Origin of the sequence: Streptomyces bikiniensis (genome assembly GCF_000716625.1) — a bacterium.
Classification (GTDB): domain Bacteria; phylum Actinomycetota; class Actinomycetes; order Streptomycetales; family Streptomycetaceae; genus Streptomyces; species Streptomyces bikiniensis.
Window position 1 is genome coordinate 172,001 of record NZ_JNXJ01000002.1, and the last position, 57,490, is coordinate 229,490.

General features: G+C 73.8%; 53 protein-coding genes (2 of these 53 cut by a window edge). 34 read left to right on the top strand and 19 right to left on the bottom strand.

Annotated features, from left to right (window positions below; genetic code table 11):
* On the bottom strand, window positions 1-152 hold the start of the coding sequence (gene ileS / locus OO47_RS02010) for an isoleucine--tRNA ligase (RefSeq protein WP_030205509.1). Its footprint begins 2,992 nt before the window's first position; the window shows 152 of its 3,144 coding nt (coding positions 1-152); it begins with the start codon at window positions 150-152; its stop codon lies off the left edge, out of view.
* Between the two features lie 549 nt (window positions 153-701).
* Between ileS and OO47_RS02015 the strand changes: the two genes are divergently transcribed.
* From OO47_RS02015 to OO47_RS02040, 6 genes are all read left to right on the top strand, one after another.
* Window positions 702-1,517 carry a TraR/DksA family transcriptional regulator gene (locus OO47_RS02015; RefSeq protein ID WP_030205506.1) on the top strand — a complete coding sequence of 272 codons (816 nt, stop codon included), beginning with the start codon at window positions 702-704 and terminating at the stop codon, window positions 1,515-1,517.
* 384 nt (window positions 1,518-1,901) lie between these two features.
* Window positions 1,902-2,486, top strand: coding sequence for a signal peptidase II (gene lspA / locus OO47_RS02020; protein ID WP_030205503.1), 585 nt, complete (start codon window positions 1,902-1,904; stop codon window positions 2,484-2,486).
* Between the two features lie 17 nt (window positions 2,487-2,503).
* Window positions 2,504-3,445: an RluA family pseudouridine synthase gene (locus OO47_RS02025; protein WP_030205500.1), complete on the top strand. Its 942-nt coding sequence runs from the start codon at window positions 2,504-2,506 to the stop codon at window positions 3,443-3,445.
* On the top strand, window positions 3,442-3,909 hold the full coding sequence (locus tag OO47_RS02030) for a GNAT family N-acetyltransferase (protein ID WP_030205497.1): 468 nt from the start codon (window positions 3,442-3,444) through the stop codon (window positions 3,907-3,909). Before OO47_RS02025 ends, OO47_RS02030 begins: the two co-directional genes overlap by 4 nt.
* Before the next feature lie 76 nt (window positions 3,910-3,985).
* Entirely contained in the window at window positions 3,986-5,572 is a 1,587-nt protein-coding gene (locus OO47_RS02035) for a Na+/H+ antiporter (RefSeq protein WP_030205494.1), read from the top strand.
* 86 nt (window positions 5,573-5,658) lie between these two features.
* Window positions 5,659-6,240: a dienelactone hydrolase family protein gene (locus OO47_RS02040; protein ID WP_030205487.1), complete on the top strand. Its 582-nt coding sequence runs from the start codon at window positions 5,659-5,661 to the stop codon at window positions 6,238-6,240.
* Between the two features lie 73 nt (window positions 6,241-6,313).
* On the opposite strand, the gene OO47_RS02045 is transcribed toward OO47_RS02040, so the two are convergent.
* The 5 genes from OO47_RS02045 to OO47_RS02065 form a co-directional block, all read right to left on the bottom strand.
* Window positions 6,314-7,321 (bottom strand): zinc metalloprotease, encoded by a 1,008-nt coding sequence (locus OO47_RS02045; protein ID WP_030205485.1) that lies wholly within the window; start codon window positions 7,319-7,321, stop codon window positions 6,314-6,316.
* A gap of 325 nt (window positions 7,322-7,646) precedes the next feature.
* The gene (locus OO47_RS02050) at window positions 7,647-9,296 is read right to left on the bottom strand and encodes an alkaline phosphatase D family protein (protein ID WP_030205483.1); all 1,650 of its coding nucleotides are present in this window, start codon (window positions 9,294-9,296) and stop codon (window positions 7,647-7,649) included.
* 231 nt (window positions 9,297-9,527) lie between these two features.
* Complete coding sequence (locus OO47_RS02055; protein ID WP_030205482.1) at window positions 9,528-10,343, bottom strand: DsbA family protein; 816 nt, start codon at window positions 10,341-10,343, stop codon at window positions 9,528-9,530.
* 79 nt (window positions 10,344-10,422) lie between these two features.
* Window positions 10,423-11,109, bottom strand: a complete 687-nt coding sequence (locus OO47_RS02060) for a hypothetical protein (protein ID WP_030205480.1) — start codon at window positions 11,107-11,109, stop codon at window positions 10,423-10,425.
* Between the two features lie 37 nt (window positions 11,110-11,146).
* Window positions 11,147-12,505, bottom strand: coding sequence for a DUF2252 domain-containing protein (locus tag OO47_RS02065; protein WP_051715148.1), 1,359 nt, complete (start codon window positions 12,503-12,505; stop codon window positions 11,147-11,149).
* Between the two features lie 179 nt (window positions 12,506-12,684).
* Between OO47_RS02065 and dnaE the strand changes: the two genes are divergently transcribed.
* Window positions 12,685-16,224, top strand: coding sequence for a DNA polymerase III subunit alpha (gene dnaE, locus OO47_RS02070; protein ID WP_033207747.1), 3,540 nt, complete (start codon window positions 12,685-12,687; stop codon window positions 16,222-16,224).
* Between the two features lie 71 nt (window positions 16,225-16,295).
* Here the strand turns inward: dnaE and OO47_RS37155 are convergent, their stop codons facing one another.
* Window positions 16,296-16,469, bottom strand: coding sequence for a hypothetical protein (locus OO47_RS37155; protein WP_163013880.1), 174 nt, complete (start codon window positions 16,467-16,469; stop codon window positions 16,296-16,298).
* 226 nt (window positions 16,470-16,695) lie between these two features.
* Between OO47_RS37155 and OO47_RS02075 the strand changes: the two genes are divergently transcribed.
* The 4 genes from OO47_RS02075 to OO47_RS02090 all read left to right on the top strand — a co-directional run bounded on the left by OO47_RS02075 (window position 16,696) and on the right by OO47_RS02090 (window position 20,653).
* Entirely contained in the window at window positions 16,696-18,066 is a 1,371-nt protein-coding gene (locus OO47_RS02075) for an NYN domain-containing protein (protein ID WP_030205468.1), read from the top strand.
* 20 nt (window positions 18,067-18,086) lie between these two features.
* A complete protein-coding gene (locus OO47_RS02080; RefSeq protein ID WP_030205465.1) occupies window positions 18,087-19,067 on the top strand; it encodes an ABC transporter ATP-binding protein in 981 nt (326 codons plus the stop codon).
* 112 nt (window positions 19,068-19,179) lie between these two features.
* Window positions 19,180-20,004 (top strand): ABC transporter permease, encoded by an 825-nt coding sequence (locus tag OO47_RS02085; protein ID WP_030205463.1) that lies wholly within the window; start codon window positions 19,180-19,182, stop codon window positions 20,002-20,004.
* 34 nt (window positions 20,005-20,038) lie between these two features.
* On the top strand, window positions 20,039-20,653 hold the full coding sequence (locus tag OO47_RS02090; RefSeq protein ID WP_030205461.1) for an ABC transporter permease: 615 nt from the start codon (window positions 20,039-20,041) through the stop codon (window positions 20,651-20,653).
* Between the two features lie 19 nt (window positions 20,654-20,672).
* Here OO47_RS02090 and ybaK read toward each other — a convergent pair whose 3' ends face one another.
* From ybaK to OO47_RS02110, 4 genes are all read right to left on the bottom strand, one after another.
* A complete protein-coding gene (gene ybaK, locus OO47_RS02095) occupies window positions 20,673-21,176 on the bottom strand; it encodes a Cys-tRNA(Pro) deacylase (protein ID WP_030205459.1) in 504 nt (167 codons plus the stop codon).
* Between the two features lie 55 nt (window positions 21,177-21,231).
* Window positions 21,232-21,969, bottom strand: coding sequence for an LON peptidase substrate-binding domain-containing protein (locus tag OO47_RS02100; RefSeq protein WP_030205457.1), 738 nt, complete (start codon window positions 21,967-21,969; stop codon window positions 21,232-21,234).
* 11 nt (window positions 21,970-21,980) lie between these two features.
* A complete protein-coding gene (locus OO47_RS02105) occupies window positions 21,981-23,060 on the bottom strand; it encodes a hypothetical protein (RefSeq protein WP_030205455.1) in 1,080 nt (359 codons plus the stop codon).
* 144 nt (window positions 23,061-23,204) lie between these two features.
* The gene (locus OO47_RS02110; protein WP_030205453.1) at window positions 23,205-24,818 is read right to left on the bottom strand and encodes a hypothetical protein; all 1,614 of its coding nucleotides are present in this window, start codon (window positions 24,816-24,818) and stop codon (window positions 23,205-23,207) included.
* A gap of 194 nt (window positions 24,819-25,012) precedes the next feature.
* Between OO47_RS02110 and hisD the strand changes: the two genes are divergently transcribed.
* The 10 genes from hisD to OO47_RS02160 all read left to right on the top strand — a co-directional run bounded on the left by hisD (window position 25,013) and on the right by OO47_RS02160 (window position 32,748).
* Complete coding sequence (gene hisD, locus OO47_RS02115) at window positions 25,013-26,356, top strand: histidinol dehydrogenase (RefSeq protein WP_030205451.1); 1,344 nt, start codon at window positions 25,013-25,015, stop codon at window positions 26,354-26,356.
* Between the two features lie 41 nt (window positions 26,357-26,397).
* The gene (locus OO47_RS02120) at window positions 26,398-27,504 is read left to right on the top strand and encodes a histidinol-phosphate transaminase (protein WP_030205449.1); all 1,107 of its coding nucleotides are present in this window, start codon (window positions 26,398-26,400) and stop codon (window positions 27,502-27,504) included.
* On the top strand, window positions 27,501-28,094 hold the full coding sequence (gene hisB, locus OO47_RS02125) for an imidazoleglycerol-phosphate dehydratase HisB (RefSeq protein WP_030205445.1): 594 nt from the start codon (window positions 27,501-27,503) through the stop codon (window positions 28,092-28,094). Before OO47_RS02120 ends, hisB begins: the two co-directional genes overlap by 4 nt.
* A gap of 2 nt (window positions 28,095-28,096) precedes the next feature.
* The gene (locus OO47_RS37160; protein WP_030205444.1) at window positions 28,097-28,261 is read left to right on the top strand and encodes a hypothetical protein; all 165 of its coding nucleotides are present in this window, start codon (window positions 28,097-28,099) and stop codon (window positions 28,259-28,261) included.
* Window positions 28,258-28,908, top strand: a complete 651-nt coding sequence (gene hisH, locus OO47_RS02135; protein WP_030205442.1) for an imidazole glycerol phosphate synthase subunit HisH — start codon at window positions 28,258-28,260, stop codon at window positions 28,906-28,908. Before OO47_RS37160 ends, hisH begins: the two co-directional genes overlap by 4 nt.
* Window positions 28,905-29,633, top strand: a complete 729-nt coding sequence (gene priA / locus OO47_RS02140) for a bifunctional 1-(5-phosphoribosyl)-5-((5-phosphoribosylamino)methylideneamino)imidazole-4-carboxamide isomerase/phosphoribosylanthranilate isomerase PriA (protein WP_030205440.1) — start codon at window positions 28,905-28,907, stop codon at window positions 29,631-29,633. Before hisH ends, priA begins: the two co-directional genes overlap by 4 nt.
* On the top strand, window positions 29,630-30,058 hold the full coding sequence (locus OO47_RS02145) for a RidA family protein (protein WP_051715145.1): 429 nt from the start codon (window positions 29,630-29,632) through the stop codon (window positions 30,056-30,058). The genes priA and OO47_RS02145 overlap by 4 nt, the downstream gene beginning before the upstream one ends.
* Window positions 30,055-30,810, top strand: coding sequence for an imidazole glycerol phosphate synthase subunit HisF (hisF, locus tag OO47_RS02150; protein ID WP_030205435.1), 756 nt, complete (start codon window positions 30,055-30,057; stop codon window positions 30,808-30,810). The genes OO47_RS02145 and hisF overlap by 4 nt, the downstream gene beginning before the upstream one ends.
* Window positions 30,811-30,928: 118 nt before the next feature.
* A complete protein-coding gene (locus tag OO47_RS02155; protein WP_030205433.1) occupies window positions 30,929-31,516 on the top strand; it encodes an ArsR/SmtB family transcription factor in 588 nt (195 codons plus the stop codon).
* On the top strand, window positions 31,513-32,748 hold the full coding sequence (locus tag OO47_RS02160; RefSeq protein ID WP_030205430.1) for an MFS transporter: 1,236 nt from the start codon (window positions 31,513-31,515) through the stop codon (window positions 32,746-32,748). Before OO47_RS02155 ends, OO47_RS02160 begins: the two co-directional genes overlap by 4 nt.
* A 170-nt stretch (window positions 32,749-32,918) precedes the next feature.
* Here OO47_RS02160 and OO47_RS02165 read toward each other — a convergent pair whose 3' ends face one another.
* Window positions 32,919-33,554, bottom strand: a complete 636-nt coding sequence (locus OO47_RS02165; RefSeq protein WP_030205428.1) for a TIGR03085 family metal-binding protein — start codon at window positions 33,552-33,554, stop codon at window positions 32,919-32,921.
* Window positions 33,555-33,638: 84 nt separating this feature from the next.
* Here OO47_RS02165 and hisI point away from each other — a divergent pair, with 84 nt between their 5' ends.
* The 11 genes from hisI (at window position 33,639) to lgt (ending at window position 43,410) form a co-directional block, all read left to right on the top strand.
* A complete protein-coding gene (hisI, locus tag OO47_RS02170) occupies window positions 33,639-33,989 on the top strand; it encodes a phosphoribosyl-AMP cyclohydrolase (RefSeq protein WP_030205425.1) in 351 nt (116 codons plus the stop codon).
* A gap of 11 nt (window positions 33,990-34,000) precedes the next feature.
* The gene (locus OO47_RS02175) at window positions 34,001-35,491 is read left to right on the top strand and encodes an anthranilate synthase component I (protein WP_030205423.1); all 1,491 of its coding nucleotides are present in this window, start codon (window positions 34,001-34,003) and stop codon (window positions 35,489-35,491) included.
* 14 nt (window positions 35,492-35,505) lie between these two features.
* Complete coding sequence (locus tag OO47_RS02180; RefSeq protein WP_030205420.1) at window positions 35,506-36,153, top strand: TIGR02234 family membrane protein; 648 nt, start codon at window positions 35,506-35,508, stop codon at window positions 36,151-36,153.
* Window positions 36,154-36,294: 141 nt separating this feature from the next.
* Complete coding sequence (locus OO47_RS02185; protein WP_030205417.1) at window positions 36,295-36,549, top strand: HGxxPAAW family protein; 255 nt, start codon at window positions 36,295-36,297, stop codon at window positions 36,547-36,549.
* A gap of 463 nt (window positions 36,550-37,012) precedes the next feature.
* On the top strand, window positions 37,013-37,534 hold the full coding sequence (locus tag OO47_RS02190; protein ID WP_030205415.1) for a DUF2752 domain-containing protein: 522 nt from the start codon (window positions 37,013-37,015) through the stop codon (window positions 37,532-37,534).
* A gap of 139 nt (window positions 37,535-37,673) precedes the next feature.
* On the top strand, window positions 37,674-38,483 hold the full coding sequence (gene trpC / locus OO47_RS02195; protein ID WP_030205412.1) for an indole-3-glycerol phosphate synthase TrpC: 810 nt from the start codon (window positions 37,674-37,676) through the stop codon (window positions 38,481-38,483).
* Between the two features lie 7 nt (window positions 38,484-38,490).
* Window positions 38,491-38,766 carry a tryptophan biosynthesis modulator TrpM gene (gene trpM / locus OO47_RS02200; protein ID WP_106969321.1) on the top strand — a complete coding sequence of 92 codons (276 nt, stop codon included), beginning with the start codon at window positions 38,491-38,493 and terminating at the stop codon, window positions 38,764-38,766.
* A gap of 552 nt (window positions 38,767-39,318) precedes the next feature.
* Window positions 39,319-40,608 (top strand): tryptophan synthase subunit beta, encoded by a 1,290-nt coding sequence (trpB, locus tag OO47_RS02205; protein WP_030205408.1) that lies wholly within the window; start codon window positions 39,319-39,321, stop codon window positions 40,606-40,608.
* The gene (trpA, locus tag OO47_RS02210; RefSeq protein WP_030205407.1) at window positions 40,605-41,435 is read left to right on the top strand and encodes a tryptophan synthase subunit alpha; all 831 of its coding nucleotides are present in this window, start codon (window positions 40,605-40,607) and stop codon (window positions 41,433-41,435) included. Before trpB ends, trpA begins: the two co-directional genes overlap by 4 nt.
* A 64-nt stretch (window positions 41,436-41,499) precedes the next feature.
* Window positions 41,500-42,321 (top strand): DsbA family protein, encoded by an 822-nt coding sequence (locus OO47_RS02215; protein ID WP_030205405.1) that lies wholly within the window; start codon window positions 41,500-41,502, stop codon window positions 42,319-42,321.
* Between the two features lie 99 nt (window positions 42,322-42,420).
* Window positions 42,421-43,410 (top strand): prolipoprotein diacylglyceryl transferase, encoded by a 990-nt coding sequence (gene lgt, locus OO47_RS02220; RefSeq protein WP_030205404.1) that lies wholly within the window; start codon window positions 42,421-42,423, stop codon window positions 43,408-43,410.
* Window positions 43,411-43,488: 78 nt separating this feature from the next.
* Here the strand turns inward: lgt and OO47_RS02225 are convergent, their stop codons facing one another.
* The 7 genes from OO47_RS02225 to OO47_RS02255 all read right to left on the bottom strand — a co-directional run bounded on the left by OO47_RS02225 (window position 43,489) and on the right by OO47_RS02255 (window position 52,109).
* Window positions 43,489-44,376: an HpcH/HpaI aldolase/citrate lyase family protein gene (locus tag OO47_RS02225; RefSeq protein ID WP_078489439.1), complete on the bottom strand. Its 888-nt coding sequence runs from the start codon at window positions 44,374-44,376 to the stop codon at window positions 43,489-43,491.
* A complete protein-coding gene (locus tag OO47_RS02230; protein ID WP_030205400.1) occupies window positions 44,373-45,650 on the bottom strand; it encodes a CaiB/BaiF CoA transferase family protein in 1,278 nt (425 codons plus the stop codon). Before OO47_RS02230 ends, OO47_RS02225 begins: the two co-directional genes overlap by 4 nt.
* Complete coding sequence (rbsK, locus tag OO47_RS02235) at window positions 45,647-46,567, bottom strand: ribokinase (protein WP_030205398.1); 921 nt, start codon at window positions 46,565-46,567, stop codon at window positions 45,647-45,649. The genes OO47_RS02230 and rbsK overlap by 4 nt, the downstream gene beginning before the upstream one ends.
* Window positions 46,564-48,021, bottom strand: a complete 1,458-nt coding sequence (locus OO47_RS02240) for an ADP-ribosylglycohydrolase family protein (protein WP_030205395.1) — start codon at window positions 48,019-48,021, stop codon at window positions 46,564-46,566. The genes rbsK and OO47_RS02240 overlap by 4 nt, the downstream gene beginning before the upstream one ends.
* A complete protein-coding gene (locus OO47_RS02245; protein WP_030205393.1) occupies window positions 48,018-49,211 on the bottom strand; it encodes an ADP-ribosylglycohydrolase family protein in 1,194 nt (397 codons plus the stop codon). The genes OO47_RS02240 and OO47_RS02245 overlap by 4 nt, the downstream gene beginning before the upstream one ends.
* Complete coding sequence (locus OO47_RS02250) at window positions 49,150-50,439, bottom strand: ADP-ribosylglycohydrolase family protein (protein WP_234323054.1); 1,290 nt, start codon at window positions 50,437-50,439, stop codon at window positions 49,150-49,152. Before OO47_RS02250 ends, OO47_RS02245 begins: the two co-directional genes overlap by 62 nt.
* Window positions 50,440-51,113: 674 nt before the next feature.
* Window positions 51,114-52,109 carry an ADP-ribosylglycohydrolase family protein gene (locus tag OO47_RS02255; RefSeq protein ID WP_030205388.1) on the bottom strand — a complete coding sequence of 332 codons (996 nt, stop codon included), beginning with the start codon at window positions 52,107-52,109 and terminating at the stop codon, window positions 51,114-51,116.
* A 257-nt stretch (window positions 52,110-52,366) separates the two neighbouring features.
* On the opposite strand from OO47_RS02255, the gene OO47_RS02260 reads away from it, so the two are divergent.
* Both OO47_RS02260 and gltB read left to right on the top strand, forming a co-directional pair.
* Window positions 52,367-53,095: a VIT1/CCC1 transporter family protein gene (locus OO47_RS02260; protein ID WP_030205386.1), complete on the top strand. Its 729-nt coding sequence runs from the start codon at window positions 52,367-52,369 to the stop codon at window positions 53,093-53,095.
* Between the two features lie 440 nt (window positions 53,096-53,535).
* Window positions 53,536-57,490, top strand: the 5' portion of a protein-coding gene (gltB, locus tag OO47_RS02265) for a glutamate synthase large subunit (RefSeq protein ID WP_030205379.1). The gene runs 614 nt beyond the window's last position; only the first 3,955 of its 4,569 coding nucleotides appear in the window; its start codon is at window positions 53,536-53,538; the stop codon falls past the right edge of the window.

Genomic DNA, 57,490 nt, shown 5'->3' on the forward strand with positions numbered 1-57,490 from the left:
GGGCCCTCGTAGAACACCCACTCGGGGCGGCCCTCGGACTGCTCCAGGGTCTTCGCGAAGACCTTGTTCTCCTGCCAGAAGTCGAGCACGGCGTGCTCGAGGGCGGGCAGGTCGACCTGGGCGGGCACCTGGCGGTACTGCGGCGCTGTCATGCGGCGGACTCTCCTCCGGACGGACGGTTCTGCTTCCGTCGGAGGGACGAGAGCGCTGCTCCCGCGGTACCACCCTCCTTGGCCCCGGACGCGACCGTCCGAAGCCCCCTCATTGGGGTCGCGACGCCGGGTCTAGTCGCCGCGCCCCTCGGCGCGGCTTTCTTCCGGCGGCTCCGGGGTGATGCTTCACATCGGGCTCGCCCCCGGGCTCTCACCGTCCCCGGGTCGCTCATGGCTGCGTACGACGCTACTCGTCCCCATCCAAGCCTTTCGCTGGGCCCAGTGTACGGCGCCCGGGGAAGGAGGGCGGACCGGTTTTCCATGACCCGAATGGCCACACGGCGGGTGCCGGACCCGGGACAGGGCCATGTGGGGGAGGGGAGGGGCGGATAACCGGCCGGGGAGCCGGGCACAACGGAAGCGGGCCGCCCCGGCGGGGAGCGGGGGCGGGTGGGAACGGCGGCGTGCCCCGTTGCCGCGGGCCCCGGGCCGATTTATCGTCCCAGCACGATTCGCGAGCAAGATCACAAAATGTGAAGGGGCCGCGACATGGTGGCGAAGAAGACCGCCGCGAAGAAGACCACGGCCGGGAAACGGACGGCGGTCGCCGGGCACCCCACGGTCGCGGAGGAACCGGAGGCCCCCGGGAAGAGGGGGACCGGGAAAGCGGGCGCCAAGAAGGCGGTCGCGAAGAAGGTGGCGGCCGCGAAGAAGACGGTCGCGAAGAAGGCCGCGGCGGCCAAGAAGGCCGTCGTGGAGAAGACGGGAGCGGCGGCCCCCGCCGAGGCGGCCTCCGCCGAGGACACCGCCGCCCCGGGTGCGCCCGCCAAGAAGGCCGGGACGAAGAGGGCGGCCGCCGGGAAGGCGTCCGCGCGGAAGCAGACAGGAGCCAGGACGGTGGCAGCGAAGAAGACCGCGGGTGGCGTCACGACCGTCGAGGACGGGGCCGCGGTGCCCCCGGCCCGTACCGGCGAACTCGCGGTCCGTCCGGGCGAGGACCCCTGGACGCCGGAGGAGGTCGCCGAGGCCCGCGACGGGCTCCGGGCGGAGGTGCTGAGGCTCCGCAGCGAGCTGGCCCACTCCCAGGAGGAGCTGACGGGCCTCATGCGGGACTCGGGCGACGGCGCCGGGGACGACCAGGCCGACACCGGCACCAAGAACATCACCCGCGAGCACGAGCTGGCCCTCGCGGCCAACGCCCGGGAGATGCTGGAGCAGACCGAGCACGCCCTGGAGCGGCTCGACGCCGGCACGTACGGCCTGTGCGAGGTGTGCGGCAAGCCGATCGGCAAGGCCCGCATGCAGGCCTTCCCGAGAGCCACCCTCTGCGTCGAGGACAAGCAGCGCCAGGAACGGCGCGGCTGAGGCGGGCCGCCCGCGTGCCGGGCGGCCCCCGGCACGCGGCCCGGACGGGCCGCCGACACGGGTACGGGGCTCCGGCGCCGGCCGGTGGCGATCCGGAGACCGCGGGCGGCCCGCCGGACGGTGTGACCGGCGTTCGAGAGGGCGTGTCGGCAGCCGGGGGCGCAGGTGGGTCCGGAGGCCGCGGGCGGCCCGCCGGGCGGGTGTGCCCGGCGTTCGGGCCGGCGGCCCCGGGGCGGGAGCGGGGTCGGCCGCGGGTGGCCTCCTGGTGGCCCGGGCCGGGGCGGCCGGGGAGCGGGCGGAGCCGTGGTCTCGGATGCCGTTCTCGTACGCCTGTGCCGTACCCTCGGTGCACGGTCAGGCATCGAGGTCGAGGGACTCACTCACGTGGCAGAGGCGGAGCGCATCATCGGTACGCCGGATTCAGAAGGGGCCGACGAGTCGGCCGCCTCCGACGGCACGGAGGCTCCCGTCGAGCGTCCCCGGGGCAGGCGCCGGATCGTCGCCCTGTTCGTGGTGGCCCTCCTGGCCTATCTGCTCGACCTCGGCAGCAAGATCCTCGTGGTCGAGAAGCTGGAGGGCCGCGAGCCGATCCGGGTGATCGGGGACCTGCTCCGCTTCGACGCCATCCGGAACCCGGGCGCCGCCTTCGGCATGGGCGAGGCCTTCACGATCATCTTCACCTGCATCGCCGCCGCCGTGATCGTCGTGATCATCCGGCTCGCCCGGAAGCTCTACAGCCTGCCCTGGGCCATCGCGCTCGGCCTGCTGCTCGGCGGCGCGCTCGGCAACCTCACGGACCGGATCTTCCGCTCGCCGGGCGTCTTCGAGGGCGCGGTGGTCGACTTCATCGCCCCCGCGCACTTCGCCGTCTTCAACCTCGCCGACTCGGCGATCGTCTGCGGCGGCATCCTCATCGTGATCCTGTCGTTCCGGGGCCTGGACCCCGACGGGACCGTCCACAAGGACTGACAAGGCATACTCGACGGGTGAGCACGAGTCCCGAGATCCGCACGCTGCCCGTTCCCGATGGCCTGGAGGGCGAGCGCGTCGACGCCGCCATCGCCCGTATGTTCGGGTTCTCCCGCACGAAGGCGGCCGAGCTGGCCGCCGCAGGGAAGGTCCAGGTCGACGGCTCCGTCGTCGGCAAGTCCGAGCGGGTCAGCGGCGGCGCGTGGCTGGAGGTCGAGATGCCGGGCGCGGCCGCGCCCGTGCAGATCGTCGCGGAGCCCGTCGAGGGCATGGAGATCGTCCACGACGACGACGACATCGTCGTCATCATGAAGCCGATCGGCGTCGCCGCCCACCCCAGCCCCGGCTGGACCGGCACCACCGTCATCGGCGGCCTCGCCGCCGCCGGCTACCGCATCTCCACCTCCGGCGCCGCCGAGCGCCAGGGCATCGTGCACCGCCTCGACGTCGGCACCTCCGGCCTGATGGTGGTCGCCAAGTCCGAGTACGCGTACACCTCGCTCAAGCGCCAGTTCAAGGAGCGCACGGTCGACAAGCGCTACCACGCGCTGGTCCAGGGCCACCCCGACCCGATGAGCGGCACCATCGACGCCCCCATCGGCCGGCACCCGAACCACGACTACAAGTGGGCGGTCACCGCCGACGGCAAGCCCTCCGTCACGCACTACGACCTCATCGAGGCGTACCGCTCGGCCTCGCTGCTCGACATCAAGCTGGAGACGGGCCGCACCCACCAGATCCGGGTGCACATGTCCGCCCACCGCCACCCCTGCGTCGGCGACCTCACCTACGGCGCCGACCCGACCCTCGCCAAGCGCCTCGGCCTGACCCGGCAGTGGCTGCACGCCGTCCGCCTCGGCTTCGAGCACCCCGGCGACGGCTCGTGGGTCGAGTTCGCCAGCACCTACCCCGAGGACCTGCGCAAGGCCCTGGACCGGATCGAGGCGGAGAGCCGGTGACCACCGCGTACGACGTCCGCGAGGCCCTGGGCGACGAGGACCGGGAGGCCTGCTTCGCGGTCCGCCGCGAGGTCTTCGTCGAGGAGCAGGGCGTGCCCCGGGAGCTGGAGTACGACACGTACGACGCGACCGCCGTGCACGTCCTCGCGGTCCGCGCCGACGGCCTCCCGCTCGGCACCGGGCGCCTGCTGCACGGCGCCGACGCGCTGGGCAAGACCGGTGCCGACGCCTCCGTGGGCTCGCTCGGCCGGCTCGCCGTCGCCAAGGCGGCGCGCGGCCTCGGGGTCGGCGCGGCCCTGGTCCGGGGCATCGAGGACGCGGCGCGCGAGCGCGGTCTGACCGCCGTCGACCTGCACGCGCAGACCCATGCCCTCGGCTTCTACGAGCGGCTCGGCTACGAGGCGTACGGCCCCGAGTTCCCGGACGCGGGCATCCCGCACCGGGCCATGCGGAAGGCCCTGTAGGGCCCGTCCGGGACGTCCGCCGCGGCGCCCCGGGGACAACACGTGTGAAAAGAGGCTTACGTGGCAGGCTGAGCCCGTGGATCAATTGGCCCTGCTGTTCCTGCTGCTCCTCGGTGCCCTGCTCACCGTGCCCCTCGGCGAGCGGCTCGGGCTGCCCGCGCCCGTCCTGATGACCCTCGTCGGGATCGTGCTGGCCTTCCTGCCGTTCGTGCCGAACGTCGAGATCCCGCCGGAGTACATCCTCCCCCTGGTGCTGCCGCCCCTCCTCTACGCGGCGGTGCAGCGGACCTCCTGGCGCCAGTTCGCGGCCAACAGACGGCCCATCTTCCTGCTCGCGGTGGCCCTGGTCTTCGTCACCACGGCCGCCGTCGGCGCCGTCGCCAACGCGCTGGTGCCCGGCATCCCGCTGGCCGCCGCGATCGCGCTCGGCGCCCTCGTCGCCCCGCCGGACCCGGTCGCCGCGACCGCCGTCGCGGGCTCGCTCGGGCTGCCCCGCCGGCTCGTGTCGATCCTGGAGGGCGAGGGGCTCTTCAACGACGTCACCGCGATCGTGCTCTACCACGTGGCGATCGCCGCCGCCGTCAGCGGCGCCTTCTCCCTGCCCGCGGCGGCCGGCGCGCTCGTGCTCTCCGCCGTCGTCGCCGTGGTCGTCGGCCTGGGGCTCGGCTGGCTCTCCAACAAGCTCATCGGGTACCTGGGCGACGCCACCCTCCAGACCGGCCTCACCCTCCTCGTCCCCTTCGTGAGCTACGTGCTCGCCGAGGAGCTGCACGGCTCCGGCGTCCTCTCCGTCCTGATCACCGGGCTCTTCCTGGCCGAGCACGCGGCCGACGCCGACGACGTCATGGGCCGGCTCGCCGGGCAGACCTTCTGGGAGATCGTCGACACCCTCGTGACCGGCATCGCCTTCGGCCTCATCGGCCTGGAGGTCGTCCACGTCTTCGGGTACGCGGACGGGCACGTCGTGGAGATGCTCGGCTGGGGCGCGGCCGTGGCCGGGACGGTCGTCGTCGTCCGGCTGCTCTGGCTGCTGCCCGCCACCTGGCTGGCGCAGAAGATGCACACGCTCCGGGACGTGGACGAGGAGATCCCGGTGAGCTGGCGGGAGACCGTCGTCATGTGGTGGGCGGGGATGCGCGGCGTGGCCTCGGTGGCGCTCGCGCTCGCCGTCCCGCTCACCACCGACGACGGCGAACCCTTCCCCGGCCGCGCGGAGATCGTCTTCATCGCCTTCTGCGTGATCCTCACCACCCTCGTCCTCCAGGGGCTCACCCTGCCCGCCCTGGTCCGGCGGCTCGGCGTGAAGGCCGACACGAAGACCGAGCGGGCCCTTGAGCGCGAGCTGGCGATCCGGGCCGCGAAGGCGGCCAAGCGGCGGCTCAAGGAGATCGAGGAGGTCGAGGACCTGCCGGAGGAGGTGCAGGAGCGGCTCCACCGCGGCGCCTTCGACATCGGGGCGCGGATCAGCCCCGACATGGTGGACGACGAGCGGCGGGCCGCCTTCACGGAGCGGGCGGACCGCTTCAGGGCCGTGCAGCGCATCCAGAAGGAGCTGATGTCGGCCGCCCGGCACGAGGTCCTGGCGGCGCGCAGCGAACCGGGCGCCGACCCCGAGGTGGTGGACCGGGTCCTGCGCCAGCTGGACGTGCGCAGCATGCGGTGAACGGGGGCGGCCGACGGTGACGCGCGGCACCGGGCGGCGGACCCGGCTTTCGGGATGGGGCCGCCGCGGGTGGCAGGATGGCGCCCATGGACATCATGCTTTTCCACTCGGTGTACGGACTGCGCCCGGCCGTGGAGGCCGCGGCCGACCGGCTGCGGGAGGCCGGGCACCGGGTGTGGACGCCGGACCTCTTCGACGGCTGGACCACCGATTCGGTCGAGGAGGGCATGGCGAAGCGGGACGAGATCGGCAAGGACGAGCTCCTGAAGCGCGCGATCCTGGCCGCCGCCCCGTACTCGGAGCGCGGCCTCGTCTACGCCGGCCTCTCGCTGGGCGCGTCGGTCGCGCAGACCCTGGCCCTCGGCGACGAGAAGGCGCGCGGCCTGCTGCTCCTGCACGGCACCTCGGACCTCGCGCCGAACGCGTCGGTGGACGAGCTGCCCGTACAGCTGCACGTGGCCGAGCCCGACCCCTTCGAGACGGACGACTGGCTGTCCGCCTGGTACCTGCAGATGGGCCGGGCCGGGGCGGACGTGGAGGTCCACCGCTACCGGGGCGCCGGGCACCTGTACACGGACCCGGAGCTGCCGGACTGGGACGCGGAGGCGGCCGAGCGGACCTGGGCGGTGGCGCTCGCGTTCCTGGAGGAGCTGGCGGACGCGGCGTGACTCCGTCCGGACGCGCGCCGGGGGCGCGGCGGGAGGCTCTTCCCGTCGCGCCCCCGGTGCGTGTACCGAGCCGTCAGCCCGCGCGGTACGCGCTCCAGTGCTGGCTCATCCGGGACACCTGGCCCGCGGTGAACTGGTACATGCAGGAGTCGTACGTGTAGTCCATGAAGTTGTGGATCGGGTCCGCGCCCGCCGTGGTGCAGGTGTCGCGGCCCGTCGGGCACTCGTACGCCGGGCTCGACTCGGCCGGGGTGTCGGCCACGGAGTCGCCGCTGCCGCCGCAGCCGCCCTGGAAGGTGTGGTACAGCCCCATCCAGTGGCCGACCTCGTGCGTACCGGTGTCGCCCTGGTTGTAGTTGGCCGCCGAGCCGCCCGGGAGCGAGGCGTCCAGGACGACGACGCCGTCCATCTTCGGCTGGGACTTGTACGAGGACGGGAAGGTCGCCCAGCCGAGGAGGCCGCCGCTCAGCTTGGCGGTGTAGAAGTTCAGCGCGCCCGCGCCGCCCTTGCGGAGGGTCTGCTTCATCTGCTTCTCGGCGCTGGAGCCGGAGGCGAGGTTGTACCAGCTGGAGTTGTCCGTGTAGTCGGTTCCGGCCAGCGTGAACCGGAAGTTGGTGTTCACGTTGCCGGTGCCCTGACCGCCGTAGGCCGCGTTGAGGACCGCGATCTGGCTGTTGATGGCGGAGGCGGAGAGCTTGCCCGTGTTCCCGGAGTGGATGACGTGGAAGTAGACGGGGACGGTGACCGCGGCGGCGGCCCGGCCCGAGGCGGCGGCCCGGGCGGCGCCGGCGGTCGCGGCCGGGGAGAGCGACGCCAGTCTCTTCCGGAGGTCCGCGTCCATCGCCTTGGCCTGGGCGGCCGAGACCTCGTTGGGCTCGGCGGCGTGGTGGTCGGCGCCGCGTGCCTTGCGGGCGCCGGAGAGGGCACCGGAGTGGGCACCGTCCTCGCACTCCTCGGCGGAGGCGGAGAGGGAGGCGGCGGCGCGGTCGGCGGTGGAGGCGCCGGTGGCGACGGGGGCCGAGAGCGGGGCAAGGGCCAGGGTTCCGGCCATGGCGGCGGTACCGATGACACGACGTGACATACGCGGGGATATACGGGCAAGAGCACGCATGGTGACTCCTCGTGGGGGGTGCGCGGAGGAACTTCCTCCGCCACGCCGGGGAGATTACGCGTCCATGTCAGCCTCCATTGAGCAGTGATCAAGCCCAATCATCCGTGGGGCAATTCGGTGCAACGGGAAGAAAATCTTCCGCGTCTTCCGGAGTTTGAGACGCCGACGTAATGGATCGGAGGACGGAGGCGGGTGGTGTGTCCGGATTCGATCGCCGGAATCAGCCACCCGCCGTAGCCGTGTGATCTCCCGTTAACAGAGGAGATCTTGGCTGAAAATAACCCCCCAGGAGTGGTCAGAGGACCGGCTGGTCCACCCGCTCGACGCGCTGCGTTCCGCTCCGCGTCCGGTACGAGCGCGCCCAGGCCGCCGTCGCGTCCGGGTCCGCCTTGTCGGAGACCGTGTAGTAGTCCATCTGCGAACGGGCGGCGGTCACATCGAGGACGCCGTAGCCGTGGTGGTCCATGTCCACCCACTTCACGTGGCGGTTGGCGGCCTTCACCGCGGTCGCCGCCACCGCCGAGAGCGTCCCCGGCGCCACGTGCAGCAGGTCGTCCAGGTTGTCCGAGGTCACCGAGGTGACCACGAACTCGGTCGCCGCCGAGGCCGAGAGCGGATACGTCGCGGCCTTCACCGGCACGTCGTTGGCCCAGGCCATGTGGATGTCACCGGTCAGGAAGACCGTGCTCCGGACACCCCGCGAGGTCAGGTGCGCGAGCAGTTCCTTCCGGTCGTCCGTGTACCCGTCCCACTGGTCGGCGTTGACCGCGAGCCCTTCCCCGGGCAGCCCCATCAACTCCGCGAGCGGCGCCAGGAGGTGGGCGGGCAGGGCACCGAAGGCGACCGGCGAGATCATCACCGAGGTGCCGACCAGCTGCCAGGTCGCGTCCGAACCGGCCAGGCCCGCCTTGAGCCAGTCCAGCTGGGCGCGGCCCGTGATGCTCCGCTCCGGGTCGTCCACCGCGCCGCTGCCCGCCTTCGCCTGCGCCGAGCGGAACGACCGCAGGTCGAGCAGGTGCAGATCGGCCAGCCTGCCGAAGCGCAGGCGCCGGAAGACCGTGCCCTCGGTGGAGGCCCGGACCGGCATCCACTCGAAGTACGCCTGCTTGGCGGCCGCGACCCGGGCCGCCCACGCGCCCTCGGCGCCGGGGGTGTGGTTCTCGGCCCCGCCCGTCCACGCGTCGTTGGCGAACTCGTGGTCGTCCCAGATGGCGATCACCGGGTGCGCCGCGTGCAGGGCCCGCAGGTCGGGGTCCGTCTTGTACGTCCCGTGCCGGGCGCGGTAGTCGGCGAGCGAGACGGTCTCGTGGCGCGGCTCGTGGGCCCGGACGGTGTACTTCGCGTCGGGGTAGACGCCGCTGGCGTACTCGTAGAGGTAGTCGCCGAGGTGGAGCACCGCGTCCAGGTCGGCGCGGGCGGCGAGGTGGCGGTACGCGGAGAAGTGCCCGGCCTCCCAGTTCGCGCAGGAGACCACGCCGAAGCGCACGCCGGGCGCGGCCTCGTCGGCGGCCGGGGCGGTACGGGTCCGGGCGGGCGGCGAGACCGTGCCGTCCACGGTGAAGCGGAACCAGTAGGCGGTGGCCGGACGCAGACCCCGGACGTCCGCCTTCACGGTGTGGTCGGCGGCGGCGCTCGCCGTGGTCGTGCCGGAGGCGACGACCCGGGCGAAGGCGCGGTCCTCCGCGACCTCCCAGCCGACCCGGACGTCGGGGCCGAGTCCGGAGCCGGGCACGGCCTCGGGGACGGGGGTGACGCGCGTCCAGAGCAGGACGCCGTCGGGCAGCGGGTCGCCGGAGGCGACGCCGTGGAGGAAGGCGGGCGCCCCGGTCCCCGCGAGGGCGGGGGAGGCGGCGCCCAGGAGCGCGGGCGCGGCGACGGCGGTGGCGGCGGCGGCCTTCACGACCGTGCGGCGGGTGGGGGCGGGAGATATGAAACGACTGGTCACGGGCAGTCAGATTACTGACGGGTATGCCCAGGGGGCAGGCGAAATCCGGAAGTTCGCCGGCCGGTCGCCGCCCGGTGGCCCGGACGCCACCCCTGGACGCACCTCGGTCGCGGAAGCACCTCGGCTCCGGAGGCATCCCGGCCGCGAAGGCACCTCGACTCCGGAGGCACCTCGGCCCCGGACCGGGTGGGTCCGGGGCCGAAAGGGGTTCGGCGGGGTCGGCGGTGGGCGTCAGCCCTTGAGGGCCGCCGTGATCGCCGTGGTGAACTGCTCCGCGGTCATCGGCGGGTTGTCGGTGCCCTGGACCGTCACGGGCTTGCCGTCCATCTTCAGCGTCGGGGTACCCTTCACCCCGCTGTCGTCGAAGGCCTTGGACATCTTCATCGCCCACGCGTCGAAGGTGCCCTCCTCGACGTTCTTCTTGAACGCGGCGTTGCCCTTGAGCGCCGGCACCGACTCCGCGACCTCCAGGAGGTAGGAGTCCTTGGCGAACTTGTCGTCGTTCTCCTCCGGGTGGAACTTCGCCGAGTAGAGCGCGGCCTTGTACTTCAGGAAGGCCTCCGGGCTCACGTCCAGGGCCGCGCCGAGCGCCGAGAGGGCGTTCTTCGAGCCCTCGCCCGGCACGGCGTTGTCGATGAAGGTCGCGCCGACGTACCGGATCTTGTACTTGCCGGCCTCGACGTCCTTCTCGATCGTGGAGCCCACGGACTGCTCGAAGGTCGCGCAGACCGGGCAGCGCGAGTCCTCGTACAGCTCCAGGGTCTTCTTCGCGGACGCCTCGCCGACGACGACCGTCGTGCCGTTCGCGCCCGAGGTGTTCTTCGGGGCCGTGACGGTCGTCGCCTCGGCCGCCGCCTCCCACTGGGAGGGCTTGTTGGCCTGCACCACCGCGTAGCCGACGCCGCCGGCGAGGGCCAGGACGGCGACGGCCGAGCCGGCCACGACGAGCTGCCGGCGCGCCCGGTCCTTCTTCGCCTGGCGCTCGCGCTCCTGGCGCAGCCGCTCGCGGGCGGCCGCCTTGTTGGCCTGGTTGTTGCGTGCACTCATGATCTTTTCTCCGTGGGGATCCGCCGGGCGCGAAGGGCCCGGGAAAGAAAAAGGGGGGAGGGGGGACCGCGGGGCCCGCTCAGACGAGAGCGAGGCCCGGACGCGGCGGCCCCCGCCGCCCCACGGAGTGCACGAGGAGCCGGGTGCGCGAGGACCGGAGCGGGCCCCCGGGACGCCCGGTGCGCCGGGGCGCCGGACCACCCGTACGGAAGAAGGCCGCCACGAGCAGCAGCGGCCGGAACGCGAAGGCCTCCACCGCGCGGACCAGCCGGACGAGGGCCCGCTCCCCGCCGCGCAGCCAGCACGCCGCCGAGAACCCGACGCCCACGTGGGCCAGGAGCAGCAGCCACGGCAGCGCCGGGTCGGGGGAGGAGAGGAGCGCGGTCGCGTGCCCGCCCTCCGGGGCCGCCACACCGGGCAGCGGGGCCCCGACGGGGCCGCCGCAGAAGACCTCCACGCCCACCGCGCGCAGCGATCCGGAGACCGGGCCGCCGGCGGGGCCGTAGCAGACCGTCTGACCGCTGGTGAAGAGGGTGTCGGCCGCCAGCTCCAGCGGGACGAGGAGCCCGGCGATCGGACCGAGGCCGCGCTCGCGGCCGGCCAGCGCGTACGCCACGGCGAAGACGCCGGCGGCGACCGGGACGACCGTCCCTACCGGAAGCGGCACGCCCGAGAGCAGCACGTGGGACGCCACGGACAGCGTCACGACCAGTGCCGTGAAGAACGCCGCCCGCAGCGCCCTCAGCTGCGTCCCTGCCGTGTCCATCGTCCAGGAGTGTGCCACGCGGGCGCGTAAGGGGTCACTAAAGGGAAACTGTGGACGTCTCCCCGGGGCCCCGGAGCCCCGGGATCCGGCCGTTGCGGAAGAGGTCCACGAAGATCTGGTGGTCCGCCCGGGCACGGGCCCCGTAGGCGTGCGCGAAGTCCACGAGCAGCTCCGCGAAGCCCTCCCCGTCGTCGCCGATCGCCGCGTCGATGGCCCGCTCCGTCGAGAACGGCACGAGCGAGTGGCCGCTGGAGTCGTCCGCCGCCGCGTGCATGGTGGCCGTCGCCCGGCCCAGGTCCGCCACGGTCGCCGCGATCTCGGCCGGGTCGTCGATGTCCGACCAGTCCAGGTCCACCGCGTACGGCGAGACCTCCGCCACCAGCTGCCCGGCGCCGCCCAGCTCCGTCCATCCCAGCCAGGGGTCCGCGTGCGCCTGGAGCGCCCGCTGCGAGATCACGGTCCGGTGCCCCTCGTGCCGGAAGTAGTCCCGCACCGCCGGGTCCGTCACGTGCCGGGAGACCGCCGGGGTCTGCGCCTGCTTGAGGTAGATCACGACGTCGTTCTCCAGGGCGTCGCTGTTGCCCTCCAGGAGGATGTTGTACGAGGGGAGGCCGGCCGAGCCGATGCCGATCCCGCGCCGCCCGACCACGTCCTTCACCCGGTACGAGTCGGGGCGGGCCAGGCTGGACTCCGGCAGGGTCTCCAGATAGCCCTCGAAGGCCGTCAGGACCTCGCGGCGGGTGTCCGCGTCCAGCGCGAGCGCGCCGCCGCCCGCCGAGAAGCGGCGCTCGAAGTCCCGGATCTCGGTCATCGAGTCGAGCAGCCCGAAGCGGGTCAGCGACCGGGCCCGGCGCAGGGCGCCGAGCAGCGGCCCGGCGGCGGTCCCCAGGGTGAAGCCGGGCGCCTCGTCGTCCTCGGCGCCGGTCGCCAGGGCGTGGATCCGCTCCCGGTAGGCGGCGGCGCAGATCCGCACCAGCTCGGTGATCTGCCGGTCGCTGAGCGCCTTGGCGTAGCCGATCAGGGCGAGCGAGGCCGCGAGCCGCTTCAGGTCCCAGGTGAACGGGCCCACGTAGGCCTCGTCGAAGTCGTTGACGTTGAAGACCAGGCGCCCGTTGGCGTCCATGTACGTGCCGAAGTTCTCGGCGTGCAGGTCGCCGTGGATCCAGACCCGGCTGGTGCGCCCGTCCAGGTACGGCCCGCCGTCCGCCTCCCGCTCCAGGTCGGAGTAGAACAGGCAGGCGGTGCCCCGGTAGAAGGCGAAGGCGGATCCGGCCATCTTGCGGAACTTGACCCGGAAGGCGGCCGGGTCGGCGGCGAGCAGCTCCCCGAAGGCGGTGTCGAAGACGGCGAGGACGTGCTCGCCGCGCTCGGCGGCGGTGGGCTGGGGGACCGACATCGGGATGCCTCCTGGTACGGGACGTGCACGCAGAGTGTTCACGACAAAAGGGACAGGTATTCCCCATCCCCCAACGCGCGACCCTAGCCCCCGGGTGCCCCGTCCGACCCTCCCGCCCGACTAGACTCCGACACCGTCCCCCGCAGCCTGCCCCTCGTCGTTCCCGGAGGCCTTCCGCCGTGACCAAGCCGCCCTTCACGCACCTCCACGTCCACACCCAGTACTCGCTGCTGGACGGTGCCGCGCGGCTCAAGGACATGTTCAACGCGTGCAACGAGATGGGCATGACGCACATCGCCATGTCCGACCACGGCAACCTGCACGGCGCGTACGACTTCTTCCACTCGGCCAAGAAGGCCGGGGTCACGCCGATCATCGGCATCGAGGCGTACGTCGCCCCCGAGTCCCGGCGGAACAAGCGGAAGATCCAGTGGGGCCAGCCGCACCAGAAGCGGGACGACGTCTCGGGCTCCGGCGGCTACACCCACAAGACGATCTGGGCGGCGAACGCCACCGGACTCCACAACCTCTTCCGGCTCTCCTCCGACGCCTATGCCGAGGGCTGGCTCCAGAAGTGGCCCCGGATGGACAAGGAGACCATCTCCCAGTGGTCCGAGGGCCTGATCGCCTCCACCGGCTGCCCCTCCGGCGAGCTCCAGACCCGACTGCGCCTCGGCCAGTTCGACGAGGCCCTGAAGTCCGCCTCCGAGTACCAGGACATCTTCGGCAAGGACCGGTACTTCCTGGAGCTGATGGACCACGGCATCGAGATCGAGCACCGGGTCCGCGACGGCCTCCTGGAGATCGGGAAGAAGCTCGGCATCCCGCCGCTGGTCACCAACGACTCGCACTACACCTACGCGCACGAGGCGACCGCCCACGACGCCCTGCTCTGCATCCAGACCGGCAAGAACCTCTCCGACCCGGACCGCTTCAAGTTCGACGGCACCGGCTACTACCTGAAGTCCACGGACGAGATGTACGCCGTCGACTCCTCGGACGCCTGGCAGGAGGGCTGCCGCAACACCCTCCTGGTCGCCGAGCAGGTCGACACCACCGGCATGTTCGAGGCCAAGAACCTCATGCCGAAGTTCGACATCCCCGAGGGCTACACCGAGGTCACCTGGTTCCGCGAGGAGACCATGCGCGGCATGCACCGCCGGTTCCCGAACGGGATTCCCGAGGACCGCATGAAGCAGGTCGAGTACGAGATGGACACGATCATCTCGATGGGCTTCCCCGGCTACTTCCTCGTCGTCGCCGACTTCATCATGTGGGCGAAGAAGCAGGGCATCGCCGTGGGCCCCGGCCGGGGCTCCGCGGCCGGCTCGATCGTCGCGTACGCCATGGGCATCACCGACCTCGACCCCATCCCGCACGGCCTGATCTTCGAGCGCTTCCTCAACCCCGAGCGCATCTCCATGCCCGACGTCGACATCGACTTCGACGAGCGCCGGCGCGTCGAGGTCATCCGGTACGTCACGGAGAAGTACGGCTCCGACAAGGTGGCCATGATCGGCACCTACGGCAAGATCAAGGCCAAGAACGCCATCAAGGACTCCGCGCGCGTCCTCGGCTACCCGTACGCCATGGGCGACCGGCTCACCAAGGCCATGCCCGCCGACGTCCTCGGCAAGGGCATCGACCTCGACGGCATCACCAACCCCTCCCACCCGCGCTACAGCGAGGCGGGCGAGATCCGGGCGATGTACGAGAACGAGCCCGACGTGAAGAAGGTCATCGACACCGCCCGGGGCGTCGAGGGCCTGGTCCGGCAGATGGGCGTGCACGCCGCCGGCGTGATCATGTCCAGCGAGCCGATCGTCGACCACGCCCCGATCTGGGTGCGGCACACCGACGGCGTCACCATCACGCAGTGGGACTACCCGCAGTGCGAGTCGCTCGGCCTCCTGAAGATGGACTTCCTGGGCCTGCGCAACCTCACCATCATGGACGACGCCGTCAAGATGGTGAAGGCGAACAAGGGGATCGACCTCGACCTGCTCGCCCTGCCGCTCGACGACCCGAAGACCTTCGAACTGCTCCAGCGCGGCGACACCCTCGGCGTCTTCCAGTTCGACGGCGGCCCCATGCGCTCGCTGCTCCGGCTGATGAAGCCCGACAACTTCGAAGACATCTCCGCCGTGTCCGCCCTGTACCGGCCGGGCCCGATGGGCATGAACTCGCACACGAACTACGCCCTGCGCAAGAACAAGCAGCAGGAGATCACCCCGATCCACCCCGAGCTGGAGAAGCCGCTCGAAGAGGTGCTCGCGGTCACCTACGGCCTCATCGTCTACCAGGAGCAGGTCCAGAAGGCCGCCCAGATCATCGCCGGGTACTCGCTCGGCGAGGCCGACATCCTCCGCCGCGTCATGGGCAAGAAGAAGCCCGAGGAGCTGGCGAAGAACTTCACCATCTTCCAGGCCGGCGCCCGGAAGAACGGCTACAGCGACGAGGCCATCCAGGCCCTCTGGGACGTCCTGGTCCCCTTCGCCGGCTACGCCTTCAACAAGGCGCACTCCGCCGCGTACGGCCTGGTGTCCTACTGGACCGCCTACCTCAAGGCCAACCACCCGGCCGAGTACATGGCGGGGCTGCTCACCTCGGTCAAGGACGACAAGGACAAGTCCGCGGTCTACCTCAACGAGTGCCGCCGCATGGGCATCAAGGTCCTGCCGCCCAACGTCAACGAGTCCCAGTCGAACTTCGCCGCCCAGGGCGACGACGTGATCCTCTTCGGCCTCTCCGCCATCCGCAACGTCGGCACCAACGTCGTCGAGTCGATCATCAAGACCCGCAAGTCCAAGGGGAAGTACTCCTCCTTCCCCGACTTCCTCGACAAGGTCGAGGCCGTCGTCTGCAACAAGCGGACCGTCGAGTCGCTGATCAAGGCCGGCGCCTTCGACGAGATGGGCCACACCCGCAAGGGCCTGGTCGCCCACCACGAACCCATGATCGACAACGTGGTCGCGGTCAAGCGCAAGGAGGCCGAGGGGCAGTTCGACCTCTTCGGCGGCATGGGCGAGGAGACCAGCGACGAACCCGGCTTCGGCCTGGACGTGGAGTTCTCCGACGTCGAGTGGGAGAAGTCCTACCTGCTCGCCCAGGAGCGCGAGATGCTCGGCCTCTACGTCTCCGACCACCCGCTCTTCGGCATCGAGCACGTCCTCTCCGACAAGACGGACGCGGCGATCTCCCAGCTCACCGGCGGCGAGCACGGCGACGGCGCGGTCGTCACCATCGGCGGCATCATCTCCGGCCTCCAGCGCAAGATGACCAAGCAGGGCAACGCCTGGGCCATCGCCACCGTCGAGGACCTGGCCGGCTCCATCGAGTGCATGTTCTTCCCGGCCACCTACCAGCTGGTCTCCACCCAGCTCGTCGAGGACACGGTCGTCTTCGTCAAGGGCCGGCTCGACAAGCGCGAGGACGTGCCCCGGCTCGTCGCCATGGAACTCCAGGTCCCCGACCTGTCGAACGCCGGGACCAACGCGCCGGTGATCCTCACCATCCCCACGGTCAAGGTCACCCCGCCGATGGTCAGCAGGCTCGGCGAGATCCTCAAGCACCACAAGGGCAACACCGAGGTGCGGATCAGGCTCCAGGGCCCGCGCAAGACCACCGTGCTGCGGCTCGACCGGCACCGGGTGACGGCGGACCCGGCGCTCTTCGGCGACCTGAAGGTGCTGCTCGGCCCGTCCTGCCTGGCCGGCTGACCTCCCGTCGATCATGCGCAAGGGGCGCGCCCGTCGTCACGGGCGCGCCCCTTTGCCGTACGCGAAAGCCGTCAGTTGTGGCCGAAGCGCTTCTGGCGACCCTTGCGGGCGACGTCGCTCGGGAGGACCTGAGACGCGCGCTGCGCGGCCTCGGACTCCATCGCCGACTGCTGCGCCTGCTGGGCGCCGCGCTCGGCCGGGGACTGCTGCTTCTGACCGCGGTTCTGGTTCCGGTTCTTGGCCATGGTGATGCCTCCTCAAGGGAATTAGGGGCCAGGGCCGCTGTCAGACTCACATACGGTGTGAAACGCCGCATTTTGGATCATTACGGAGGGTCAACACCCCGCCGAGCAGCACATCCGCCACGCCGATGATCCAGTTCCGACCGTCAAGCCACCGGCGGTCGGGCAGACTCGAAGGAAACCCGGAGCAACTTCCGATCCCGAGTCCGACCCCCAGGTCCGAAAGAGGGTGGAACACGTGGACCGCTGCGTCGTCCTGGTGGACGCCGGCTACCTGCTGGGCGCCGCCGCCAGCCTCCTCGCCGGGGAACCGGCCCGTTCCCGGATCACGGTCGACCACGCCGCGCTGATCCAGCAGCTCCGCCAGCGGGCCGAGGCCGAGACCGCGCTGCCCCTCCTGCGCATCTACTGGTTCGACGGCGCTCCCGACCGGGTGCCCCAGCCCGAGCACCGCAGACTGCGCGTGATGCCCCGGGTCACCGTCCGGCTCGGCGCCCTGACCAGGAGCGACGGACGCTGGGCGCAGAAGGGCGTCGACGCGGCCATGCACACCGAGCTGACCGAACTCGCCCGGAACAGGGCCTGCACCGACATCGTGCTCGTCACCGGCGACGGCGACCTGCTGCCCGGCCTCATGTCCGCCAAGGAGCACGGCGTCGCCGTCCACCTCTGGGCCGTCCAGGCCGCCGACGGCGACTACAACCAGTCCGAGGACCTCGTCGCCGAGGCCGACGAGCGGCGGGTCCTCGACCGGGCCTGGATCACCCGCGCCGTCCGCGCCAAGGACCTCACCGGGCTCTGCGCGCCCCCGCCCGCCCCGCGCCCCGAGATCGCCGCCATCCTCTCCGCGCCGCTCCCCGAGGCCGCCCTCGCCGCCTCCGCCGAGCGGGCGGCGGAGGCCGCCGCGCGGGCGTCCGTACGGAACGGGAGCACGGCCCCGGCCGAGGTGAACGGCTCCCCGGCCTCCTCCGGCGCCCCCGACGGCCACGGCCACAGCCACGATCACGGCCACGGCCACGATCACGGCCACGGCCACGACCGCGCCGGGGAGAACGGGCGCGCCCCGGCCCCGGGCAGGGGCGTCCCCACCCCCAAGGACCTCGCGGGGCTGCGCGCCCCCGCCGTCAACGGCTCCCACGGCCCCTCCGCCGTACAGAGCGCGAGCGCCCTTCGCTGGTCCTCCGACCGGGGCTGGGTCGATCGTCCCGCCCCCCTCGGCGAACCGGCCGAGACCGCCTCCCTGCCCACCCTCGCCACCCTCACCAGCGCCGAGCAGCGCTGGGCCGACCGCGAGGAGGACATCACCACCGTCGGCGGCGACCCCTTCGAGGTCGGGCAGGTGTTCGCCCGCCGCTGGATGGAACGCCTCCCGGAGCAGAGCCACGTCCAGAAGCTCTCCGCCCTCTACCCCCGCATCCCGCACCGCATCGACGGCGAACTCCTCCGCTACGCCGCCCGCTTCGGGCTCCTCGCCCACAAGGACGACCAGATCGACGAGCACGACCGGTACGCGATCCGGGCCGGTTTCTGGCGCGAGATCGACGTCCGCGCCGCCGCCGAACACGCCCCCGCGCCCGGAGCCGGCCCGGCGACCCCGTAGGCTCTTCCTCCGTGAGTACGGTGTGCGCGGTGCGGGATCTGGTCAAGACGTACCCCGCCACGCGCGGCAGGCGCGGTGCGCCGGGGACCCCCGAGGTGCGGGCCACCGACGGGATCACCCTCGACGTGCGCGGCGGGGAGATCTTCGGACTGCTCGGACCCAACGGGGCGGGCAAGTCCACCCTCGTCCGCCAGGTCACCGGACTCATGCGGCCCGACTCCGGCTCCGTCGAACTCCTCGGCCACGACCTGGTGCGCCACCCCGAGCGGGCCTCCCGGCTCCTCGCCCACCTCGGCCAGGAGTCCACCGCCCTCGACGAACTGACCGTCGCCCTCGCCGCCGAGACCACCGGCCGGCTGCGCGGCCTCACCGCCCGCGACGCGCGCGCCGAGAGCGGCGCCGTCCTGGAGGAGCTGGGCCTCACCGCGCTCGCCTCCCGGCCGCTCAAGAAGCTCTCCGGCGGACAGCGGCGCCTCGCCTGCGTCGCCGCCGCCCTCGTCGGCCGGCGGCCCGTCCTCGTCCTCGACGAGCCCACCACCGGCATGGACCCGGTCGCCCGCCGCGCCGTCTGGTCCGCCGTCGACCGGCGCCGCGCCGAACACGGCACCACCGTCCTCCTCGTCACCCACAACGTCATCGAGGCCGAGACCGTTCTCGACCGGGTCGCCGTCCTCGAACACGGCCGGGTCATCGCCTGCGACACCCCGGCCGGGCTCAAGGAGCGCGTCGCGGACGAGGTCCGCGTCGAACTGGTGTGGCGCGAGACCGCCCCCCTCCACCTGCCCGAGGTCGCCGCCCTGCGCGGCCTCGCCCAGGAGACCGGCCGGCGCTGGATCCTGCGGCTCGCCCCCGACGCGGCCCGCGCGGCCGTCGCCACCGTCACCGGCGGCGCCGCCTTCGCCGCCCTCGACGACTTCACCCTGGCCACGCCCAGCCTGGAGGACGTCTACCTCGCCCTCGGCGGCGCGACGGAGGGCGCGGAGGGGCTGGTGAAGGCGTGACCCGCCGTGCCCGCGGCCGCAACCGCGTCCTCCGCACCCCGTACGCGCCCCTCCCCGCCCCCGGTGGGCCCCGCGTTCCGTACCCGCACGTGACCGTCAGGAGCTGTCCGCAGTGAGCACCGTGCCCGCCGAGGCCCTGCCGACCCGCGCGCCGGACGTCCGGTCGTACGACGAGGAGGCCGCCGCGCCCCTCGCCCCGAGCGCCCGGCTGCTGCCGTCCCTGGCCGCCGTCTACCGCGCCCAGCTCTCCCGGGCCCGCGTCGCCCGCATCCCGCTGCTCTTCGTCGCCACCTTCCAGTCCATCGGGATCATGGTCCTGATGCGCGGGGTCGTCGACGGCGGCTCCGAGGCGCGCGCCGTCGTGGCCGGCTCCACCGTCCTCGTCGTCGCCTTCGTCGCGCTCAACCTGCTCGCCCAGTACTTCGGGCAGCTGCGGGCCACCGGCGGCCTCGACCACTACGCCACCCTGCCGGTGCCGCCCGCCGCCGTCGTGCTCGGCGCGGCCGGGGCGTACGCCTCCTTCACTGTCCCCGGCACCGCCTTCACCGCCGTCGCGGGCTCCGTGCTCTTCGGCCTCCCGCTGACCCACCTGTGGATCCTCGTCGCCGTCGTCCCGCTCTCCGGCGCCGCCCTCGCGGGGCTCGGCGCGGCCCTCGGCCTCCTCGCGCCCCGCCAGGAGCTGGCCACCCTCCTGGGCCAGCTCGGCATGTCGGCGGCGCTGCTCCTCGGCGTGCTCCCGGCGGAGCGGCTGCCCGGCCCCATCGGCTGGGCGAGGGACCTGCTGCCGTCCACGTACGGCGTGGAGGCCCTGGCCCGCACCTTCGCCCCGGACCCCGACTGGGCGGCCGTCGCCCTCGACCTCGCCGTCTGCGGCGCGGTCGGCGCGGTGTCGCTCGCGGTCGCCACCCGGGCGTACCGCAGGGCCGCCGTCCGCTGAGGCGGGTCACCGGCACACCTGGCACGATGGCGGGGTGACCGCACCTCTGACTCCGCCTCACCAGCCGCAGCCGCACGACCCCGCCTGGCCCCCGCCGCCCCCGCCGCCGTCCGGCCCGGACGGGGACCCGATCACGGCGGCCGAGGTCGTCCAGGGCGCCCTGGTGACCGTCGTCTCGGCGGTCGCGGGAGCGCTGCTCGGAGTGCTGTGGCTGAACCTGGCCCCCCGGGTCCTGCTCGTCTCGGACGGCAAGGGGGTCTACCTGCGGAACTCCGAGGCGGAGACCGCGATCGGCTCGGACGGCACGTTCGTCCTGCTCGCCCTGGCCTTCGGCGCGGTCGCCGGACTCGCCGTCTTCCTGCTGCGCCGCCGGGGCGGGGTCCCGCTGGTGCTCGGCCTGGCCGCCGGCGGCGTCCTGGGCTCCCTGCTCGCCCGGGGCCTCGGCACGCACTTCGGCCCGACCTCGGACGTGGTCGCCCACGCGAAGGCGGTCGGGCCCGACGTCCCCTTCGAGGCCCCGCTGGAACTGCACCTGGGGGCCGCCGCGCTCCTCGCCTGGCCGCTCGCGGCGATGATCGTGCACCTCGCCCTGACGGCCGCCTTCGGGCCGCGCGACCCCGACCCCTGGGAGCAGCCGAAGGCGCTCTGACCCGCCGGGCCCGGCCCGGTCAGGCGCGGCCGATCGGGGCCACCACCGCCGAGGTGAGGGCGGCGAGGTCGCCGGGGGAGAGCTCCACCTCCAGGCCGCGCCGCCCCGCCGACACACAGATCGTCGCGTGGTCCGAGGCCGAGGCGTCGAGGACCGTACGGAGCCGCTTGCGCTGCCCCAGCGGGGAGATGCCGCCCCGCACGTACCCCGTGGTGCGCTCGGCCGCCGCCGGGTCGGCCATCACCGCGCGCTTGCCGCCGACCGCCGAGGCCAGCGCCTTCAGGTCCAGCTGGCCCGCCACCGGGACCACGGCGACCGTCAGCTCGCCGTCGACGTCCGCCACCAGCGTCTTGAACACCCGGCCGGGGGAGACGCCCAGGGCCTCCGCCGCCTCCTCGCCGTACGAGGGGGAGCCCGGGTCGTGCTCGTACGCGTGCACGGTGAACGGCGTGCCGGCCGCCGTCAGGGCCACCGTCGCCGGAGTGCCCCCGCTCCCGCCGTTCTTCTTCTGCTTCTTCGCCACGCGCTCCTCCTCGTCTCTCCCCCCGACCCGGAAGCCGACCGGGGCCGGGGCCGGCTCAGTTCGGGTACGTCGGCGCCTGCGTCAGGTCCACCGCCGGCAGCGACGGCAGGTGCCGGATGACCGCCGTCTCCGTGCGCAGCAGGGCCAGCTCCTCGCGCAGCCGCGTCGCCGTGTCCGGGGCCTGGAGCAGCCGCTGCTTCGACGGCGTGTCGAGCACCGCCGCCGCCGCGACCAGGTACGACACCACCGACGGGTCGTCCGGCAGCTCGCTCGTGGTCAGCGAACGCTCCTTGGCCCCCGCCAGCCGCTTCTGGTAGTTCCGGAAGGCCCGCAGGACCCCCTCGGCGAGCGTGCCCGCGTCCTCGCCCTGCTCCTCCGGGATCTCCTCGACCTCGGCCGTCAGGAACGGGCCGCCCGCGTCGACCGAGAGCAGCTTCACCCGGGTCGTGCCGGTGGTCATCACCTCGAAGCTGCCGTCGGCGCGCTCCCGGATGCTCGCCGCGTCGGCGACGCAGCCCACCCGGTGGAAGGACTGGATCGGGTCGGGGCCGAAGCCCGCTGCCGGACCCTTCTCCGGCAGCGCCGTCGGGTCCGGCATCCCGGGAGCGGTCGGCGCGACCTCGCGGCCGTCGCGGATCGCGACGACGGCGAAGCGGCGCGGCCGCGACTCGTCGATCGTGAGCAGCTCGCGCATCATGGCGCGATAACGCTCCTCGAAGACGTTCAGCGGCAGCACGAGGCCCGGGAACAGCACCGTGTTGAGCGGGAAGAGGGGCAGACGGGCGGTGGTCACAGCCGCCAAGCCTAATGGCCGCCGGGCCCGCCCCGTCCGGCCCGTCCGCGACCGGGCGTCCACAGGGGCGTCCGGCGGGCCACTTCGAGCCGCGTCCGGTCCCGCGCGGCCAGGAAACGGAGGAGGGGGTCCCCGCTGTCCGGGCGGAGCCGGGAGCCCGGGGGAGGGGGCTCCGGTGCGGCGTCCCGCGCCGGCCCCCAGGGGAACGAGGTCGCGCAGGGGCCGATCCGGCCGAACTCCTCGAGGGCCTCCGCCCACCGCCCCCGCTCCATCAGCAGGTGCGCGAGCACGTTGCGGACCCCGGCCGGCCACGGGTCGCCCGCCGGGAACACCGCCGACAGGGCCAGGGCCCGGTCCGCCGCCCGGTCGAGGACGGCCGGCGGCTCGGACCCCTCCTGCCCCGGCGGCACCCGCAGCGACTCGTGGGCGGCGCGGACCGGCAGCGCCCGCACGAGCGAGCCCGGGGCGGCGTCGTCGGCCGCCCGCTCCGCGAAGTCGAAGGCGGCGCGCCGCGAGCCGTGCCCCTGGGCGGACAGGTACTTCAGCGCCGCGACGTGGCAGCCGTAGTGGTGCGGGGAGCGGCGCACGGCCTCCGCCCACAGCGACTCGAAGACGGCGGGCCCGGCCTGCGCCCCCCGCGCGTGGTCCAGGGCGAGCCGCCACGGCACCGGATCGCGCGGCGCCTCCTCGGCGACCTTCCGGACCAGCGGGTCGAGGTCGCGCAGCCGCTCGGCCCGCGCCGGGGACTCCCACGCCCGGCGGACGGCGAGCTGCGCCGTGACGAGCAGGGCGTCCGGGTCGCGGGGCGCGGCGGAGAGCCACCGGAGCAGCCAGTCCTCCCTGCGGTACGCGAAGACGGCGAGCCGGGTGACGTACCGGTCGCGGTCCTCCCACTCGGCCGCGTCCCGGGTGGTGGCGAGCAGCTTCGCCGCGGGCTCCGGGTCGGCGAGGGCGGCGGCGACCAGGGCGGGGGCGAGCCGCTCGTCCGGGGCGTCGAGCAGCACGTCGTCGTCCGGCACGAGCCCGGCCGCGAGCCGAGGGGCGTGCCGGGCCGAGCGGGCGGCGCCGACGAGGGCGCGGAACATGGACATGGCGTGACGTATTGTCCCCCGGCGCCCCTCGCCGCCGCAGCCGTCCCGGCCGGTCGTGACAGCTCCCTCACCCCGCCGTGACAGCTTCCACACGCCTCCCGCCCCCGCGCCCCGGTTCCTCCGCGTGAACCTCCCGCCTCCTCCTCACCCCCTGCTCAGCAGGCGGGTCGCGCCCGCCGCCACCGTCGTCGCGAGGATCCACCCCAGCAGGATCAGCACCGCCGCCACCCACTGCCAGGCGCCCTCGAGGCGCCAGTAGCCGTCCTGGCCGAGGTTGATCACCGGCAGCAGCAGGTCCAGGGCGTACAGCGTGCCGTTCCACTCGGGAGCCTCGTCCGCCTTCAGCGGCACCGGACGGTAGTGGGAGAAGGCCACCGTGCCCGCCGCCCACAGCACCGCCATCCAGAGCGCCGCCCGGCCCGGCCGGTAGCCGTACGCCACCGTCCAGTCCTGGAGGTAGCCCCAGAGCTTCCCGGCCAGCGGCAGCGTCTCCCGTCGGCGTCGCTGCTTGGCGAGCAGCACCTCGCGGGCGTCCGCGTCCTCCCCGCTGTTGCGCAGCACCGTCGCGAGCCGCTCGTACGGCTCGGGGGCGTACTCCGGGGTCGCCGCCGCCACCCACTCCAGGCGCAGGGAGAGCGGGAACCGCTCGTACGGCACGAGGTTCTCGTAGACGAAGCCGCCCATCGCCAGACCGCCGGGCCCCGGCCAGCTGCTCCACAGGTCGATGAGCGTGACGATCCTGGCGCCGTTGAGCACCACCCGCCCCTCCTCCGGGCGCTCGCCGTTGAACCGCAGCTCCGGGGTGACGATCCGGCGCAGCGACACCTCCTCCCGGCGCGCCCCGTCGAGCAGGAACCGGGCGTGCTTGAGGTCCACCGCGTCCCCGAACCGCCCGTCGTCGAGGCGCACCCCGCCGTGGAACTCGACCGGCTTGCGCCGCGTGCCCCGGGCGGGCGTCAGCCCGTACGGCGGGGTGGCCGTCGAGCCGTCCGCGACCTCGGAGGTCCCCGTCCCCTCGTACACCCAGGCCGCGTTCAGATAGAGCGAGCGCTCCACCGTCAGCTGCGGCGCGTTGAGCGCGCGGCGCCCCTGCGCCCCGCGCAGCACGCTGCCCCGCAGGCTGAGCGAGACCCCGATCTGGGCCCCGCGCAGGCTCAGCTCGCCGTACGTCTCGATCAGCTCGGCCTGGAGGTCCTGCGCCACCACCATCCCGTCCGCCGCGATCGCCCGCCCCCGCCGGTCCGGCCACACCTGGATCTGGTTGATCAGCAGGTCCGTGCCGATCTGGGCGTCCGTCAGGCGGATGCCCCACCGCACCCGGCAGCGCGGCAGGTGCAGGTCCCCCTCCGTGTGCAGCCGGGCCGCCTCCAGACGCGGCAGCGCGCACTCCACCATCCGCAGGGTCCCGAACCGGGCCTCGGGCACCACCACCTCGCCGTCGAACCGGCACCCCTGCAGCTCCACGTACGGCCCTATCGTCCCGCCCGCCAGGTCCAGGACGCCGGTGATCCTCGCCCCGCGCAGCTTCAGGGCGGCCACCCGCCCGGACCGGGCCTCCGGTCCGGAGAGCAGCAGCAGTGCCACCACCTCGGCGCGGACGCTCCGCTCCTCCCCCCACTCCTGCGTCCCGAACGGGTCGTCCCGCTCCGCGACCCCCTCCGTCAGATCGCACGTCCGCCCCACCCGGAACGCCCGCCACAGGTCCCGCTCCGGCCCCGTGAGACCGTCCGGCATCCCGTCCTCGCGCGGCTCGGTCACTGCCGCCCCCTCGCTTTCCACGATCCGCATCCACGATTCCGCTTCCCGGACCCCGTGGATTCGTACAGCCGTTCTTCCCGCTGTGTGACGGGCTGAACGCTAACGGTCAGGAGTGGCGACAAGACGCCAGTGAGGTGTGTATCAGCCAGTGATACGGGCGTCCGGCGCCGTGGGCCGTCTGAGAGAATTGACCCGTGATCTCTCGAATCGATCTGCGCGGCGAGGCCCTCCCCGAGGGTTCCGCCCTGCGTGACCTGCTGCCCCGTGCCGAGTTCGACGTGGAAGCCGCCCTGGAGAAGGTGCGGCCGATCTGCGAGGACGTACGGCATCGTGGCGCGGCCGCGGTGATCGACTACGGGGAGAGATTCGACGGCGTCCGCGTCCCGGGCCTGCGCGTCCCCGCCGGGGAGCTGACCCGCGCCCTCGACGAGCTCGACCCGGCCGTCCGCGCCGCCCTGGAGGAGTCCGTCCGGCGCGCCCGGCTCGTCCACCGCGAGCAGCGCCGGACCACCCACACCACCCAGGTCGTCCCCGGCGGCACGGTCACCGAGAAGTGGATCCCCGTCGAGCGCGTCGGCCTGTACGTGCCGGGCGGCCGCTCGGTCTACCCGTCCTCCGTCGTGATGAACGTCGTCCCGGCCCAGGAGGCCGGCGTCGAGGGCGTCGCCGTCGCCTCGCCCCCGCAGCGCGAGTTCGGCGGGCTCCCGCACCCGACGATCCTGGCCGCCTGCGCCCTGCTCGGCGTGGACGAGGTCTACGCCGCCGGCGGCGCCCAGGCCGTCGCCATGTTCGCGTACGGCACCGAAGCGCGCGGGGACGAGCCCGGCTGCGCCCCCGTCAACCTGGTCACAGGGCCCGGCAACATCTACGTGGCCGCCGCCAAGCGCCTCCTCAAGGGCCGCATCGGCATCGACGCCGAGGCCGGACCCACCGAGATCGCGATCCTCGCGGACTCCACCGCCGACCCCGTGCACGTCGCCGCCGACCTCATCAGCCAGGCCGAGCACGACCCGATGGCCGCCTCCGTCCTCGTCACCGACTCCGAGGAGCTGGCCGAGGCCACCGAGGCCGAGCTGAAGACCCAGGTCGCCGCCTCCAAGCACGTGGACGACCGGATCGTCCCGGCCCTGGCCGGCCGCCAGTCCGCGATCGTCCTCGTCCGCGACCTCGCCGACGGCCTCAAGGTCGTCGACGCGTACGGCGCCGAGCACCTGGAGGTCCAGACCGCCGACGCCGCCGCCGTCGCGGACCGCGTCCGCAACGCCGGCGCGATCTTCGTCGGCCCCTGGGCCCCCGTCTCGCTCGGCGACTACTGCGCCGGCTCCAACCACGTCCTGCCCACCGGCGGCTGCGCCTGCCACTCCTCGGGCCTCTCCGTGCAGTCCTTCCTGCGCGGGGTGCACATCGTGGACTACACCCGCGACGCCCTCGCGGACGTCGCCCACCACGTGGTGACCCTCGCGGAGGCCGAGGACCTGCCGGCCCACGGCGCGGCGGTCAAGGCACGGTTCGGATGGAAGGTGCCGAAGACCAAGTGACCGCAGACCGAACGACCGCAGACCGAACGACCGGAACCGGCGTGACCGGAATCGACGACCTCCCCGTCCGGGAGGAGCTGCGCGGCAAGTCCCCCTACGGCGCGCCCCAGCTCGACGTCCCCGTCCAGCTCAACACCAACGAGAACCCCTACCCGCTGCCCGAGCCCCTGGTGGCCCGGATCGCGGAGCGGGTCGCGGAGGCCGCCCGCGGCCTCAACCGCTACCCCGACCGGGACGCGGTCGAGCTGCGCACCGAGCTCGCCCGCTACCTCACCCGCACCGGCGGGCACCCGGTCACCGCCGAGAACGTCTGGGCGGCCAACGGCTCCAACGAGGTCCTCCAGCAGCTCCTCCAGACCTTCGGCGGCCCCGGCCGCACCGCGATCGGCTTCGAGCCCTCGTACTCGATGCACGCCCTGATCGCCCGCGGCACCGGCACCGGCTGGATCTCCGGTCCCCGCGACGACGACTTCCGCGTGGACGTGGAGAGCGCCTGTAAGGCGATCGCCGAGCACCGCCCGGACGTCGTCTTCGTCACCTCGCCCAACAACCCCACCGGCACCGCCGTCGAGGCCGACACCGTCCTCGCCCTGTACGAGGCGGCCCAGGCGGCCGGGCCGTCGATGGTCGTCGTGGACGAGGCGTACGTCGAGTTCAGCCACCGCGACTCGCTGCTGCCCCTCATCGAGGGCCGCCCGAACCTGGTGGTCTCGCGGACCATGTCCAAGGCTTTCGGCGCCGCCGGACTCCGCCTCGGCTACCTCGCCGCCCACCCCGCCGTGGTCGACGCCGTGCAGCTCGTCCGGCTGCCGTACCACCTCTCCGCCGTCACCCAGGCCACCGCGCTCGCCGCCCTGGAGCACACCGACACCCTCCTCGGGTACGTCGAGCAGCTCAAGGCCGAGCGCGACCGGCTCGTCGCCGAACTGCGGGCGATCGGCTACGAGGTCACCGAGTCCGACGCCAACTTCGTGCAGTTCGGGAAGTTCCCCGACACCCACGCCGCCTGGCGGGCGATCCTCGACCGGGGCGTCCTGGTCCGGGACAACGGCGTACCGGGATGGCTGCGCGTCACCGCCGGCACCCCCGAAGAGAACGACGCGTTCCTCGACGCGGTCCGTGAATTGATGAAGGAGCAGGAACGATGAGCCGCGTAGGCCGCGTTGAGCGCACCACCAAGGAGACCTCCGTCGTCGTCGAGATCGACCTCGACGGCACCGGAAAGGTCGACGTGTCGACCGGGGTCGGCTTCTACGACCACATGCTCGACCAGCTCGGCCGCCACGGCCTCTTCGACCTGACCGTCAAGACCGACGGCGACCTGCACATCGACTCGCACCACACCATCGAGGACACCGCCCTCGCCCTCGGCGCCGCCTTCAAGCAGGCCCTCGGCGACAAGGTCGGCATCTACCGCTTCGGCAACTGCACCGTCCCGCTGGACGAGTCGCTCGCCCAGGTCACCGTGGACCTCTCCGGCCGCCCGTACCTCGTGCACACCGAGCCCGAGAACATGGCGCCGATGATCGGCTCGTACGACACGACGATGACCCGGCACATCTTCGAGTCCTTCGTCGCCCAGGCCCAGATCGCGCTGCACATCCACGTCCCGTACGGACGCAACGCCCACCACATCGTGGAGTGCCAGTTCAAGGCCCTGGCCCGCGCCCTGCGCTATGCCTCCGAGCGCGACCCGCGCGCCGCCGGCATCCTTCCCTCCACGAAGGGCGCGCTCTAGTCGTGAACGGCCTCTCCACCATCCTGATCGTCGTCGGGCTGTTCCTGCTCGGCGGCATCTACTCCTTCGCCAAGCAGCAGATGCCCAAGGGCGTCATCGTGCTGCTCTCGATCGGCGCCGCGATGTGCCTCGCCGCCGGCGTCCTCCGTCTGGACGTGTGGTCATGAGCGCATCGGGAAACCCCAAGAAGGTCGTCGTCTTCGACTACGGCTTCGGCAACGTGCGCTCCGCCGAGCGCGCCCTCGCCCGGGTCGGGGCCGACGTCGAGATCACCCGCGACTACGAGCGCGCCATGAACGCCGACGGGCTCCTCGTCCCCGGCGTCGGCGCCTTCTCCGCCTGCATGCGGGGGCTCAAGGAGGCCCGCGGCGACTGGATCGTCGGCCGCCGCCTCTCCGGCGGCCGGCCCGTCATGGGCATCTGCGTCGGCATGCAGATCCTCTTCGCCCAGGGCATCGAGCACGGCGTGGAGACCGAGGGCCTCGACGAGTGGCCCGGCACGGTCGAACCGCTGGACGCCCCCGTCGTCCCCCACATGGGCTGGAACACCGTCGACGCCCCCGCGGACAGCGAGCTGTTCGCCGGCCTCGACGCCGACGCCCGCTACTACTTCGTGCACTCCTACGGCGTGCGCGAGTGGACGCTGGAGGTCGGCAACCCCAACATCCGCGCCCCCAAGGTCAGCTGGGCCACCCACGGCGAGCCCTTCGTCGCGGCCGTCGAGAACGGCGCCCTGTGGGCCACCCAGTTCCACCCCGAGAAGTCCGGCGACGCCGGAGCCCAGCTCCTCACCAACTGGATCGGAACCCTGTGAGCAGCACGCTTGAACTCCTCCCCGCCGTCGACGTCCGCGACGGCCAGGCCGTCCGCCTCGTCCACGGCGAGTCCGGCACCGAGACCTCCTACGGCTCCCCGCTCGAAGCGGCCCTCGCCTGGCAGGGCTCCGGCGCCGAGTGGCTGCACCTGGTCGACCTCGACGCGGCCTTCGGCACCGGCGACAACCGCGGGGTGATCGCCGAGGTCACCGGGGCCATGGACATCAAGGTGGAGCTCTCCGGCGGCATCCGCGACGACGCCTCGCTCGCCGCCGCCCTCGCCACCGGCTGCACCCGCGTCAACCTCGGCACCGCCGCCCTGGAGACCCCCGAGTGGGTCGCCAAGGTCATCGCCGAGTACGGCGACAGGATCGCCGTCGGCCTCGACGTGCGCGGCACGACGCTGCGCGGCCGGGGCTGGACCCGGGACGGCGGCGACCTGTACGAGACGCTGGCCCGCCTCGACTCCGAGGGCTGCGCCCGCTACGTCGTCACCGACATCGCCAAGGACGGCACCCTCCAGGGCCCCAACCTGGAGCTCCTGAAGAACGTCTGCGCGGCCACCGACAAGCCCGTCGTCGCCTCCGGCGGCGTCTCCTCCCTGGACGACCTGCGGGCCCTGTCCGGCCTGGTCCCGCTGGGCGTCGAGGGCGCGATCGTCGGCAAGGCGCTGTACGCCAAGGCCTTCACCCTCGAAGAGGCGCTCGCGGCGGTGGCGTCGTGACCTCCGAGGTCCGCAGGGTCGTCACCGGGGCGCCCTGGGAGGAGCAGTTCGGCTACTCCCGCGCGGTCGAGCTGCCGAACGGCACGGTCCTGGTCTCCGGCTGCACGTCGGTGGTCGACGGCCAGATCGCCGACGGCGGCCCGTACGACCAGGCGGTCAACTCCTTCCGCGTGGCCTTCGGCGCGCTGGAGCAGCTGGGCCTGGGCGCCGAGCACGTCGTCCGGACCCGGATGTACCTCACCCACGCCCGGGACGTGGAGGAGGTCGGCCGCGCCCACAAGGAGCTGTTCGACGCCGTCCGCCCCGCCGCCTCCATGATCATCGTCTCCGGCTTCGTCGACCCCCGCCTGGTCGTCGAGGTCGAGGTCGAGGCCTACCGGCCGGAGGCCCACCGGGCCGGGACCGACCGGGAGGAGGGCGCATGAGCCTCGCCGTACGCGTGATCCCCTGCCTGGACGTGGACAACGGCCGGGTCGTCAAGGGCGTCAACTTCCAGAACCTGCGGGACGCGGGCGACCCCGTCGAGATGGCGAAGCTGTACGACGCCGAGGGCGCCGACGAGCTGACCTTCCTCGACATCACCGCCTCCTCCGGCAACCGGGAGACCACCTACGACGTGGTGCGCCGCACCGCCGAGCAGGTCTTCATCCCGCTCACGGTCGGCGGCGGCGTGCGCTCGGCCGAGGACGTCGACAAGCTGCTGCGGGCCGGCGCCGACAAGGTCGGCGTGAACACGGCGGCCATCGCGCGCCCCGAGCTGATCCGGGAGATCGCGGAGCGCTTCGGCCGCCAGGTGCTCGTCCTGTCCGTGGACGCGCGCCGCACGGAGACCGGCTCCTTCGAGGTCACGACCCACGGCGGGCGCAGGGGCACCGGCATCGACGCCGTCGAGTGGGCGCACCGGGCCGCCGAGCTTGGCGCGGGCGAGATCCTGCTCAACTCGATGGACGCGGACGGCACGAAGGACGGCTACGACACCGAGATGATCGCGGCCGTGCGCAAGCACGTGACCGTGCCGGTGATCGCCTCCGGCGGCGCGGGGAAGCTCTCCGACTTCCCGCCGGCCGTCGCGGCGGGCGCGGACGCGGTGCTCGCGGCCTCCGTCTTCCACTTCGGCGACCTGCGGATCTCGCAGGTCAAGGGAGCGCTGCGGGAAGCGGGCCACGAGGTCCGCTGACACCTGGTTCCGCTTTCCGGGAGGGCCCCTTCGGGGGCCCTCCTTCTTGGCGGAGTGCACAGGATTTCTTTCGCAATTTTCATTGCGCAACTTTTCTTTCGCATCTACGGTCGTGGACATGACCTCATCCGAGAACCGCCGGATCACCGACCTCGGCACCCTCAAGGCCATCTCGCACCCGCTGCGGATGCGCCTCTACCGCGCCCTCTTCACGGCCCGCACCGCCACCGCCTCCCAGCTCGCCGACCAGGTCGACGAGGCCGTCTCCCTCGTCAGCTACCACCTGCGCAAGCTCGCCGACCACGGCCTCATCGAGGAGGCCGAGAACCGGTCCGCGGACGGCCGCGAACGCTGGTGGCGGCCCAGCTCGTACGGCTTCAGCATCCACGACGAGGACATGCGCGACGCCCCCGAACTCGTCGCCGCCAACGCCGCCTTCAGCCGTACGGTCGAGGCGCAGCGCGGCGAGATGCAGGCCCGCTTCCTCGACGAGCGGCACACCTGGTCCGCCGAGTGGCGCGCCGCCTCCACCAGCTCCGAGTGGCTGCCCCGCCTCACCGCCCCCGAACTCGCCGCGCTCGCCGCCGAACTGGACGCCGTCGTCCAGAAGTACGACCGGCGGGCCCGCGCCGCCGAAGAGGCCGGCGACACCGAGGGCCGCGAGAACGTCGCCGTCCACGTCTACGGCTTCCCCTACCGCGCGTGAACGCCGCCGTCCTCGCCGCCGCCCCGCCGCGGCCCGCCCACCGCGACCCCCAGGTCCTCCGCTGGCTCGGCGCCTACACCGCCTCCACCGTCGGCGACAGCGTCTACTACCTCGCCCTCTCCTGGGCCGCCGTCAGCAGCGGCAGCCCCGCCCAGGCCGGTCTCGTCATGGCCGTCTCCGCCGTGCCCCGCGCCCTGCTCCTGCTCTTCGGCGGGGTGATCGCGGACCGGCTCGGCCCGCGCCGGGTCGTCCTCGCCTCCGACACCGCCCGCTGCCTGGTGACCCTCGGCCTCGCCGCCGTACTCCTCGCCGCCTCGCCCGGCCTCTGGCTGCTCGCCGCCGTCGCGCTCGTCTTCGGCGCCGTCGACGCCGTCTTCCTGCCCGCCGTCGGCGCCCTCCCGCCCCGGATCGCCCCCCAGGACCAGCTCGGCCGCGTCCAGGGCCTGCGCGGCCTCGCCCACCGCATGGGCTCCGTCCTCGGCGCCCCGCTCGGCGGCCTCGCCGTCGCCATCGGCGGCCCCGCGAGCGCCTTCGGCGCCGCCGGAGCGCTCTTCGCCCTCTCGCTGCCCCTCCTCCGCGCCCTCCGGCTCCGCCCCCTGCCCGCCGGGGAGAAGACCGGCGGCCCCGTCCTGCGCGACCTCGCCGACGGCCTGCGTCACCTCCGCGGGCACCGGGTCCTCGGGCCGCTGATGATCGTCATCCTCCTCGCCGACCTCGGCTTCGTCGGACCCCTCAACGTCGGCCTCGCCCTCCTCGCGGAACAGCGCGGCTGGGGCGCCCCCGGCATCGGCTGGCTCCTCGCGGGCTTCGGCGCCGGCGCCGGGGCGGCCTCCCTGCTCCTCGCCGTCCGCGGCCGGCTGCCCCGGGCGGGCGCCACCCTCGGCCGGACCATGGTCCTCGGAGCCGTGGCCGTCGCCGTCCTCGCCTTCGTGCCCGGGCTGCCCGCCGCCGTGGCCGTGGCCGTCGCCGTCGGACTGCTCGCCGGAGTCTCCGGAGCGCTGTGCCACGCCCTCGTCCAGACCGAGTGCGACCCCGCCTACCTCGGCCGGGTGAGCGCTGTCTCCAGCCTGGGCAGCCTCGGCCTCGCCCCGCTCGGCATGCCGCTCACCGGCGCGGCGGCCGGCTTGTGGGGCACCGGCCCGGTCTTCGTCGCCGGAGCCGCCGTCTGCGCCCTCTCCGGCGTCTTCGCCCTCGCGGTCCCGGCCCTGCGCCGCGCCGAACTGCCGAAGTGACGCCGGGCCGCCCGAGCGGCGCCGGGTCACCGAAGCGGCGCCGGGTCACCGAAGCGGCGCCGGGTCACCGAAGCGGCGCCGGGTCATCGAAGCGGTACCGAGTCATCGAAGCGGTACCTGCTTACCGAAGCGGCACCGGGTCACCGAAGCGGCGCCGGGTCACCGAGGGCTCAGATCCCCAGCTGCTTCGTCTCCTGCAGCCGCTCGATCGCCTGCGGCTCCCCGTCGAGCGCCACCTTCGCCGCGTCCTGCCGCCCGTAGAGGTACATCGTCAGCTCGCCCGGCTCCCCGGAAGCCGTCACCACCGGGGTGCCCTTGTGGGCGACCACCGTCTGCCCGTCCGGGCGGCGCAGCACCAGGCCCACCGGGACCTTGCGGCCGAGCAGCCGGGCCGTGCGCTCCAGGCGCGACCAGAGGGCGTCCGCGAAGACCGGGTCCAGCTCACGGGCCGACCAGTGGGGCTGGGCCCGCCGCACGTCCTCCGCGTGCACGTAGAACTCGACGACGTTCGCCCCCTCGTCCACCTGCTTGATCGAGAACGGCGAGAACTTCGGCGGGCCCGTGCGGATCAGCCGGATCAGCTCGTCGTACGGCTTGTCGGCGAACTCCGCCTGCACCCGGTCCTGCCGGTCCTTGAGCGCCGGTACGAGCGAACCGGCCGCCGCGTCCGGCCGCCGCTCCCGCACCACCACATGGGCCGCGAGGTCCCGCGTCCGCCAGCCCTCGCAGAGCGTCGGCGCGTCCGGACCGGCCGCTTCCAACAGGTCCGCCAGCAGAAGCCGTTCACGTTTGGCATGGGTCGACATGTCCGCCAGCGTACGGCGGACGCCGACGGTCCGCCCAGTGGACGCCCCGCCGGTCACCGCCCCCGGGCGCGGCACAATGGCGCCATGAGCAGCAATCTCGACCCGGCGATCGCCGCCCGCCTCAAGCGCAGTCCGGACGGACTCGTCCCCGCCATCGCCCAGCAGTACGACACCGGCGAGGTGCTGATGCTCGGCTGGATGGACGACGAGGCCCTGCACCGCACCCTCACCACCGGCCGCTGCACCTACTGGTCCCGCAGCCGCAACGAGTACTGGGTCAAGGGCGACACCTCAGGGCACGTCCAGCACGTCAAGTCCGTCGCCCTCGACTGCGACGCCGACACCGTCCTCGTCAAGGTCGACCAGATCGGGGCCGCCTGCCACACCGGCGCCCGCACCTGCTTCGACGCCGACGTGCTCCCCGTATCCCAGTAAGGTCCGGTCCCATGGATCTCGACACCTTCCGCAAGCTGGCGGCCGACCGCCGCGTCATCCCCGTCAGCCGCAGGCTCCTCGCGGACGGCGACACCCCGGTCGGGCTCTACCGCAAGCTCGCCGCCGAACGCCCCGGCACCTTCCTCCTCGAATCCGCGGAGAACGGGCGCTCCTGGTCCCGCTACTCCTTCATCGGGGTCCGCAGCGACGCCACGCTTACGGTGAAGGACGGCGAGGCCCACTGGCTCGGCACCCCGCCCGTCGGCGTCCCCGTCGACGGCGACCCCCTCCGGGCCCTGCGCGCCACCGTCGAGACCCTCCACACCCCCCGCGACCTGGCATCCGGCATGCCCCCTTTCACGGGCGGCATGGTCGGCTACCTCGGCTACGACATCGTCCGCCGCCTGGAGAAGATCGGCGAGCACGGCCGGGACGACCTGGAGCTCCCCGAGCTGACCATGCTCCTCACCAGCGACCTCGCGGTCCTCGACCACTGGGACGGCTCGGTCCTCCTGATCGCCAACGCGATCAACCACAACGACCTGGAGACCGGCGTCGACGAGGCGTACGCGCACGCCGTCGCCCGCCTCGACGCCATGGAGGCCGACCTGGCCCGCCCGGTCGCCACCGCCCCCACCGCCCTGCCCGCCTCCGAGCTCCCCGCCTACTCGGCCCTCTGGGGCGGCCCCGCCTACCAGGCGGCCGTCGAGGACGTGAAGGAGCGCATCCGGGCCGGCGAGGCCTTCCAGGTCGTGCCCTCGCAGCGCTTCGAGACCCCCTGCACCGCCTCCGCGCTCGACGTCTACCGGGTCCTGCGGGCCACCAACCCGTCCCCGTACATGTACCTCTTCCGCTTCGAGAACGGCTTCGACGTCGTCGGATCCAGCCCCGAGGCCCTCGTCAAGGTCGAGGACGGGCGGGCGCTCCTGCACCCCATCGCCGGCACCCGGCACCGCGGCGCCACCCCGCAGGAGGACCACGACCTCGCCGAGGAGCTGCTCGCCGACCCCAAGGAGCGCGCCGAGCACCTCATGCTCGTCGACCTCGGCCGCAACGACCTCGGCCGGGTCTGCGCCCCCGGCTCCGTGGAGGTCGTCGACTTCATGTCGATCGAGCGCTACTCCCACGTCATGCACATCGTCTCCACCGTCACCGGACGGGTCGCGGAGGGCCGCACCGCCTTCGACGTCCTCACGGCCTGCTTCCCCGCCGGCACCCTCTCCGGCGCCCCCAAGCCCCGCGCCATGCAGATCATCGAGGAGCTCGAACCCTCCCGGCGCGGCCTGTACGGCGGATGTGTCGGTTATCTCGATTTCGCCGGCGACGCGGACACCGCCATCGCCATCCGTACGGCCCTGCTCCGCGACGGCACCGCGTACGTGCAGGCCGGAGCGGGCGTCGTCGCCGACTCCGACCCGGTCGCCGAGGACGACGAGTGCCGCAACAAGGCGGCGGCCGTGCTCCGCGCCGTCCACACCGCCAACCGGATGAACGCCACCTGAGCCCGTAGGGGATAGTGGGGTACGTGAGTGCCGTACCCGTACCCCAGCCCCGGGCCGCCCGCGCGGCCGCCCCCACCGGTGGCCGTCGCAGCCTGGCCGCGGCCCTCCTCCTCGGCGCCCTCGGCGCCACCGTCGTCCTGCTCTCCGCCGGCCAGATCTGGGCGGAGGGCACCGCGGCCGTCGGCGGCGGCAGCGTCCCCGTCGAGGCCGACGGCGGCACCGTCACCGGCGTGCCGACCGCCCTCGCGATCGTCGGCCTCGCCGCGCTCTTCGCCGTCTTCGCCGTCCGCCGCACCGGCCGCGCCCTCGTCGCCGCGGTCCTCGCGCTCAGCGGCGCGGGCGCCGCGCTCGCCGCGGTCCTCGGCGCCACCGACCGGACCGCCCTGGACGCCGAGGCCGCCCGGATCAGCGGCGACACGGCCGCCGCCGTCGCCGGCCTGACCCACACCGCCTGGCCGTACGTGACCGCCGCCGGCGCCGTCCTCATCCTGCTCGCCGGCCTCTTCGCGCTCCGCTTCGGCAAGAACTGGCCGGCCATGGGCGGCCGCTACGAGCGCGCCGGCGCCCCGCGCGCCGCCCGCAAGGCCCCCACGGCCGACCCCGACCGGCCCGAGGACCTGTGGAAGGCCCTGGACCGCGGCGAGGACCCCACCCGGGGCTGACGGGGCCGGGGCGCCGACCGCGACGCGTGATCGTCCCGGTACCCCCGATTCATCCTCGCGCGCCCGCGTGCGGGACAATGAGCGCCGAGCGTCCGCGCACGCGTGACCTCACCACCGAGCAACAGCAACGAGGAGCAACTCATGGCGGGCAGCGCCCACGGACACACCCCGGCCGCCTGGACCGGTGTCATCATCTCCTTCATCGGCTTCTGCATCGCCGGAGTCTTCATGGTGGCCGCCAACGTGCCCGGTTTCTGGGCGGGCATCGCCGTGGTCCTCCTCGGCGGCGTCGTCGGCGGGGCGATGAAGGTGGCGGGCCTCGGCATGCCGAAGGAGTCGGCCGACGTCGTCGCCGCCCGCGAGGCCGCGACCACGACCGCGCGGGCCCGTTCCTGACGCGACCCCACGCACCCGAGGGCGCGGCCCGGCACCGCCGGACCGCGCCCTCGCGCGTGGAGGGGGCGGGCTCGCGCGTGGTCGGGCTGCGCCCTCGCGCGTGAGGGGCGAGAATCACGGCGTGGACCCGCACCCGACGCCCGAACCCGCGACCGACACCGCCCGCCGCACCCGGTCGGCGGAACCGGCGGACGCGAATGTCCCGACCGCCCCGGCCCCGCCCCGGGAGGCCGTGGCCCCCTGCCCGGAGGCGGCGCTCCCGGGAGCTGCGGACCCCCGCCCGGAGGCGGCCGTGCACCAGAGGGCGACAGCACGTCCGGAGGTGGTCGTACACCCGGAGACGGCCGTACGTTCGGCGGCGACCGTACGTCCGGAGGCGGTCGTACGCCCGGAGGGGGCCCTCCCGGCCCCGCTCCCGGGGGCTGCGCACCTCCGCCCCGAAGCGGCCGTACGTCCGGAGACGGTGCCCGTCCCGGCCCCGCAGGGGGGCGCCCCGGACTCCCGGCCCCGGCCGGAGACCGCGCCCCCGCCGCCCGGCACCCCCTGGCCCGGGTTTCCCGCGCCGCCCTCTCCGCCCGCCCCGCCCCGGTCGCGCGCCCGGCGCCTGCTCGCGCCCGTGGCGACGCTCGCCGGGGTCGCCGCGGCGTTCGCGTACGTCGGGGCCGTCGACCCCAACGAACCCGGGCACTACCCCGTCTGCCCGCTGCTCCGCTTCACCGGCGTGTACTGCCCCGGCTGCGGCGGCCTCCGCAGCGCCCACGCCTTCGCCCACGGCGACCTCCCGGCCGCCCTCGGCGCCAACGCCCTGGCCGTCGTCGGCTACGGTGTGTTCGCCGTCCTCACCGTCCTGTGGCTGGTTCGCGCCTACCGGGGCGTACCGATGCGCCTCGCGGTCCCGCCGAACTGGTGGTGGGGGATCGGAGCCGTCCTCGCCCTCTTCACCCTGGTCAGGAACCTGCCCTTCGGCTCCGCGCTGGCCCCGTGAGCACCCGCGGGAACCCCGGCGGGACGTCCCAGCAGATGGGACGCGGCTCCGGCCGATGCGATTCCGGGGCCGTCCTGCGGATAGGATCGACATGGCTGAACCTGGTTCATCATCACCGTCCCGGAAGGGGGCCCCTCGCGTGAGTGTGCTCGACGAGATCATCGAAGGCGTGCGCGCCGACCTCGCAGAGCGGCAGGCGCGGGTCACCCTCGACGAGCTCAAGGAGCGCGCCGCCAAGGCGCCGCAGGCCAAGGACGGCGTCGCCGCACTGCGGGGCGACGGCGTCAAGGTGATCTGCGAGGTCAAGCGCTCCAGCCCGTCCAAGGGCGCGCTCGCCGCGATCGCCGACCCGGCCGGACTCGCCGCGGACTACGAGGCGGGCGGCGCCGCCGTCATCTCGGTCCTCACCGAGGAGCGCCGCTTCGGCGGCTCCCTCGCGGACCTTGAGGCCGTCCGCGCCAAGGTCGACATCCCGGTCCTGCGCAAGGACTTCATCGTCACCGCGTACCAGCTCTGGGAGGCGCGGGCGTACGGCGCGGACCTCGCGCTCCTCATCGTCGCCGCCCTGGAGCAGGAGGCCCTCGTCTCCCTCGTCGAGCGGGCCGAGTCCATCGGGCTCACCCCGCTGGTCGAGGTGCACGACGAGGAGGAGGTCGAGCGCGCCGTCGACGCGGGCGCCCGGATCATCGGCGTCAACGCCCGCAACCTCAAGACCCTCAAGGTCGACCGCTCCACCTTCGAGCGCGTCGCCCCCGAGATCCCGGCCCACATCGTGAAGGTCGCCGAGTCCGGCGTCCGCGGCCCGCACGACCTCATCGCGTACGCCAACGCGGGCGCCGACGCGGTCCTCGTGGGCGAGTCCCTGGTGACCGGCCGCGACCCGAAGGCCGCCGTCGCCGACCTGGTCGCCGCCGGCGCCCACCCGGCCCTCCGCCACGGGCGGAGCTGACCGGACCATGAGCCCCCGCCGCGACACGCCGACCCCTCCGGGCCCCGCCGCCCGGGGGAGCGCCGTCGTGCCGTCGGCACCCGGGCGCCGCGGCCGGCTCCGTACCGCCGCGGCTCCCGTCCCCGCGCACGCCCCCCTGGCCCGGGGCTGCCGCCCGCGCGGCTGCCGCGCGCCCGCCCGGCGGGTCCTCGGCCGCCGGGTGCGGTACGTGATCGGCGACGAGCCGGGCCAGGTCAACGGCATGCGATGGCGCCCGCGCCCCGCGCGCGACACCAACGCCTAGCGCCTCCGGCCCTCCGGCACCCGGCCTGTGCGGGCCCCGTCTCGACGGGACCTGCCCGTGCGGGGTGGCTCCGCGCCGCGCGGCCCCTGCCTCGCCCGAGTGATCCCGCACCTGTGTGACCCCTCGCCCCGCCCGTGGGGGCAATCGTCCCGCTGGGCGTGGGGGTCCCCCCTCTGGGGGAGGGTGGGCACACGGGACGGCGCCCTCCGCGGGCGCCTCCGCACCCGTACCCACCCGCACCACCGGCGCGGCGCACACGGGGTGCGGGCCAAGGCGCGGAAGCCCGGGCCCGGCAACGGGCGGTGCGGGGCCTGCGGCCAGGCCGCCGACATCGCCGGAGCGCACGCCCCGGCACCGTCCCCCCGGACGGAAGGCCCGCGGCGGAACGGCGGGCAACGCCAGGGCGCACGCCCGGGCACCGTCCCCGGGCGGCAGCCCGTGACGGGCACCCCGCACCGGCGACCGCGTCGGCGTACGCGAGCGGACCGCGCGCATACCGTGACCACCACCCATCCGTAACCCCGGGGCACCCGCCCCGCGAGGAGCAACCGCATGTCCAGCGAGTTCTTCATTCCCGACCCGGACGGCCAGGTCCCCACCGCCGAGGGCTACTTCGGCGCCTACGGCGGCAAGTTCATCCCGGAGGCCCTCGTCGCCGCCGTGGACGAGGTCGCCGTCGAGTACGACAAGGCCAAGTCCGACCCCGAGTTCGCCCGCGAGCTCAACGACCTGATGATGAACTACACGGGCCGCCCGAGCGCCCTCACGGAGGTGCCCCGGTTCGCCGGGCACGCCGGCGGCGCCCGGATCCTCCTCAAGCGCGAGGACCTCAACCACACCGGCTCGCACAAGATCAATAACGTGCTCGGCCAGGCCCTCCTGACCAGGCGCATGGGCAAGACCCGGGTCATCGCGGAGACCGGCGCCGGGCAGCACGGCGTCGCCACCGCCACCGCCTGCGCCCTCTTCGGCCTCGACTGCACCATCTACATGGGCGAGGTCGACACGCAGCGCCAGGCGCTGAACGTCGCCCGGATGCGCATGCTCGGCGCCGAGGTCGTCGCCGTGAAGTCCGGCAGCCGCACCCTCAAGGACGCCATCAACGAGGCCTTCCGCGACTGGGTCGCCAACGTCGACCGCACGCACTACCTCTTCGGCACCGTCGCCGGCCCGCACCCCTTCCCCGCCATGGTCCGCGACTTCCACCGCGTCATCGGCGTCGAGGCCCGCCGCCAGATCCTGGAGCGCGCCGGACGCCTCCCCGACGCGGCGATCGCCTGCGTCGGCGGCGGCTCCAACGCCATCGGCCTCTTCCACGCCTTCCTCCCGGACGCCGACGTGCGCCTGATCGGCTGCGAGCCGGCCGGCCACGGCGTCGAGACCGGCGAGCACGCGGCCACCCTCACCGCCGGCGAGCCCGGCATCCTGCACGGCTCGCGGTCGTACGTCCTCCAGGACGACGAGGGCCAGATCACCGAGCCGTACTCGATCTCGGCCGGCCTGGACTACCCCGGCATCGGCCCCGAGCACGCCCACCTCAAGGACAGCGGCCGCGGCGAGTACCGGGCCGTCACCGACGACGCCGCCATGCAGGCCCTGCGCCTGCTCTCCCGCACCGAGGGCATCATCCCGGCCATCGAGTCGGCGCACGCCCTCGCCGGGGCCATCGAGGTCGGCAAGGAGCTGGGCCCCGACGGCCTGATCGTGGTCAACCTCTCCGGGCGCGGAGACAAGGACATGGACACCGCCGCCCGCTACTTCGGCCTGTACGACACCGACGCCGAGGTCGCCGCGGACGCCGGCGCCGACGACACCGCCGAGATCGAGGGGGACGCCAAGTGAGCGGCAACATCCAGCTGTTGAGCGACACCCTCGCCGCCGCGAAGGCCGAGGACAGGGCCGCGCTCGTCGCCTACCTGCCGGCCGGCTTCCCGACCGTCGACGGCGGCATCGCGGCGATCAAGGCCGTCTTCGACGGCGGCGCCGACGTCGTCGAGGTCGGCCTCCCGCACAGCGACCCCGTCCTCGACGGCCCGGTCATCCAGACCGCCGACGACATCGCCCTGCGCGGCGGCGTCCGGATCGCCGACGTCATGCGCACGGTCCGCGAGGCCCACGAGGCCACCGGAAAGCCAGTCCTCGTCATGACGTACTGGAACCCGATCGACCGCTACGGCGTCGAGCGCTTCACCGAGGAGCTGGCCGCGGCCGGCGGCGCGGGCTGCATCCTGCCCGACCTGCCCGTCCAGGAGTCCGCGCTCTGGCGCGAGCACGCCGACAAGCACGGTCTCGCGACCGTCTTCGTCGTCGCGCCCAGCAGCCGGGACGAGCGCCTGGCCACCATCACGGCCGCCGGCTCCGGCTTCGTCTACGCCGCCTCCCTCATGGGCGTCACCGGCACCCGCGAGTCGGTCGGCGAGCAGGCGGCCGACCTGGTCCGCCGCACCCGCGCCGCCGTCGAGCCCGGCCGCACCCTCCCGGTCTGCGTCGGCCTCGGCGTCTCCAACGCCGCCCAGGCCAAGGAGGTCGCCGCCTTCGCCGACGGCGTCATCGTCGGCTCCGCCTTCGTGAAGCGGATCCTCGACGCCGACGGCGACGAGGCGGCCGGACTCGCCGCCGTAAGGGAACTGGCGGCCGAACTCGCCGAGGGCGTCCGCCGGGATTCGTAACCCGTCCGGGTGGATCTGGGACCGGGGAGGCGCGCCCGCGCCTCCCCGGTTCGTTGCGCAGGGCGTGAGCCAGAACAACCGTGGTGACGGAAACCGGGGCGCGCGCGAGCGCCTTCAGCAGCAGCGCGAGCGCGACAAGGCCCGCGACAGGCAGCGACGCGTCCTGATCGTGTCGTCGGCGGTGGTCGGCGTCCTCGCCCTGGCCGCGGTCGTCGGCGTGATCGCCGCGAACGCCGACAAGGGCGGCGGGTCCGACAAGGCGGGGCCGGTGGTCGCGCCGACGGGCTCCGTCGAGGGCGACACGCCCGCCGTCCCCACCGGCCGGCCGGACGCCCCCGCCACCCTCCAGATCTGGGAGGACTTCCGCTGTCCGGCGTGCGCCCAGTTCGAGAACGTCATGCGGGACTCCATCCACGAGCTGGAAGCCTCCGGGCAGCTCAGGACCGAGTACCACCTCGCCACCCTCATCGACGGCAACATGGGCGGCAGCGGCTCGCTGCGCGCCGCGAACGCCGCCGCGTGCGCCCAGGACGCGGGGAAGTTCACCCCGTACCACGACACGCTCTACATCAATCAGCCGCAGGAGACGGACGACGCCTTCGGCGACAACAAGAAGCTGATCGAGCTGGCGGCGAAGGTGCCCGGCCTCGACACGCCGGAGTTCCGGAGCTGCGTGGAGGACGGCACGCACGACAGCTGGGTCGTGAAGTCCAACGAGGCCTTCCAGAAGGGCGGCTTCCGCGGCACCCCGACCGTCCTCCTCAACGGAGAATCGATCTTCCCGACCAAGGGGGACGAACAGCTCTCCCCGGAGAACCTGAAGAAGTGGGTCGCCGAGGCCAACAAGGGCAAGAAGCCCGGCACGGCCTCCCCGTCGGCCGGCTGAACCGCCCCCCGGCGGGCCCCTCCGCCGGGGGTTAGTTACCCAGACGTTGCCGGGCGGGCTGCCGTCCCGCCCGCCCGGCAGGGTAGCGTCGGACCTGCCATGGACCTTGCCTACATCCCCAGCCCGTCGACCGGCGTGATCCACCTCGGACCGATCCCGCTGCGCGGCTATGCCTTCTGCATCATCATCGGTGTCTTCGTCGCCGTCTGGTACGGCAACAAGCGCTGGATCGCCCGGGGCGGCACCGCCGGCACCGTGGCCGACATCGCCGTCTGGGCGGTGCCCTTCGGCCTCGTCGGCGGACGCCTCTACCACGTGATCACCGACTACCAGCTGTACTTCAGCGAGGGCGAGAACTGGGTCGACGCCTTCAAGATCTGGGAGGGCGGCCTCGGCATCTGGGGCGCCATCGCGCTCGGCGCGGTGGGCGCCTGGATCGGCTGCCGCCGCCGGGGCATCCCGCTCCCCGCGTACGCCGACGCCATCGCGCCCGGCATCGCCCTCGCCCAGGCCATCGGCCGCTGGGGCAACTGGTTCAACCAGGAGCTGTACGGCCGGCCGACCGACCTGCCCTGGGCCCTGAGGATCACCGAGGGCGCGAACCGCGAGGCCGGGACCTACCACCCGACCTTCCTGTACGAGTCGCTCTGGTGCGTCGGCGTCGCCCTCCTGGTCGTCTGGGCCGACCGCCGCTTCAAGCTCGGCCACGGGCGCGCCTTCGCGCTCTACGTCGCCGCGTACTGCGCGGGCCGCGGCTGGATCGAGTACATGCGCGTCGACGAGGCCCACCACGTGCTCGGCCTGCGCCTGAACGTGTGGACCGCGATCGTCGTCTTCCTGCTCGCGGTGGTCTACATCGTCGTCTCGTCGCGGCTCCGCCCGGGACGCGAGGAGATCGTGGAGCCGAAGGCCGAGAAGAAGGCGGAAGAGAAGCCGGAGGGCTCGGAGGCGGCCGGGGAGTCCGGTGAGGACGCCGAGTCCGGTGAGGACGCCGACGTGAAGGCGGACGTCTCCTCCGGCGACGCCGTCGACCTCGGCAAGGACGGCAAGGACAGCAAGAACGTGGAGCACGGCGCCGGGAAGAGCTGACCGCCCCCGCCCGCAGCGATCGGAAGGGCCGCCGGAGCCGAAGGGTTCCGGCGGCCCTTCCGCGTACGGGCGTACGGGTCACCCGACCCGCGCGGCGAGGGCGAGGACCCGGTGGGCGCCCTCCACCACCGCCGCGTCCACGAACCGCCCGTCCGGGAGGGCCAGCGCGCCCTGCCCGGTCGCCGCCACGATCTCCCGGGCCTCCTCGACCTCCTCCGGGGTGGGGAGGTAGGCGCGCTCGATGACCGGGAGCTGGCGGGGGTGGATGGCCGCCCGGCCGAGGAAGCCCATCGTCCGGCCCCGGGCGCAGTCGGCGGCCAGCCCCTCCAGGTCGCGGACGTGCGGATGGACCGACTGGGCCGGGGGCGGCAGGGCGGCCGCGCGGGCCGCGACCACCAGCCGGCCGCGCGACCAGTCGAGCCCCGCGTCCTCCCGTACCCCCAGGTCGGAGCGGAGGTCGGCCTCGCCGAGCGCGATGCCGCGCACGGCGGGATGGGCGGAGGCGACGGCGTACGCGTTCTCCACGGCGAGGGCGCTCTCCAGGAGCGGATAGAGGGGGAGGCCCGGGGCGAGGCCCGCGATCCGGTGGATGTCAGTGGCGTGTGTCACCTTGGGTACACGGAGACCGCAGAGGCCGGGGAGGGGGGTCAGGACGGGGATGTCGAGCGGGGTGTGGACGCGGACGTGCACCGGGACGGGGTGGACGTCCGCGAGGAGATCGGCCGTGGCCTCCAGGGCGTACGCCTTGCGGTCGGGGGCGACCGCGTCCTCCAGGTCCACGATGACGACGTCGGCGCCGGAGGCCAGGGCCTTGCGGACGACCTCGGGCCGGTCGCCGGGCGCGTACAGCCAGGTGAGGGGGGTGTGCGGCCCGGCGGTGCCGCTCGCGACGGGCGCGCCGGTCCGCTCGCGGGGGCCGCTGACCCTGCCCAGGTTCCGGACGCCGTGGGCGTGGGTGCCGCTCATACCGCCCCCTGCTCGCGCAGGGCGCCGATCTCGGCGGGGCTGAGGCCCAGTTCGGAGAGGACGGCGGCGGTGTCGGCGCCGTGCGGGCGGCCGGCCCAGCGGATGGCGCCGGGCGTCTCGGAGAGGCGGAAGAGGACGTTCTGCATCCTGATCGGCCCCAGCTCGGGGTCCGCCACCTCGGTGACGGTGCCGAGCGCCTGGTACTGCGGGTCTTCGAGGACGTCCCGGACGTCGTAGACGGGGGCGATGGCCGCCTCCGCCTTCTCGAAGGCGGCCATGGCCTCGTCGCGGGTGTGGCGGGCGATCCAGGAGCCGACCGCCTCGTCCAGGACGTCCGCGTGCGCGGCCCGGCCCGCGCCGTCGGCGAACCACGGCTCGGCGATCAGCTCCGGGCGGCCGACGAGGTTCAGGACCCGCTCCGCGATGGACTGCGCGGAGGTGGAGACGGCGACCCAGGAGCCGTCGGCGGTCCGGTAGGTGTTGCGCGGGGCGTTGTTGCGGGAGCGGTTGCCGGTGCGGGGCTGGACGTATCCGAGCTGGTCGTACCAGAGGGGGTGGGGTCCGATGACGGAGAGCATCGGTTCGATGATGGCCATGTCGACGACCTGGCCGCGGCCGGTCGTCGTCCTGGCGGTGAGCGCGGTCATCACGGCGTACGCGGTGGCCAGGGCGGCGATCGAGTCGGCCAGGCCGAAGGGGGGCAGGGTCGGGGGGCCGTCGGGCTCGCCGGTGATGGCGGCGAAGCCGCTCATCGCCTCGGCGAGGGTCCCGAAGCCGGGGCGGTGGGAGTACGGGCCGAACTGGCCGAAGCCGGTGACGCGGGCCAGGACCAGACGCGGGTTGGCGGCGGAGAGCTCCTCCCAGCCCAGGCCCCAGCGCTCCAGGGTGCCGGGGCGGAAGTTCTCCACGATCACGTCGGCGTCGGCGGCGAGCGCGAGGAGGGTGTCGCGGCCGCCCGGAGTGGACAGGTCGAGGGTGATCGTCCGCTTGTTGCGGCCGAGGACCTTCCACCACAGGCCGATGCCGTCCTTGGCGGGGCCGTGGCCGCGGGACGGGTCGGGCTTGCGGGGGTGTTCGACCTTGACGACGTCGGCGCCGAAGTCGCCCAGCATCATGGCGGCGAGCGGCCCGGCGAAGAGGGTCGCGAGGTCCAGGACGCGCAGTCCCTGGAGGGGAGGGACGGCGGGGGCGGAGCCGTCGGTGTTCGGCGCGGCGTCCGGCGCGGCGTCCGGTGTGCTCTCCGGCGCGGCCCTCGGCGTGGGGGGAGTCGTCATACGGGATCGGCCTCCAGGGAGTCGGGGGAGCGGAAGGCCGCTTCGATGTCGACGCGGTACGGCATCGAGGTCGACGCGCCCTCGCGCCGGACGGAGAGCGCGGCGGCGGTCTGCGCCCAGGCGAGCGCCTCCGGGGCGGGGCGGCCCTCGCCGAGGGCGACCGCGAGGGCGCCGGCGAAGGTGTCGCCGGCGCCGGTGGTGTCCACGGCCCTGACCCGGGGGGCGGGGACGGCGACCGGTTCGGTGCCGCGCGCCGCGTACAGGCTGCCGGCCGCGCCCAGGGTGATCACCACCTCGGGCACGTCCCGCAGCAGGGCCTCGGCGGCGGCGCGCGGGTCCGCGAGGCCGGTGAGCGCGGCGGCCTCGTGCTCGTTCGGCACCAACAGGTCGATGGAGGAGAGCAGTTCGGGCGGGAGCGGCTGGGCGGGGGAGGGGGTGAGGACGGTGCGGACGCCGAGCCGGCGGGCGGTGGCGGCGCCCTCGACGACGACGGGGAGGGGGAGTTCGAGCTGGAGGAGCAGGGTGTCGGCGGTGCCGATGAGGGCTTCGTCGCCGTGGGTGAGGGAGGTGACGGTGCCGTTGGCGCCGGGGACGACGACGATCGCGTTGCCGCCCTCGTCGTCCACGACGATGTGGGCGGTGCCCGAGGGGCCCTCGACGGTGCGCAGCAGGTCGGTGTCCACCGCGCAGTGCTCCAGGGTGGCCCGGAGCTGCGCCCCGAAGCCGTCCGTGCCGATCGCGCCGATCATGGCGACCGCGGCGCCGGCGCGGGCGGCGGCGACGGCCTGGTTGGCGCCCTTGCCGCCGGGGATCGTGCGGAAGGAGCGGCCGGTGACGGTCTCGCCGAGGGCCGGGGCCCTCGGTACGTAGGCGACGAGGTCCATGTTCGTGCTGCCGAGCACGACGATGCTGGTCATGGGCGTACTGCCTCCAGGTGTGTCAGTTCGGCCAGGGTGTCGAAACCGATCCCGTCGAAGGACGGGACCGAGGTCGCGAGGCGGTTCTTGAGGGGGGAGGTCCAGCGCTCGGGCAGCCGGTCGGGGTGCCCGGCGAGCAGCCCGGCGACCGAACCGGCGGTGGCGCCGTTGGAGTCGGTGTCCCAGCCGCCCGAGACCGCCGCGCAGACCGAGCGGGAGAAGTCGCCGTCGGCGTGGGTGAGGGCGGCGGCGAGCAGGGCGGCGTTGGGGACGGCATGCACCCAGTGGTACCCGCCGAGTTCGGCGTGCAGCCGGTCCACGACGGCGTCGAAGCCGGCGTGGGCGCGGGCGAGCGCGATCCCCCGGCGGACCGCCCGCGCCAGCCGGGAGCGCGGCGGGACCACGGCGAGCCCGGCGGCGAGCGCCCGGTGCACGTCGGCGGTGCCGGACGCGGCGGCGGCGACGGTGGCGGCGACGAACATGGCGCCGTACACGCCGTTGCCGGTGTGGGTGAGCACCGCGTCCCGGTGTGCCTGCGCGGCGGCGGCGACCGGGTCGCCCGGGTGGGTCCAGCCGTGCGCGTCGGCCCGGATCTGGGCGCCGATCCACTCGCGGAAGGGGTTGCGGCGGACGGCGGTCAGCGGGGGTTCGACCCCGTCGAGGAGGTTGCGGTAGGCGACGCGCTCGGCCGTGAAGGTGCGGCCGGCGGGGAGCTCGTCGAGCCAGAGGCGGGCGACGTCGGAGGTGGTGAAGCCGCGGCCGTACCGCTGGAGCAGGAGGAGGTTCAGGAGGGGGTAGTTGAGGTCGTCGTCCTCGGGCATGCCGTCGATGTTCTCGGCCAGGGAGGTGGCGGCGGAGCGCCGGTTCCAGGGGTGGGCGGCGAGCAGGGCGGGAGGCACGCCCCGGGCGGTGAACCAGGTGGTGAGGGGCCAGTTGCCGGCGGCGCGGGCGAGGGCGCGGATCGCGGGGAGGGGCAGCTTCTCGACGGGCTTGCCGAGCAGACACCCGACGGCCCGCCCGAGCCAGGCGGCGTGCAGCCGGGGGAGGAGGGCGGGATCGTCGGCGGGCCGGCTCCGCGCGGCCGGCGGCGGGGGGCTTCCGTGTGGGGAGTCCGGCAGCGGGGTTCGGGGTCGCTCGTCGTCCTCGGTTTCGGCTTCGCCGTGAGGAGGGCCGGTGGGGGCGGTGGTCAGGGCCAGGATGTCCGGGAGGGCGGTCGGTTCGTGTTCCGCGAGGGGGCTCGGGAGGGCGGCCAGGGCGTCCAGGAGTTCTTCCGCCAGGGGGCGGAGGTCCGGGCGGGGGACGGGGGAGGCGCCGGCCGCGGCCGGGGCGGGCGGGCCGCCCGCCGCCGCCCAGCGGGCCGCCTGGGCGCGGGCGTCGCGGCCGTCCTCCGCCGCCTGCCGCAGCTCGTGGCCCACCAGGTCCTCCGGCTGCACCCAGGTCACACGGAGGTTCACCGGTCCCCGCTCGTCAGCGCCGCGAACGCCGACTCGTGGGCCCGGCGCGCCTCCGCGTCCCGCGCGAAGACCTCGCGGGCGACCCCGGCCAGGGCCCGTGCCGGGGCGTGCAGGTCGAGGCGGCTCGCCTCCGCCACCCGCTTCGCCCACTCGGCGGGCACGGCCGCCTCGCCGTGCAGCGCGCCCACGATCGCACCCGCCATCGTGGCGATCGAGTCGCAGTCCCGGCCGTAGTTGACCGCGCCCAGGACCGTGCGCCGGAAGTCGCCCCCGCCGACCAGCAGCATCCCCAGGGCGATCGGCAGCTCCTCGATGGCGTGGAGCCGGGAGGGCCGCCGGGCGCCGAGGGACGGCGCGCGGTAGTCCGGGCCGACCGTGTCGAAGGGGGCGACCGCCCTGCGCAGGGGAGCGAGGGCGGTCTCGAAGTCCGTGTGGCCGGCGGCCGCCTCGGCCACCGCCTCGATCGCCGCCTCCGTGCCGTCCTTCGCCAGGGACAGGGCCGCCTCCACGACCGAGGTCGGCGTCGCGCCCGGCACGCAGGCCGCCGCCACCGCCGCCGCGAACACGCCCGCCGCCTCCCGGCCGTACGAGGACTGGTGCGCCCCCGCCAGATCGAGGGCCTCGGCGTAGGCGGCCGGCGGATTGGCGGCGTTGACGAGTCCGACCGGCGCCATGTACATCGCGGCGCCGCAGTTGACGATGTTGCCGCTGCCGGCCTCGCGCGGGTCCACGTGCCCGTAGTGGAGCCGGGTCACGATCCACTTCTCGGCGAGGAAGATCCGCTGGAGCGGCAGCGCCTCCGCCTCCAGCTCCGGGATCCAGACGGGGGAGTTCATCAGCTCGGGGACGAGGTGGTCCGCGGCGGCGTACGCGTCGAGGTGGCCGCGGACCTTCTCGTACACCCGGATCAGGGTGTGGGTCATCAAGGTGTCGTCGGTGACGTGCCCGTCGCCCTTGTGGTACGGGGCGATGGGGCGGGCGGTGCGCCAGGCGTCGCCGTTCCAGGGGCCGACGATCCCGGTGACGCGGCCGCCGTGGCGTTCCAGGATCTGCTCGGGGGTGTAGCCCTCGACGGGGCCGCCGAGCGCGTCGCCGACGGCGGCCCCGAGGAGGCTTCCGGTGATCCGGTCATCCAGGGTGGGAACGGCCGGCGTGCTCGGTGCGGTCGGTGTGCTTGGCGTGCTCGGCATGCCCGGCGTGCTCGGTGTGCGTACAGCCGGGTTGGGCACGTCCAGTGTGGGTTCCATGTCGGAATTGTCCACCTGGGGCGGCCGGTTCCGTGGCTCCGAGCAGCCCGGCGAGTTCCACCAGGTCCGTCCCCGCGAGCCGGGGCAGCGCGCAGCCCGCGAGGGTCCGGCAGGCCTCGCGCCAGCTCGCCGGGACCGAACGGCCGCCGCCGAGCGCTCCGGTGAGGGCGCCCGCGAGCGCCGGGGCCGAGTCCGCGACCCGGGAGAGGCAGGCGGCGGCCGGTACCGCGGCCGTCATCTCGCCCCGGGCGGCGAGGGAGAGGGCGAGGGCCACGGGTACGGTCTCGGCGGCGGCGACGCCGTAGCTGTAGACGTGGTCCACGATCCGGTGCTCCAGGAGCGGGACGAGGGCGAAGGCCGAGTCGGCGGCCCGGGCGAGCTCCACGGCGTGCCGGGCGTTGCGGCCGATCTCGGTGGCGGGCGGGAGTTCGGCGAGCGCCGCCCCGACGGCCTCCTCGGCGCTCGCCCCGCCGAGGGCCGCGGCGACCGCCGCCGCCGTGGCGCGGGCGCCGTGCACGCCGTCGCCGTCCTGGGTGTACCGGGCGTCGAACTCCGCGAGTTCGGCGGCGGCGCGCGGGTCGCCCGGGTGGACGAGGGCCAGGACGGCTGCCCGTACGCAGGCGGCGTCGTCGAAGTAGTGCGGGTTGTCGTGCCCGGTCGCGGGCGGGCGCAGACCGGTGGCGAGGTTGCCGAGTCCGGCGCGGACGGAGATCCGGGCGCGGAGGGGGAGGACGGCGGACTCGATCTCGGGGGCGCGGTCGGCGGCGGCCGCGACCTGTCCCGCGAGGGCGTTCCAGGCGAGGTCCACGGCGGCGCGGAGCCGGCGCTCCGGGGGGAGCCCGGCGAGGGCGGGGGCGGTGGAGGCGAGGATCGCCTCGGCGGTGAAGACCGCCCACTCGGCGTCGTCGGAGGGGCCGAGCCGGAGCGGCTCGGGGGGCTGGTTGAGGGCGATGGGGACGGGGAGGGTGGTCGTCGCGTTCTGCTCCGCGAAGGTGTCGAGCTCCCGGGTGAGGCGGCGGGTCCACTCGGGCATCCGCGCGGCCCGGTGCCGGGCGGCGGGCCACCCGGCGGCGTCGCCCGCGGCGAGCCCGAGGAGGAGGCCTTCGATCGCGTCGCGGCCCGCCCCGGCGGGTGCCTGGACGGTCGGTGCGGTGACCTGGGCGGTCGGCATCGAGATGCGGCCATGCGTGTCCCGTGCCGGGGGCGCCGCCCGGCCCTCGTGCGCCTCGTCCAGCAGACTGGTGCCCCGCGCCGGGGCCTGCGCCCACCCTCCCCCGGAGGGGGGACCCCCGCGCCCGGCGGGACGGTCGCCCACAGGGGTGGCGGCGGTGGTGTCCGTGCCCGGGGTGGCGGCGAGGCCCGCCCCCCGTGCGGTGCCGCCCGTAGGGGTGGTGCTGTTCGCGGGGGTGGTGGTGGTGTCCGTGCCCGGTGCCGTGCTGGCCACGGGGGTGGTGGCGAGGCCCGTTCCCCGTGCGGTGCTGTTCGCGGGGGTGGTGGTGGTGTCCGTGCCCGGTGCCGTGCCGGCCACGGGGGTGGTGGCGAGGCCCGTCCCTCGTGCGGTGCTGCTCGTAGGGGTGGTGGTGGTGTCCGTGCCCGGTGCCGTGCCGGCCGCGGGGGTGGCGGTGAGGCCGGCTCCCGGGCCGGTGGGCGCGGGCGGGGTGGCGCCGGGGGCCGGAGCCGTACCCGCGGAGGGGACGGGAGCTCCCACGGCGGAGGCGGCTGCCGGGGCGCTCGGGGTGGCGCCCGCGCCCGTGGCGGTGCCGGGGGCGCCCGGGCCCGCGGTCGTGCCGGCTCCCGCCACCGTCGTCCCCGTCCCCGGCGGGGCCGGCGGGTTCGCGTCCGGGTTCACGCCGCCTCCTCCGGGGTCAGCAGGTCCGCGACGTCCAGGACGTGGTAGCCGCGCATCGAGGGCAGGCAGCTGCCGGTGACCGGGGCGATGGCCGCGGCCCACTCCGCCGGGATCGCCCGGACGCCCGACATCGCGCCCGACAGTGCGCCCGCGACCGCCGCCGTGGTGTCGGCGTCGCGGCCCATGTTGACGGCGGTCAGGACGGCCGTGCGGAAGTCCCCCCGGGCCGCCGCGAAGGCGCCGAACGCCAGGCCCACCGCCTCCGGGGCCAGGTCGGTCCACGGGTAGCCGCCGATGACGACCGCCGAGCGGACCTGGCGCTCGCGGACGAGCGGGTCCGGCTGGACCCGCTGGGCCGCCACGACCGCGCGGCGCAGCGAGCGGGCCGTCCACGAGTCCATCGGGACGGCGGAGAGCGCCGCCGCGATCACCGACGTCACGCTCGCCCCCGCCATCGCGGCCGCGACCCCCGCCGCGACCGCCTGGCCGCCGTAGATGCCCTCGCCCTCGTGGCTGACGCTGCCGTCGATCGCGACGAGCCGGGCCGCCTCCGCCGGCCGCCCGGCGGCGAACACCCCGAACGGCGCCGCGCGCATCGCGAGGCCGTCGCTCCAGGCGTGCCGGTGCTGCGCGGAGATCGGCGCCGCGAGCCCCCGCCGCAGGTTCTCCAGGGTGCCCCGCTCCGAGAAGCCCGCGCCCCGGAAAGGGCCTTCGTCGAGGTCGGCGATCCAGCGGTGCCAGGCCCGCTCGACGTGGCGGACGGTGAGGGCCGAGCCGTGCCGGGCGAGCAGCAGCCCCGAGAAGACGGCGTACTCGGTGTCGTCCGTGCCCGCCGGGCTCTCCGTCACGAAGCCCTCGATCCGGCCCCAGCGGCGGCGGATCTCGGAGGGCCGCATGTTCTCGGCGGGCGCGCCGAGCGCGTCGCCGACGGCGAGGCCGAGGAGTGCCCCCCTCGCCCGTTCCCGCGTATCGCATGCCGTGGTGGTGACCATGTGCGGCGGCTCCTTCCTCGGGGAGGCGCACCGTCGGCGCCCCGTCGCCTGGATCTGTGCCACCACGGCCCGCGAACTCGCCGAAGAAACGTCTCTGTCACCCGCCTGACACCCCGCCAGGAACCGGCCCACCGGTGAGGCGAGCCTCAGTAAGTACGGCCTGCCTTGCTGGCGCGCCCCTTACATCGAGCGTATTTTCGAGGGTAGTCGAGGGGGAGGCGGGCCCGTTCCGGTCCGCCCCGGAGGAGGGGAGCACCATGTCCGTCATCGAGGCCCAGGCGCCACTGCACGAGGCCCACCGCGACAACCACACGCACCGTGACGTGAACGGAGGTTGGCTGCGTCCGGCGGTCTTCGGCGCGATGGACGGACTCGTCTCCAACCTCGCCCTGATGACCGGCGTCGCCGGCGGCGCGGTCTCCTCCGGCACCGTCGCCGTCACCGGCCTCGCGGGCCTCGCCGCCGGCGCCTTCTCCATGGCCGCCGGCGAGTACACCTCCGTCGCCTCGCAGCGCGAACTCGTCCAGGCCGAACTGGACGTCGAGCGGAGCCAGTTGCGCAAGCATCCCGTCGACGAGATGGAGGAGCTCGCCGCGCTCTACGTCTCCCGGGGCGTCGAGCCCGCCCTCGCCCGCGAGGTCGCGATGCAGCTCTCGAAGGACCCCGAGCAGGCCCTGGAGATCCACGCCCGCGAGGAGCTGGGCATCGACCCCGACGACCTGCCGTCGCCGGCGGTGGCCGCCGTCTCGTCGTTCGGCTCGTTCGCGCTCGGCGCGCTGCTGCCCGTCCTGCCGTACCTGCTCGGGGCGACCGCCCTCTGGCCGGCCGTGCTGCTCGCCCTCCTCGGGCTCTTCGCCTGCGGCGCCCTGGTGGCCCGGGTGACCGCGCGCGGCTGGCTCTTCAGCGGCCTGCGCCAGCTCGCCCTCGGCGGCGCCGCGGCGGCCGTCACGTACGGACTCGGCATGCTCTTCGGCGCCGCCCTGTAGCCCCGGGGTCCCGGGGCGCCCCCTCTTTTCCGTACACAAGCCGCACATCGCCTGTGACGTATCTCCCTGGCCCGATCCGCCGTCGCGATGAGACACTATGCGGAGCGCCACATACCTAGCCGGTTACCCGGCGGTTTCGGACCTGTGACCAACGGGAAAGAGGCATGAGCGCCAGTGGGCAACGAAGCCCACCCGGCGACGGTTCGCCGGAGGTCCGGAGTCCCTTCGGGCCCCCTCGATCCGTCCCCCGCGGGACAGTGCCTGTCGCCGCACCCCACAGGTGAACCAGTACCACCGCTGCGTATCGGCGGTGTCCGCATGTTGGAACGTGCTATCCGCTTCGCGAGAAGCCAGCCATCATGTAACCTGCACGAAATTTCGCGGAGGGCCAACGTCGTCCCTCGGCATCTGCACATGCCACGACGACGACGGGAGAGCCGATGCGTTCCGACGCCTGGTCGCCCATGGACGGTCGCCCCGCTCCGCAGGGGATGTACGACCCCCGTAACGAACACGACGCCTGCGGCGTCGGGTTCGTGGCCACCCTCACCGGTGTAGCCAGCCACGCGCTGGTGGAGCAGGCGCTGACCGTACTGCGCAACCTCGAACACCGCGGCGCCACCGGCGCCGAGGCCGACTCCGGTGACGGCGCGGGCATCCTGCTCCAGGTCCCGGACGCCTTCCTCCGCGAGGTCGCCGGATTCGAGCTCCCCGAGGCCGGCGCGTACGCCGTCGGCATCGCCTTCCTCCCCGAGGACGGCATCGACGCCACCGTCGCGAAGATCGAGGCCGTCGCCGCCGAGGAGGGCCTGAACGTCCTCGGCTGGCGCGAGGTCCCCGTCGCCCCCGAGCTGCTCGGCGCCTCCGCCCGGTCCACCATGCCGGTCTTCCGCCAGCTCTTCGTGGCGGACGCCGCCGGCGCGGCCACCGGCATCGCGCTCGACCGCAAGGCCTTCGTCCTGCGCAAGCGCGCCGAGCGCGAGGCCGCGACCTACTTCCCGTCGCTCTCCGCCCGCACCCTCGTCTACAAGGGCATGCTGACCACCGGCCAGCTGGAGCCCTTCTTCCCGGACCTGTCGGACCGCCGCTGCGCCACCGCCGTGGCCCTGGTCCACTCCCGGTTCTCCACCAACACCTTCCCGAGCTGGCCGCTGGCCCACCCGTACCGCTTCGTCGCCCACAACGGTGAGATCAACACCGTCAAGGGCAACCGGAACTGGATGACGGCCCGCGAGGCCCAGCTCGCCTCCGACGTCTTCGGAGAGGGCTCGCTGGACCGGATCTTCCCGATCTGCACCCCGGACGCCTCCGACTCGGCCTCCTTCGACGAGGTCCTGGAGCTGCTCCACCTCGGCGGCCGCTCCCTGCCCCACGCGGTCCTCATGATGGTCCCGGAGGCGTGGGAGAACCACGAGAGCATGGACCCGGCCCGCCGCGCCTTCTACCAGTACCACTCCACGATGATGGAGCCCTGGGACGGCCCGGCCTGCGTCACCTTCACCGACGGCGTCCAGGTCGGCGCGGTCCTCGACCGCAACGGTCTGCGCCCCGGCCGCTACTGGGTCACCGACGACGGCCTCGTCGTCCTCTCCTCCGAGGTCGGCGTCCTCGACATCGACCCCGCCAAGGTCGTCCGCAAGGGCCGCCTCCAGCCCGGCAGGATGTTCCTCGTCGACACCGCCGAGCACCGCATCGTCGAGGACGACGAGATCAAGGCCGCCCTCGCCGCCGAGCACCCCTACGCGGAGTGGCTGGAGACCGGCGAGATCGAGCTCTCCGACCTCCCCGAGCGCGAGCACGTCGTCCACACCCACGCCTCGGTCACCCGCCGCCAGCAGACCTTCGGCTACACCGAGGAGGAGCTGCGCGTCATCCTCGCCCCGATGGCCCGCACCGGCGGCGAGCCCCTCGGCTCCATGGGCACGGACTCCCCGATCGCGGCCCTGTCCGCCCGCCCCCGCCTGCTCTTCGACTACTTCACCCAGCTCTTCGCGCAGGTCACCAACCCGCCGCTGGACGCCATCCGCGAGGAGCTCGTCACCTCGCTGCGCTCCTCCCTCGGCCCCCAGGGCAACCTCCTCGAGCCGACCGCCGTGTCGTGTCGCAGCGTCACCCTGCCCTTCCCGGTGATCGACAACGACGAGCTGGCCAAGCTCGTCCACATCAACGCCGACGGCGACATGCCCGGCATGAAGGCCGCGACCCTCTCCGGCCTCTACCGGGTCTCCGGCGGCGGCGACGCCCTCGCCGCCCGCATCGAGGAGATCTGCGCCGAGGCCGACACCGCCATCGAGGGCGGCGCCCGCCTCATCGTGCTCTCCGACCGGCACTCCGACGCCGAGCACGCCCCGATCCCCTCGCTGCTGCTCACCGCGGCCGTCCACCACCACCTCATCCGCACCAAGCAGCGGACCAAGGTGGGCCTGCTCATCGAGGCCGGCGACGTCCGCGAGGTCCACCACGTCGCCCTGCTCATCGGCTACGGCGCCGCCGCCGTCAACCCGTACCTCGCCATGGAGTCCGTCGAGGACCTGGTCCGCGCCGGCACCTTCATCGAGGGCCTGGAGCCCGAGCAGGCCATCCGGAACCTCATCCACGCCCTCGGCAAGGGCGTCCTCAAGGTCATGTCCAAGATGGGCATCTCCACCGTCGCCTCCTACCGCGGCGCCCAGGTCTTCGAGGCCGTCGGCCTCGACGACGAGTTCGTCGCCACGTACTTCAACGGCACCGCCACCAAGATCGGCGGCGCCGGCCTCGACGTCGTCGCCAAGGAGGTCGCCGCCCGCCACGCCAAGGCGTACCCCGCCTCCGGCGTCCCCTCGGCGCACCGCGCCCTGGAGATCGGCGGCGAGTACCAGTGGCGCCGCGAGGGCGAGCCGCACCTGTTCGACCCGGAGACCGTCTTCCGCCTCCAGCACGCCACGCGCACCAAGCGGTACGACATCTTCAAGAAGTACACCGACCGGGTGAACGAGCAGTCCGAGCGGCTGATGACCCTCCGCGGCCTCTTCGGCTTCGCCGCCGAGGGCCGCACCCCGATCCCCCTCGACGAGGTCGAGCCCGCCTCCGAGATCGTCAAGCGCTTCTCCACCGGCGCCATGTCGTACGGCTCCATCTCCAAGGAGGCGCACGAGACCCTGGCCATCGCCATGAACCGGCTCGGTGGCAAGTCCAACACCGGCGAGGGCGGCGAGGACCCGGAGCGCCTGTACGACCCGGAGCGCCGCTCCTCCATCAAGCAGGTCGCCTCCGGCCGCTTCGGCGTCACCAGCGAGTACCTGGTCAACGCCGACGACATCCAGATCAAGATGGCCCAGGGCGCCAAGCCCGGCGAGGGCGGCCAGCTGCCCGGCCACAAGGTCTACCCGTGGGTCGCCAAGACGCGTCACTCGACGCCCGGCGTCGGCCTGATCTCCCCGCCGCCGCACCACGACATCTACTCCATCGAGGACCTGGCGCAGCTGATCCACGACCTCAAGAACGCCAACCCGGTCGCCCGCATCCACGTGAAGCTGGTCTCCGAGGTCGGCGTCGGCACGGTCGCCGCGGGCGTCTCCAAGGCCCACGCGGACGTCGTCCTCATCTCCGGTCACGACGGCGGCACGGGCGCCAGCCCGCTGACCTCCCTCAAGCACGCGGGCGGCCCCTGGGAGCTCGGCCTCGCCGAGACCCAGCAGACCCTGCTGCTCAACGGCCTGCGCGACCGGATCGTCGTCCAGACCGACGGCCAGCTCAAGACCGGCCGCGACGTCGTCATCGCCGCGCTGCTCGGCGCCGAGGAGTTCGGCTTCGCCACCGCGCCGCTCGTCGTCTCCGGCTGCGTCATGATGCGCGTCTGCCACCTCGACACCTGCCCGGTCGGCATCGCCACCCAGAACCCGGTCCTGCGCGACCGCTTCTCCGGCAAGGCCGAGTACGTCGTCAACTTCTTCGAGTTCATCGCCGAGGAGGTCCGCGAGCTCCTCGCCGAGCTGGGCTTCCGCACCCTCGAAGAGGCCGTCGGCCACGCCGAGCTGCTCGACACCAGCCGCGCCGTCACCCACTGGAAGGCCCAGGGCCTCGACCTGGAGCCCCTCTTCCACGTGCCGGACCTCCCGGAGGGCGCGGTCCGCCACGCCCTGGTCGAGCAGGACCACGGCCTGGAGAAGGCCCTCGACAACCAGCTGATCGAGCTGGCCGCCGAGGCCCTGAACGCCCCCTCCGCCGAGCAGGCCCAGCCGGTCCGCGCCCAGGTCGCCATCCGCAACATCAACCGCACGGTCGGCACCATGCTCGGCCACCAGGTCACCAAGAGGTTCGGCGGCGCCGGCCTCCCGGCCGACACGATCGACATCACCTTCACCGGTTCCGCCGGCCAGTCCTTCGGCGCCTTCCTGCCGAGCGGTGTCACCCTCC

Bases quoted from the DNA above. Each gene is read 5' to 3' on its own strand.
- OO47_RS02015 (WP_030205506.1), top strand. From the start codon at position 702: ATGGTGGCGAAGAAGACCGCCGCGAAGAAGACCACGGCCGGGAAACGG.
- OO47_RS02040 (WP_030205487.1), top strand. From the start codon at position 5,659: ATGGACATCATGCTTTTCCACTCGGTGTACGGACTGCGCCCGGCCGTG.
- OO47_RS02045 (WP_030205485.1), bottom strand. From the start codon at position 7,321: ATGTCACGTCGTGTCATCGGTACCGCCGCCATGGCCGGAACCCTGGCC.
- OO47_RS02055 (WP_030205482.1), bottom strand. From the start codon at position 10,343: ATGAGTGCACGCAACAACCAGGCCAACAAGGCGGCCGCCCGCGAGCGG.
- OO47_RS02060 (WP_030205480.1), bottom strand. From the start codon at position 11,109: ATGGACACGGCAGGGACGCAGCTGAGGGCGCTGCGGGCGGCGTTCTTC.
- OO47_RS02065 (WP_051715148.1), bottom strand. From the start codon at position 12,505: ATGTCGGTCCCCCAGCCCACCGCCGCCGAGCGCGGCGAGCACGTCCTC.
- OO47_RS37155 (WP_163013880.1), bottom strand. From the start codon at position 16,469: ATGGCCAAGAACCGGAACCAGAACCGCGGTCAGAAGCAGCAGTCCCCG.
- OO47_RS02105 (WP_030205455.1), bottom strand. From the start codon at position 23,060: ATGTCCATGTTCCGCGCCCTCGTCGGCGCCGCCCGCTCGGCCCGGCAC.
- hisB (WP_030205445.1), top strand. From the start codon at position 27,501: ATGAGCCGCGTAGGCCGCGTTGAGCGCACCACCAAGGAGACCTCCGTC.
- hisH (WP_030205442.1), top strand. From the start codon at position 28,258: ATGAGCGCATCGGGAAACCCCAAGAAGGTCGTCGTCTTCGACTACGGC.
- hisF (WP_030205435.1), top strand. From the start codon at position 30,055: ATGAGCCTCGCCGTACGCGTGATCCCCTGCCTGGACGTGGACAACGGC.
- OO47_RS02155 (WP_030205433.1), top strand. From the start codon at position 30,929: ATGACCTCATCCGAGAACCGCCGGATCACCGACCTCGGCACCCTCAAG.
- OO47_RS02165 (WP_030205428.1), bottom strand. From the start codon at position 33,554: ATGTCGACCCATGCCAAACGTGAACGGCTTCTGCTGGCGGACCTGTTG.
- hisI (WP_030205425.1), top strand. From the start codon at position 33,639: ATGAGCAGCAATCTCGACCCGGCGATCGCCGCCCGCCTCAAGCGCAGT.
- OO47_RS02175 (WP_030205423.1), top strand. From the start codon at position 34,001: ATGGATCTCGACACCTTCCGCAAGCTGGCGGCCGACCGCCGCGTCATC.
- OO47_RS02185 (WP_030205417.1), top strand. From the start codon at position 36,295: ATGGCGGGCAGCGCCCACGGACACACCCCGGCCGCCTGGACCGGTGTC.
- trpM (WP_106969321.1), top strand. From the start codon at position 38,491: ATGAGCCCCCGCCGCGACACGCCGACCCCTCCGGGCCCCGCCGCCCGG.
- trpB (WP_030205408.1), top strand. From the start codon at position 39,319: ATGTCCAGCGAGTTCTTCATTCCCGACCCGGACGGCCAGGTCCCCACC.
- lgt (WP_030205404.1), top strand. From the start codon at position 42,421: ATGGACCTTGCCTACATCCCCAGCCCGTCGACCGGCGTGATCCACCTC.
- OO47_RS02225 (WP_078489439.1), bottom strand. From the start codon at position 44,376: ATGAGCGGCACCCACGCCCACGGCGTCCGGAACCTGGGCAGGGTCAGC.
- OO47_RS02230 (WP_030205400.1), bottom strand. From the start codon at position 45,650: ATGACGACTCCCCCCACGCCGAGGGCCGCGCCGGAGAGCACACCGGAC.
- rbsK (WP_030205398.1), bottom strand. From the start codon at position 46,567: ATGACCAGCATCGTCGTGCTCGGCAGCACGAACATGGACCTCGTCGCC.
- OO47_RS02245 (WP_030205393.1), bottom strand. From the start codon at position 49,211: ATGCCGAGCACGCCAAGCACACCGACCGCACCGAGCACGCCGGCCGTT.
- OO47_RS02250 (WP_234323054.1), bottom strand. From the start codon at position 50,439: ATGCCGACCGCCCAGGTCACCGCACCGACCGTCCAGGCACCCGCCGGG.
- OO47_RS02255 (WP_030205388.1), bottom strand. From the start codon at position 52,109: ATGGTCACCACCACGGCATGCGATACGCGGGAACGGGCGAGGGGGGCA.
- OO47_RS02260 (WP_030205386.1), top strand. From the start codon at position 52,367: ATGTCCGTCATCGAGGCCCAGGCGCCACTGCACGAGGCCCACCGCGAC.